44 protein-coding genes, 5 tRNA genes and 1 other RNA gene (2 of these 50 cut by a window edge) are annotated in these 57,671 nt (G+C 35.5%); 26 read left to right on the top strand and 24 right to left on the bottom strand.

Features of this window, described 5'->3' with window-relative positions; genetic code table 11:
• A protein-coding gene (gene recB, locus ACGH4F_RS03850) for an exodeoxyribonuclease V subunit beta (protein WP_411590049.1) crosses the window boundary here: on the top strand, positions 1 to 3,229 show its 3' portion. The gene continues 233 nt to the left of window position 1, outside the view; 3,229 of the gene's 3,462 nt are visible here — the last part of the coding sequence; the start codon falls outside the window, past its left edge; it ends in the stop codon at positions 3,227 to 3,229.
• Between the two features lie 136 nt (positions 3,230 to 3,365).
• On the opposite strand, the gene ACGH4F_RS03845 is transcribed toward recB, so the two are convergent.
• Positions 3,366 to 6,455, bottom strand: a complete 3,090-nt coding sequence (locus tag ACGH4F_RS03845) for a beta-galactosidase (protein ID WP_411590047.1) — start codon at positions 6,453 to 6,455, stop codon at positions 3,366 to 3,368.
• A 428-nt stretch (positions 6,456 to 6,883) separates the two neighbouring features.
• On the opposite strand from ACGH4F_RS03845, the gene ACGH4F_RS03840 reads away from it, so the two are divergent.
• Entirely contained in the window at positions 6,884 to 8,596 is a 1,713-nt protein-coding gene (locus tag ACGH4F_RS03840; protein ID WP_411590045.1) for a carbohydrate porin, read from the top strand.
• Between the two features lie 125 nt (positions 8,597 to 8,721).
• On the opposite strand, the gene ACGH4F_RS03835 is transcribed toward ACGH4F_RS03840, so the two are convergent.
• The 4 genes from ACGH4F_RS03835 to ACGH4F_RS03820 are packed head-to-tail and all read right to left on the bottom strand — an operon-like array spanning position 8,722 to position 12,339.
• Positions 8,722 to 9,747, bottom strand: a complete 1,026-nt coding sequence (locus tag ACGH4F_RS03835) for a BtrH N-terminal domain-containing protein (protein WP_411590043.1) — start codon at positions 9,745 to 9,747, stop codon at positions 8,722 to 8,724.
• Between the two features lie 41 nt (positions 9,748 to 9,788).
• A complete protein-coding gene (locus tag ACGH4F_RS03830; protein WP_267350614.1) occupies positions 9,789 to 10,220 on the bottom strand; it encodes a hypothetical protein in 432 nt (143 codons plus the stop codon).
• 5 nt (positions 10,221 to 10,225) lie between these two features.
• Positions 10,226 to 11,401 carry a beta-ketoacyl-ACP synthase III gene (locus ACGH4F_RS03825; RefSeq protein ID WP_267379170.1) on the bottom strand — a complete coding sequence of 392 codons (1,176 nt, stop codon included), beginning with the start codon at positions 11,399 to 11,401 and terminating at the stop codon, positions 10,226 to 10,228.
• A 17-nt stretch (positions 11,402 to 11,418) separates the two neighbouring features.
• On the bottom strand, positions 11,419 to 12,339 hold the full coding sequence (locus ACGH4F_RS03820) for a dialkylrecorsinol condensing enzyme (protein ID WP_267350610.1): 921 nt from the start codon (positions 12,337 to 12,339) through the stop codon (positions 11,419 to 11,421).
• A gap of 118 nt (positions 12,340 to 12,457) precedes the next feature.
• Here ACGH4F_RS03820 and ACGH4F_RS03815 point away from each other — a divergent pair, with 118 nt between their 5' ends.
• From ACGH4F_RS03815 to ACGH4F_RS03795, 5 genes are read left to right on the top strand one after another with little or no spacing between them, the layout of a single operon-like run.
• On the top strand, positions 12,458 to 13,396 hold the full coding sequence (locus ACGH4F_RS03815; RefSeq protein ID WP_411590041.1) for an ABC transporter ATP-binding protein: 939 nt from the start codon (positions 12,458 to 12,460) through the stop codon (positions 13,394 to 13,396).
• Complete coding sequence (locus ACGH4F_RS03810; RefSeq protein WP_411590039.1) at positions 13,377 to 14,588, top strand: ABC transporter permease; 1,212 nt, start codon at positions 13,377 to 13,379, stop codon at positions 14,586 to 14,588. Before ACGH4F_RS03815 ends, ACGH4F_RS03810 begins: the two co-directional genes overlap by 20 nt.
• Positions 14,589 to 14,623: 35 nt before the next feature.
• Positions 14,624 to 14,890, top strand: a complete 267-nt coding sequence (locus tag ACGH4F_RS03805; RefSeq protein WP_267350604.1) for an acyl carrier protein — start codon at positions 14,624 to 14,626, stop codon at positions 14,888 to 14,890.
• A 4-nt stretch (positions 14,891 to 14,894) separates the two neighbouring features.
• On the top strand, positions 14,895 to 16,046 hold the full coding sequence (locus ACGH4F_RS03800; RefSeq protein WP_411590037.1) for a beta-ketoacyl synthase N-terminal-like domain-containing protein: 1,152 nt from the start codon (positions 14,895 to 14,897) through the stop codon (positions 16,044 to 16,046).
• Positions 16,046 to 16,768 carry a hypothetical protein gene (locus tag ACGH4F_RS03795; protein ID WP_411590036.1) on the top strand — a complete coding sequence of 241 codons (723 nt, stop codon included), beginning with the start codon at positions 16,046 to 16,048 and terminating at the stop codon, positions 16,766 to 16,768. The genes ACGH4F_RS03800 and ACGH4F_RS03795 overlap by 1 nt, the downstream gene beginning before the upstream one ends.
• A 93-nt stretch (positions 16,769 to 16,861) precedes the next feature.
• On the opposite strand, the gene ACGH4F_RS03790 is transcribed toward ACGH4F_RS03795, so the two are convergent.
• Both ACGH4F_RS03790 and ACGH4F_RS03785 read right to left on the bottom strand, forming a co-directional pair.
• Positions 16,862 to 17,866, bottom strand: a complete 1,005-nt coding sequence (locus tag ACGH4F_RS03790; protein ID WP_267379188.1) for a substrate-binding domain-containing protein — start codon at positions 17,864 to 17,866, stop codon at positions 16,862 to 16,864.
• 428 nt (positions 17,867 to 18,294) lie between these two features.
• Positions 18,295 to 20,412, bottom strand: coding sequence for an alpha-galactosidase (locus ACGH4F_RS03785; protein WP_411590035.1), 2,118 nt, complete (start codon positions 20,410 to 20,412; stop codon positions 18,295 to 18,297).
• A gap of 235 nt (positions 20,413 to 20,647) precedes the next feature.
• Here ACGH4F_RS03785 and ACGH4F_RS03780 point away from each other — a divergent pair, with 235 nt between their 5' ends.
• From ACGH4F_RS03780 to ACGH4F_RS03750, 7 genes are all read left to right on the top strand, one after another.
• On the top strand, positions 20,648 to 21,262 hold the full coding sequence (locus ACGH4F_RS03780) for a TIGR04211 family SH3 domain-containing protein (protein ID WP_267350594.1): 615 nt from the start codon (positions 20,648 to 20,650) through the stop codon (positions 21,260 to 21,262).
• Positions 21,263 to 22,381 (top strand): multifunctional CCA tRNA nucleotidyl transferase/2'3'-cyclic phosphodiesterase/2'nucleotidase/phosphatase, encoded by a 1,119-nt coding sequence (locus tag ACGH4F_RS03775; protein WP_411590033.1) that lies wholly within the window; start codon positions 21,263 to 21,265, stop codon positions 22,379 to 22,381.
• 96 nt (positions 22,382 to 22,477) lie between these two features.
• Positions 22,478 to 22,554: transfer RNA gene (locus tag ACGH4F_RS03770), tRNA-Met, on the top strand.
• Positions 22,555 to 22,591: 37 nt separating this feature from the next.
• Positions 22,592 to 22,676 (top strand) — tRNA-Leu (locus ACGH4F_RS03765).
• Positions 22,677 to 22,701: 25 nt separating this feature from the next.
• Positions 22,702 to 22,776: transfer RNA gene (locus ACGH4F_RS03760), tRNA-Gln, on the top strand.
• 75 nt (positions 22,777 to 22,851) lie between these two features.
• Positions 22,852 to 22,937, top strand: a tRNA-Leu gene (locus ACGH4F_RS03755).
• Positions 22,938 to 22,963: 26 nt separating this feature from the next.
• Positions 22,964 to 23,038: transfer RNA gene (locus ACGH4F_RS03750), tRNA-Gln, on the top strand.
• Positions 23,039 to 23,250: 212 nt separating this feature from the next.
• On the opposite strand, the gene ACGH4F_RS03745 is transcribed toward ACGH4F_RS03750, so the two are convergent.
• The 3 genes from ACGH4F_RS03745 to ACGH4F_RS03735 all read right to left on the bottom strand — a co-directional run bounded on the left by ACGH4F_RS03745 (position 23,251) and on the right by ACGH4F_RS03735 (position 26,727).
• Positions 23,251 to 24,744, bottom strand: a complete 1,494-nt coding sequence (locus tag ACGH4F_RS03745) for a hypothetical protein (protein ID WP_411590032.1) — start codon at positions 24,742 to 24,744, stop codon at positions 23,251 to 23,253.
• A gap of 233 nt (positions 24,745 to 24,977) precedes the next feature.
• On the bottom strand, positions 24,978 to 25,778 hold the full coding sequence (locus ACGH4F_RS03740; RefSeq protein ID WP_267350588.1) for a YdgH/BhsA/McbA-like domain containing protein: 801 nt from the start codon (positions 25,776 to 25,778) through the stop codon (positions 24,978 to 24,980).
• Positions 25,779 to 26,115: 337 nt separating this feature from the next.
• Entirely contained in the window at positions 26,116 to 26,727 is a 612-nt protein-coding gene (locus ACGH4F_RS03735; protein ID WP_267350586.1) for an NUDIX hydrolase, read from the bottom strand.
• 111 nt (positions 26,728 to 26,838) lie between these two features.
• On the opposite strand from ACGH4F_RS03735, the gene ACGH4F_RS03730 reads away from it, so the two are divergent.
• The 12 genes from ACGH4F_RS03730 to rlmB all read left to right on the top strand — a co-directional run bounded on the left by ACGH4F_RS03730 (position 26,839) and on the right by rlmB (position 42,955).
• The gene (locus tag ACGH4F_RS03730; RefSeq protein WP_411590030.1) at positions 26,839 to 29,310 is read left to right on the top strand and encodes a class I adenylate cyclase; all 2,472 of its coding nucleotides are present in this window, start codon (positions 26,839 to 26,841) and stop codon (positions 29,308 to 29,310) included.
• 216 nt (positions 29,311 to 29,526) lie between these two features.
• Positions 29,527 to 30,099 (top strand): RNA polymerase sigma factor RpoE, encoded by a 573-nt coding sequence (gene rpoE / locus ACGH4F_RS03725; RefSeq protein ID WP_267350583.1) that lies wholly within the window; start codon positions 29,527 to 29,529, stop codon positions 30,097 to 30,099.
• A 43-nt stretch (positions 30,100 to 30,142) separates the two neighbouring features.
• The gene (locus ACGH4F_RS03720; RefSeq protein ID WP_267350581.1) at positions 30,143 to 30,703 is read left to right on the top strand and encodes an RseA family anti-sigma factor; all 561 of its coding nucleotides are present in this window, start codon (positions 30,143 to 30,145) and stop codon (positions 30,701 to 30,703) included.
• A gap of 6 nt (positions 30,704 to 30,709) precedes the next feature.
• A complete protein-coding gene (locus ACGH4F_RS03715; protein WP_267350579.1) occupies positions 30,710 to 31,696 on the top strand; it encodes a MucB/RseB C-terminal domain-containing protein in 987 nt (328 codons plus the stop codon).
• Between the two features lie 155 nt (positions 31,697 to 31,851).
• On the top strand, positions 31,852 to 33,648 hold the full coding sequence (lepA, locus tag ACGH4F_RS03710; RefSeq protein WP_267379205.1) for a translation elongation factor 4: 1,797 nt from the start codon (positions 31,852 to 31,854) through the stop codon (positions 33,646 to 33,648).
• 20 nt (positions 33,649 to 33,668) lie between these two features.
• Positions 33,669 to 34,670, top strand: a complete 1,002-nt coding sequence (lepB, locus tag ACGH4F_RS03705; RefSeq protein ID WP_411590027.1) for a signal peptidase I — start codon at positions 33,669 to 33,671, stop codon at positions 34,668 to 34,670.
• Positions 34,671 to 34,675: 5 nt separating this feature from the next.
• The gene (gene rnc / locus ACGH4F_RS03700; protein ID WP_267350575.1) at positions 34,676 to 35,356 is read left to right on the top strand and encodes a ribonuclease III; all 681 of its coding nucleotides are present in this window, start codon (positions 34,676 to 34,678) and stop codon (positions 35,354 to 35,356) included.
• The gene (era, locus tag ACGH4F_RS03695; protein WP_411590025.1) at positions 35,353 to 36,258 is read left to right on the top strand and encodes a GTPase Era; all 906 of its coding nucleotides are present in this window, start codon (positions 35,353 to 35,355) and stop codon (positions 36,256 to 36,258) included. Before rnc ends, era begins: the two co-directional genes overlap by 4 nt.
• Before the next feature lie 384 nt (positions 36,259 to 36,642).
• Positions 36,643 to 38,235 (top strand): bifunctional phosphoribosylaminoimidazolecarboxamide formyltransferase/IMP cyclohydrolase, encoded by a 1,593-nt coding sequence (gene purH, locus ACGH4F_RS03690; protein WP_411590023.1) that lies wholly within the window; start codon positions 36,643 to 36,645, stop codon positions 38,233 to 38,235.
• Positions 38,236 to 38,280: 45 nt separating this feature from the next.
• Positions 38,281 to 39,573, top strand: a complete 1,293-nt coding sequence (gene purD, locus ACGH4F_RS03685) for a phosphoribosylamine--glycine ligase (RefSeq protein ID WP_411590021.1) — start codon at positions 38,281 to 38,283, stop codon at positions 39,571 to 39,573.
• Positions 39,574 to 39,772: 199 nt separating this feature from the next.
• On the top strand, positions 39,773 to 42,202 hold the full coding sequence (gene rnr / locus ACGH4F_RS03680) for a ribonuclease R (RefSeq protein WP_411590019.1): 2,430 nt from the start codon (positions 39,773 to 39,775) through the stop codon (positions 42,200 to 42,202).
• Entirely contained in the window at positions 42,203 to 42,955 is a 753-nt protein-coding gene (gene rlmB / locus ACGH4F_RS03675; protein WP_411590018.1) for a 23S rRNA (guanosine(2251)-2'-O)-methyltransferase RlmB, read from the top strand. It begins immediately after the preceding gene.
• A gap of 269 nt (positions 42,956 to 43,224) precedes the next feature.
• On the opposite strand, the gene ACGH4F_RS03670 is transcribed toward rlmB, so the two are convergent.
• The 14 genes from ACGH4F_RS03670 to ACGH4F_RS03605 form a co-directional block, all read right to left on the bottom strand.
• Positions 43,225 to 44,685: a catalase gene (locus ACGH4F_RS03670; RefSeq protein WP_411590016.1), complete on the bottom strand. Its 1,461-nt coding sequence runs from the start codon at positions 44,683 to 44,685 to the stop codon at positions 43,225 to 43,227.
• A gap of 294 nt (positions 44,686 to 44,979) precedes the next feature.
• The gene (locus ACGH4F_RS03665) at positions 44,980 to 45,525 is read right to left on the bottom strand and encodes a 5-formyltetrahydrofolate cyclo-ligase (RefSeq protein WP_411590014.1); all 546 of its coding nucleotides are present in this window, start codon (positions 45,523 to 45,525) and stop codon (positions 44,980 to 44,982) included.
• A 24-nt stretch (positions 45,526 to 45,549) separates the two neighbouring features.
• A non-coding RNA gene (ssrS, locus tag ACGH4F_RS03660) (6S RNA) lies at positions 45,550 to 45,732 on the bottom strand.
• Positions 45,733 to 45,788: 56 nt separating this feature from the next.
• Positions 45,789 to 46,082: a cell division protein ZapA gene (zapA, locus tag ACGH4F_RS03655; protein ID WP_065559560.1), complete on the bottom strand. Its 294-nt coding sequence runs from the start codon at positions 46,080 to 46,082 to the stop codon at positions 45,789 to 45,791.
• Positions 46,083 to 46,089: 7 nt separating this feature from the next.
• Positions 46,090 to 47,952 carry a 1-deoxy-D-xylulose-5-phosphate synthase gene (dxs, locus tag ACGH4F_RS03650; RefSeq protein WP_411590082.1) on the bottom strand — a complete coding sequence of 621 codons (1,863 nt, stop codon included), beginning with the start codon at positions 47,950 to 47,952 and terminating at the stop codon, positions 46,090 to 46,092.
• Positions 47,953 to 47,967: 15 nt separating this feature from the next.
• The gene (ispA, locus tag ACGH4F_RS03645) at positions 47,968 to 48,840 is read right to left on the bottom strand and encodes a (2E,6E)-farnesyl diphosphate synthase (protein WP_411590012.1); all 873 of its coding nucleotides are present in this window, start codon (positions 48,838 to 48,840) and stop codon (positions 47,968 to 47,970) included.
• Positions 48,830 to 49,075 carry an exodeoxyribonuclease VII small subunit gene (xseB, locus tag ACGH4F_RS03640; RefSeq protein WP_065559557.1) on the bottom strand — a complete coding sequence of 82 codons (246 nt, stop codon included), beginning with the start codon at positions 49,073 to 49,075 and terminating at the stop codon, positions 48,830 to 48,832. The genes ispA and xseB overlap by 11 nt, the downstream gene beginning before the upstream one ends.
• Before the next feature lie 130 nt (positions 49,076 to 49,205).
• Positions 49,206 to 50,573 carry a DNA recombination protein RmuC gene (gene rmuC, locus ACGH4F_RS03635; protein ID WP_267379233.1) on the bottom strand — a complete coding sequence of 456 codons (1,368 nt, stop codon included), beginning with the start codon at positions 50,571 to 50,573 and terminating at the stop codon, positions 49,206 to 49,208.
• A gap of 2 nt (positions 50,574 to 50,575) precedes the next feature.
• Positions 50,576 to 51,550, bottom strand: coding sequence for an elongation factor P--(R)-beta-lysine ligase (gene epmA, locus ACGH4F_RS03630; protein ID WP_267361064.1), 975 nt, complete (start codon positions 51,548 to 51,550; stop codon positions 50,576 to 50,578).
• 62 nt (positions 51,551 to 51,612) lie between these two features.
• Positions 51,613 to 53,970, bottom strand: coding sequence for a glucans biosynthesis glucosyltransferase MdoH (gene mdoH / locus ACGH4F_RS03625; protein WP_411590010.1), 2,358 nt, complete (start codon positions 53,968 to 53,970; stop codon positions 51,613 to 51,615).
• Positions 53,971 to 53,980: 10 nt separating this feature from the next.
• A complete protein-coding gene (locus tag ACGH4F_RS03620) occupies positions 53,981 to 55,543 on the bottom strand; it encodes a glucan biosynthesis protein G (protein ID WP_267350551.1) in 1,563 nt (520 codons plus the stop codon).
• An 18-nt stretch (positions 55,544 to 55,561) separates the two neighbouring features.
• Positions 55,562 to 56,227, bottom strand: coding sequence for a hypothetical protein (locus ACGH4F_RS03615; protein ID WP_411590008.1), 666 nt, complete (start codon positions 56,225 to 56,227; stop codon positions 55,562 to 55,564).
• A gap of 150 nt (positions 56,228 to 56,377) precedes the next feature.
• A complete protein-coding gene (locus ACGH4F_RS03610; RefSeq protein ID WP_411590007.1) occupies positions 56,378 to 56,614 on the bottom strand; it encodes a YecH family metal-binding protein in 237 nt (78 codons plus the stop codon).
• A gap of 228 nt (positions 56,615 to 56,842) precedes the next feature.
• Positions 56,843 to 57,671, bottom strand: the 3' portion of a protein-coding gene (locus ACGH4F_RS03605; protein WP_411590006.1) for an exoribonuclease II. It continues 1,115 nt past the right edge of the window; only the last 829 of its 1,944 coding nucleotides appear in the window; the start codon falls outside the window, past its right edge; it ends in the stop codon at positions 56,843 to 56,845.

The following is a 57,671-nucleotide window of genomic DNA, read 5'->3' as shown; positions in this document are numbered from 1 at the left end:
ACAAAACATACAAGAATTAAGATTGGCATTATTAAACGGTGAACATGATGATCCTATTTATCAGCAATTAATGGCATTGATTGTTGATCGTCGACAAGCGATTCAACGACTTACTGAAGCCCAACAATCAATGGATGATGCAGCAATTTACACGATTCATAGTTTCTGTCAAAGAATACTAACTAGTCACGCGTTTGAGTCTGGCGTGTTGTTCGAACAAAAATTAATTACTGACGAGTATCAATTGCAATTGCAAGTCGTGCAAGATTTCTGGCGATACTATTTTACACCTCTTGAAAAATCGTATGCTTATTTAGTTCGAGACTGTTGGAAAGAGCCGGCAGAATTATTAGCCGATATTACCCCTTATTTATCCAATACCTTTAATGAGAAAACTGAATTAAACCCCAATATTACCGAAGCAATAGCTGAGTTTTATCAGCAAAATTTTAACATGATTGAAACGGTAAAAAAAGCATGGTTAAAGCATGTTGATCAATTAGCGGATATTATTAATCAATCGGGTGTCAGTAAACAATCTTATAGTAGCCGATATCTACCTAATTGGCTTTCAAAAGTTTCACAATGGGCTAACAGTGCAACGCTTACGTTTGCATTACCTAATGAGCTTGAAAAATTTTGTCAATCAGTTCTGGCAAGCAAAACAAAAGAAGGAAAAATCGTTCCAAGTCATTCTGTTTTTACTGAAATTGATACACTCTATAAGTGTAAACTGGATTTGCGAAGCCATATTTTAATGGATATTGTAACCATAATCCAAAAAGGCATTTATGATGAAAAAATTAAACGCACTGAGATAAGTTTTAATGACTTGCTTTGGCAGCTTAATCGGGCGTTAGTGACACGAACAGGAAAACGATTAGCACATAGTATATCAACGAAATATCGGGTTGCGTTAATTGATGAATTTCAAGATACTGACCCGATTCAATACCAAATTTTTGATCGTATTTATGATAGCAAACGATCTGATATCGGACTATTATTTATCGGTGATCCGAAACAAGCTATTTATAGTTTTCGTGGCGCCGATATTTTCACTTATCTTAAGGCGAAACGTTCAACCGGTGATAACTATTTTACCATGGATGTGAATCACCGTTCCTCATCAGCTATGGTAAATGCGGTAAATCAATTATTCGCCCATCATGAAAATCCGTTTGTTTTTAATGATATTCCCTTTTTACCAATGAATTGCGCTGAAAAAAATAAGCAAAAATCATTGCTAATTAATGATCAAGAAAGCAATGCTTTAACAGCTTATTTATTGCCAGAAGAAGTAACAACCAAAGCTGATTATCAAGAGCAGATGGCAAATTGCTGTGCCAAGCAAATAGTCAAATGGTTATCGGACTCTTCAATATTAATTAATGATAGCAAGGGTTGTCGCCCAATAACGACGTCAGATATAGCCATTTTAGTACGAACAGGTAGAGAAGCTGAAATTATTCAGCAAAAATTGGCCGTTTGTGGTATCAAAAGTGTCTATTTATCCAATCGTAATAGCGTATTTGAATCAGATGAGGCTAAGGATGTGCTTTGTCTTCTGCAAGCGGTATTGATGCCAGAAAATGAAGCCGCTTTACGTTTGGCTATGATGACGGCGTTATTAGGACAGACGATGTCTGAACTTGAACAAATCACTGATGATCAAGATAAATGGGAAAGCTTAGTAGAAGAATTTAAGCAGTATCAGGTTATATGGCAATATTATGGCGTATTGGTGATGTTACGTCGAATGATGAAAAAACGTCAGCTAGCGGAAAATATTCTTGCTCGACAAGACGGAGAGCGTATTTTAACTAACTTTATGCATTTAAGTGAGTTATTACAAGAAGCGGCAGATGATTTAGATAGTCCACATGCTTTAATACGTTGGTTAACCAAACAGATTGTTAATCCTGATTTTAATCTCGAAAATCATGAGCAGCGTCTTGAAAGTGATGAAAATCTAGTCAAGATTATCACCATTCATAAATCAAAAGGTTTAGAGTTTCCAATCGTTTGGTTACCTTTTATTTGCCAATATCGTGTGTCTGATACACAGTTTTATCATGATAAAAATAACGATTTTCAACAAACTTATGCATGGATATTAACGGATGAAATAAAACAACAGATTGAAGATGAACGCATGGCGGAAGACTTACGTTTATTGTATGTTGCTATGACACGATCGGTTTATCATTGTAGTATTGGTCTTGCCACTATGAAGAAAGACCAATCAGCTATCCATTATCTTTTAAAGGGTGAGTTAAACAATATAACAGCAATGGCGGATCTTATTAATGTGGAACTACCCCTTGAAAATGATAAGTACACCGCTCATTGTAAGCTAAATCAATCTTTAACGGCTAATGTATTTAAACGGAAACTTTGTAATCATTGGCGTGTAACCAGTTATACGGAACTACAAAAACATCATGCTGTTTTAACGATCAATCCAGAAATTATCAGCGATTGGGATGAACAGACGCCAGAATCCCAAGCCGCTTTGCAGAACGAATTAACCTATGATATTCACCATTTTCCCAAAGGGGCGTATGTGGGGACTTTGCTGCATAAGATAATGGAAAATGTTTCTAATAAGAATATCGAAACTTTGTGTAATGAAACAATAACAAAACTTAATTTAGATCCAACCTGGCAAGCTATTTTATTGCATTGGTTACAACAAGTGTTGTCCACAACGCTTGATCAACAAGGTTTGGTGTTATCACAGGTATTAACTGGACGATGCATTAATGAACTACAATTTTATTTTCCGATTCGTGAAGCAATACGTTGTGAACAACTTGATAGCATTTGTAAAACCTATGACAGCTTATCTAATCAATGTCCAACACTTGATTTTGAAACAGTACAAGGCATGCTGAAAGGATTTATCGATTTGGTTTTTGAATATCAAGGGAAGTATTATATTGTTGATTATAAATCAAATTGGTTAGGTTATTCAGCTGAAGATTATGGGCAAAAAGCCTTAGAACAGGTGATGTGTGAGCATCGTTATGAATTGCAATATCAACTTTATAGTCTAGCGTTACATCGTTTTTTGAAAAGCCGCTTACCCAATTATCAATATCAAACCCATTTTGGGGGAGTTTATTATCTTTTTTTACGAGGTATGCCTGACCATGGTATTTTTTATCATCTTCCTAAACAAGCTTTTATTGAAGAGTTAGATAAGCTATTTGATGGTGTTAGTTAAATACATTGCTAGTTGTTGTATCTCAAACTGAATTTTTGATATTTGAATCGATAACTTTAATTGCATGTTGAGCAAATTACGATAAAGCATAAATTTATTATGCCTTATCGTTGTTCTTTTTTTAGCATCGTAACTTTTAGTTAACCTCGAAGGTTAATTGATAACGATAATGTTTTTTAGTTAATAAAAATTCAGAATGGACATTTGGTGTCCATGAATCATCACCACCAATCCCCATATGGAAAGCATCAATACTCACATAAGCACAAGGTTCCGCCACTAAAAGGTGACGATGTGTGACCGCCATTAACTGTTGAGTACCATATTGGTTGATGTTAAATTGAAATTGCTGACCGGTGATCGTCATTTCATCCAGTATTAATTTCTTTACATCACAGCGTAAACCATTCTCACAAGGATAAATATAAGGAGTATAGAGTTCAGAAAAAGGTAATGACCATTTACAAAAAATGGCAGAGTGTTTACGGTCTGGATAGTTTTCGTGCGGCCCTAAACCTAGCCATTTAACTTTTTCTGGGATTTCGTTAAGTTGATATGTTAAACCAATACGCGCAGGTGCTGGCATATTGTTGGCAATATCAACATCAACTGTTAGCGTTAAATAGCCTTGCTGATCAAATTGATAAATCCATTTGCTTTGAATCACTCTTTGACCTTCATAAAAATAACCATGCAACGCTTCGATAATGATAGTGCTGGATGATTGTGAAGCTTGTATTCCAAGACATTTATGGGTTAAATCAAAATAACCTGCTGCTTTCCACTGTTCAACCCAGGCAAATGGATTGTTATTGCTATCATAGTCACCACTAATTCCAATATCGTTATCAATTGGCGCTCGAATAAATTGATCACAAAACGGCGAAGCCAATAATGGTTTATCCTCTTTAGTCCATTGATTTAGAAAACCAGTAGTTTTATCAAATAACCAATTTTGATTTTGATGAGAAATTAAATAATTATTTTTATTTTCCTTTAATGTCATGGGGGTTTTAAGCTTGTTAAGCTTAAGAGGCGGAATAAAGACATTCTCAAGTTGCCATTGTTCCCAAGCGACAAGATGACCAATTGGTGACCATGGAGTTTCTTCTTTTTGGATAATAATGACAGAAAGATGAACATCTTCACAATTGATATAGTTAGGTAAGCTATCAAGTAATTTTATTCTGATTGTACTATCTGGTTGCATATCAAGGGTAATTTGACCACTTCGTTGTTTATTACCATCGATTAAGATCTCCCATTGTAATAGTTCATTATCAGTACGTCGAAACAAATATTCGTTGGTTATTTCGACAACTAAAGGTTTTTGACTAATGAGTTTGAATTGAAAAGGTTGCTGAACTTTTTTGGCTTCGATTAAGCTTGGATGCGGTTTTCGATCGGGAAAAACTAAGCCGTCCAAGCAAAATTGCCTATCGTGGTAAGCCTCGCCAAAATCACCGCCATAAGCCCAATAATTTTCTCCTGATGATGTTTGGCAACGAAGACCATGGTCTGCCCATTCCCAAATAAAACCACCTTGTAATCTTGGATATTGCCTAAATGCTTGCCAATATTTATAAAAAGCACCAAGACTATTTCCCATAGCATGTGCATATTCACATAAAATAAGTGGGCGGTTTTCATCGGGCAGGGATATCCATTTTTTTATAGCCCATTTAGGTACCTTTGGATGAAGTTGATCCTGATCGACTCGAGCGTACATAGGGCAAATAATATCGGTGGCAGCCGTATTTGCGCCTCCTCCTTCATATTGAACGGGGCGAGTTGGATCATTACTTTTGATCCAAGCATACAGTGCATCATGTGATGAACCGTGCCCGGATTCATTCCCAAGTGACCAGATAATAATAGATGGGTGATTGCGATCTCGTTGCACCATGCGTGTAACCCGTTCACTGTATGCTGCGAGCCAATAGGGGTCATCTGATAAACGGGACATAGGGAACATTCCGTGAGATTCTATATTCGCCTCATCGACTAAATAAAGTCCATACTGATCACAAAGTTCGTACCAACGAGGATCATTGGGATAATGACTGCAACGTACTGCATTGAAGTTGTGTTGTTTAATCAGTTTTATATCATGAAGCATGGCTTCTTCAGTGATAGCATAGCCTTGATCCGGATAAAACTCATGGCGATTGGTTCCTTTAATAAGTAAAGGTTGACCATTAATACAAAGCTGACCATGTTTGATCTCAACCACTCGGAAACCAATATTATAAGCTTCGGATTCTATAAGCCCGATTTTTTTATGATATAAACTGATTACGACACGATAAAGATTAGGTGTTTCAGCACTCCATAATTCAGGTGAAATAACTGGAATATGACAAAACAGGCGATCATGATAGCCCCCTTTTTCATCAATGGGTTCGGTACCAATTAGTTGAAATTGTCCGGAAATCAAATCGCTATTTTTCCATAATTCAATGCCAATATTTAATTGATCCATATTGTCATTGTGTTTTACGTCAACTTGTATCGATAACGTAGCATTCCGATAACAGGCATCAAGTTCTGTCTTAATTTGGATATTTTTTAGGTGTGATTTAGGTTTATTAAGTAGCGAAACATTTCGAAAAATACCGCTTAATCGCCACATATCTTGATCTTCAAGATAACTTCCATCACACCATTTTAAAACTAAGACTGCTATTCTGTTTTGCCCAACTGTTAAGTAAGGGGTTAAGTCAAATTCCGCAGCGATTCGACTGTCTTGCGAATAACCCACCCATTGACCATTACACCAAAGATGAAAAGCAGAACTAACACCGTCAAAAATGATTCTAGTTTCCCCTTTATCTAACCATGCTTGCGTAATATTGATATAACGAGAATAACAACCTGTTGGATTATCGTCAGGAACAAAAGGGGGATTATAAGGAAATGGATAACGTAGATTGGTGTAAATTGGTGCATCGTAACCGTGTAATTGCCAATTAGATGGAACGGGAATGGTATTGGTGTCTATCTCTCTTTCTAACCATGATTCCGGAACGTGTTTGGGGTTATCAAAATAGCTAAAAAACCAATCCCCATTTAAAGATAATATTGATTCTGAATCAATATTATTTTTAGCTTGTAATTTATCACGCCAACTGTGGAATTTAGAATGTGTCGGAAGCCTATTAATACTAAGAACTGATAAATTATTCCAATCATTTCTACTTATGATTGTATCTAAAGAGAGATTCATTTTTTCACCATTTTAATCTTAACAATTTAGTACTAAATGATTTACGTTAATCTAACCAATTTTTGAATGCGAATTATTATAACTAAATTAGGACATACAACAGTGAACAATATAACATTTGTCTAATCGGAATCATGTATAAAATTGTAAGTTTCTTAATTCTGTTTATTTTTTTTTGTTTACGGTTACATTTTTTATCTTTAAATAACTTTTAATTACTGTGACTTAAGTCACAACATCAGGATTTTATTTTTGAAACCATTTTTTTATTTGTTATATTGAAAACGCTAATTATTAGCTTTTGGATTGCTACCGATATTAAGCGGGCAAAACCTAAAGAATAGTTGTTGTTACCTATTCTTTAGGTTTTTTTTTGTCTTAAATTTATAAGACTAATGAATAAACAATTAAATTATGAGTAGAGAAAAATGAAATATCTAACAAAATCATTAATAAAAGTAAAGCCTAAGCGAATTGTTTTAATTACCATGCTCGGTTTATTTTATTTGCCTAATGCGATAGCTGCTACTCAAGATGAGTTAGAGGCAAGAATTAATTTATTAGAGCAAAAATTAATTGCGCTGAGTAATGAATCTATTGATTTGAAAAAACAGCTGATTGAATCGAATAAGCAAATTGCTCAGTTAAGTCTTAATTTAGAAAAGCAACAGTTAGTGATAAGCAATCAACAAAAAGAGATAAAAATACAAACCGCCGCACTCAAACAACAAAAATCAGTTAATCTACAACCTGTTAGTATTAAGCATCCTAATAACAATAATGCGATTGTGTTAGTCACTGATAGCCAAACTAATGAAGAACAGAATAGTAATATTACCACTAAAAAATCGTTTACGTTAACAGAATTCAAAGATTATATTAAAGAAGAAATTGGATTTTCCTTTAATGGGTATTTTCGTGGTGGTTGGTCAACTTCGATGAATGGTAAACCCAAAAATTATGCCGAAGGCGCTCTAGGACGATTTGGGAACGAATATGGGGGGTGGTACGATCTTGTCTTCAGACAAAAAGTGTATGATCAAGATGGTCGTCGAGTGGATGCAATTGTTATGATTGATGGTAATGTGGCAACCGATAAAGCGGCTGGATTGTTTAATACGCAAGACGACAATATCATGCAATTTTCTGATATCTACTTAGCCACCAAAGGATTTGTTCCTCTTTTTCCTGAAGCGACTTTGTGGGTAGGTAAGCACTCTTTACCGTATAATGAAATTCAAATGCTTGATTGGAAAACCCAAAAATCGCCAGCTGGTGGGGGTGTCGGTATTGAAAATTTGGAAATTGGCGTAGGAAAGCTAGATTTAGCATTGTTACGTGCTGATGTGAATGTTAAGGTCAATAAAAAAACAGCGGGAACAGATATAGCTAAAGTAAGGCGTGAAGAAGTTGATATCAATGAAATTGAAGTGCGTTACCGAGATATCCCATTATGGCAAGATGCATTGTTTGCTGTTAATGCCCGATACTCAGCGCCGAACAAATCAAAACTGCAAGATGATGTCACTGTTAAAAATGCTTGGTTAGGTAGTGTTGTTCTACGTCAAAATAACTTTTTTGGTGGTTTTAATCAGCTAACGCTACAGACTGCAACCAATTCAGTCGCTTCACATTTGGGCAATATCAATACCAATAATCCAGAATTTGCCGCTAATGCTGATAATGATTATATAGGTAAACACACAGGAGGTAAGGCTTATCGATTAGTTTCTGAAGGTGAAGCGTATTTTTCTGATAATATTATCGTGGCGCATGCATTAGCTTTAACAACAGGTAAAGATGTTTATTCTTATGATTTAAACTTACCTCATACAGATTTTACCAGTTTTAAATCAGCAGTAAGACCTGCTTATATTTGGGATCAATACAATCAAAGTGGTATTGAAATTGGTTACTTTAAACAAAAAAATAAAGTTAATGGTCGAACTTATAAAGAAGAAGGCTACAAAACAACCCTGTATCATTCATTTAAAGTAGGTGAAAGTATTTTATCCTCTCGTCCCGATATTCGTTTCTATCTATCGTATATTGAGTCATTAAATAATGATATTAGTAAATTTGAATTTAATGGTAAAAAACATCAAATTAGTTTTGGGGTGCAAACTGAAGTGTGGTTTTAATTTAAGTGATGAAATAGAGACCTAAATTCGTGATAATAGGTCTCTATTTTTTCGACGTTTAAATTTTTTTAAAAGCCCTTATCATTTGTTTCTGGACACCAAAATAACCTATCATTATTAGCTGCTCAAGCTATTTTTTTGATACTTTGACTGAGTGATCGCCAACATTTTTTTTCACTATCGGCAACTTGGTGTAATAACTCAGATACCTCATTAAATCCAGTTTCGTTCAAATTTCGGCATAATTTTACCGTACGGCTAGCAAATTTACGCCACGCATCGCCAATATTAGTCATATTATCGGCAGCCTCAATCAATAATGGTTTGTGATTTGATGAGAAATGATCTGCTGCCTCTTGAAGAAATGAAGCATACATATAACGAAAACCAGCTCCACCTGTTCCGATTTCCTCCTGCATTCTAACAATATGACCTAGATAAAGTTTTTTATATTGATCACTTTTCATCGAATTTTTTAGTTTTTGGATTCGTTTAGCTAAAAGATGAATACCTTTAATACCAATAAAAGGTAAAGGGGCTTGCATTTGGCGCGCATTTTTAAGGATTGCACTGCGAATCACTTGAGATAGATTTACATGGTGATCCTGTTTTTGGGTATCTTCTAATGTATACATTAATCCTTTTCCTGCCAATGCACCTTTAGCAAAACGAGCCCGTTCCAAGTCTGATGCTGAGCATTGAACTGGTAATTCCATAACCGGATCACTAATCAAATAATGTTCTGCTTCTTTCCCATAGACAAGAATATTATGCGCATTGAAATGAAAGCGCAAAGCATCGGGAATGTAAGGTAACCAAAAAACAGAAGTTTGTAGTCCAACTAATTGATTGTTGTCTAATGCTTGATCCAATTTTTGCATGCCTTGTGTTGCGGAGACAAATTTTTGCATGTTCAGTTTAATGCCTAATCGTTTGCAAGAATTACGAATAATTGTTTTTGGTGGCATACGATAAGCGATGAGTGGCATACCCGAAAGTTTTATAATCGGTAAATAGGCAAATGTAAGTGCAGAAGATAAACCAAAGAGCATGGGTTCACTGTAATCAAAACCGTGGTGCTTGAGTAGCGTCGACATAACACCGCTTTCACAGTGTGCGGTGTGCTGATGTTGAAAATGATGAATTGTCATTATGTTGCCTGATTATTATGATTATACAAAGTCTAATAAGTTTATTTAAATGGATAATTGTTTTGCGTTCGATTGTCTTCAGTCGGAAGTTGTTTTAGCTGTTCAATGGATAAATTAAAGACTTGTGCATAACGATTTAATTTTTTATCTGATAATTTCTTGAAAACCTGAGGTTTGAAGTGCCGTTTGATTTGCCAACGAAAAAAACCACTTGTTTGAGCAAGGCTAGTGATATCATGACGATATAAAAACATATAGTAAAAGAGTGATGAGCGTTGTTCATTCTTCACTGCATGAAAAGCCAACTGAGTTTGTTCTGCTAATGCATCTACAGCTTGTAATGTTACAAACTCTTCATCTTCCCAACCGCTAGTAGTTGCTTTTGTATAACTTCCATTTTTAACAGCATAAACCACTTTGGCATGACCGCCATAAGTTTTACTCTTATCTTGTGGAATTTGGTTAATATCCATAAATTCTAATTCTCTTGGTTAGCATCAATGACTTCAAGTAACATAAAACACGATGAGAATCGTCCACTTTCTGGGATATAGCATAATATTTTTTGCCCATGCTTGAGTGAATGCGTCCGCAAAAATTCCTCAAGTATAATATAGATAGAAGCTGAACCTGTGTTACCTTTTGAAGTAAGATTGGTAAACCATTTTTCATAAGGAATTTCAAAATCAATATTTATCAATCCTTGATAGAGTTTTTCACGAAAATAATGAGAAGAGTAATGAGGTAAAAAATAATCGATATCATTTTTTTTCAAATCATGTTTTCTAATTGAGTTAGCAAGCATCTTTTCAACGGTATACTTAACAATATTTTCATTTAGCATTTTTACATTCTGTTTAACACTTAACAAACTTTGATTTTGTTGATCAAGTTGAGTAAATTGCTTCCAACCTATGAACTGATCCTGATAGTAGTCACCGCCTGCATACATGCATGCTGGCATCTCATTTGCGTAGGATAAAATATCAATCCAGTGAATTTTTAATGATAAATGATGACTATTTGGCTTACTACTCAATAGCATAGCCCCAGCTCCATCAGATAGCATCCAACGTAAAAAATCTTTTTCAAAGGCCAGTTCAGGTTGTGTAGACAACGCTTTCACTTTTTGTTCTATTTCTGCTTCAAAGTTCTCACTTCTCATTACAGCAGATGCAGTTTCAGATGCACAACTAACGGCGGTACAATGATCACCAACTTTTACAGCATTAAACGTGTGTTTCAGTGCAGACATACCTGCAACACAAACACCTGAGCTGCTGTGAACTTCGCAAGGATGAGTTTCATTGAGTTCGCCATGAACCATGACTCCATGACCAGGCATAATCTGATCTGGATAAGAAGTACCACAGGCTAAAAAAGTCATTTCATTTATACCAAATTGATGGTTATCTTTGAACAATAACTTTATGGCTTGTGCTGCTAAATTGGCATTGCTATGTGTTGCCTGACGAGTGTGCGGGTCAATCGCATAGTATCGTGTTTTTATCCCATTACTTTTTAAAATAATTGCTCTTGCTCTGGACGGTTTGTGACCAACTTGTCCAAGGACATTTTCCATTGATGAATTATCAACAGGATTATTCGGTAAAAATGCGGCAATTTTATTAATATAAACATTATGTGTTTTCATTGTCTTACTCTTATATTTTATTCGCCTGAAGGCCAACTAAATAAATGTTTTTGTTTACTGATTTTGTTTTTTAACCATGGGGATAGTAATGTTTTGATCAGTGCACTAATTGGCACAACGGTTAAAATGATTACTACCAAGAAAATAATATAAAAATAAAGTAAACCTTGACGAAGTGGTCGAGCGATTTTACCTGCTTTAATGATCAGTTTGCCCCATAAATAGAAGCTGCGATAACCAAATTTTTCACTAAGAATCAAACGTTCATTGACTTTGACTGCCCCCATGTTTTTTAACATTGGCTCAGTGATTTTGGGTTGTGTTAGCAATACGGTTTTAATTTTTTCACCATATTTAGCACAATCATTAATGTCCTCATCAGATATGCCCGCTTTCGGTAGCCAACGTACGGGCTGTTTTTTCCCCGTAAACATCCAAAGCGGTGTAGCAATAAAACTTGCAGGCCCGCCACAGCTATCTATGCGAACAACATTGTCAACTAAATTAGCATTTGCTTCTTTTAAGTATTTCTTCACGGTTTCTTGTGCCATTAACCACATGTTGCGACATCCAATCAACGTGACAACAGGGGTATCGGCTAAGAGTTGTTGCGTGTTTTTATCTTGTAAAAATGCGGTGATAGGCTGAGAAGGGGATAAAAACCACACAGTATAAGCTAGAATGATTAAATCATATTTTTGCTGTTTAAATTGTGGGGCAACAATGGGTGAAGGCATTAAATGAACCGTTTCTGGAAAAATATTAAAAAAGTGGTTAAAAGACCATGGAAAAGAATAGGCTTGCTGAGGTTCAATAGCAAGCGTTTCTAAATTAATATCTTCATGATTAGCTAAAGGTGATACGAAATGTCTAGTAAGTTGTGTTAATTGACCCGTTTGTGAATAGTACACTAATAGAACGTTTTTTTTGTTACTCATTGTTATAATTGATTTATTAGATTATATCGTTAATTGTTTACCTAACATGCATTTTGTTATAATAGCATAATATGTTAACATTCTGTTTATAAAAATTAAAATTATTTTAAAGAATTGTATGTTAAAGCTTCAAAATGTATCTCATCGCTATAAAAATGCTAATAATTATGCGGTGTGTGATGTTAATTTAGAAATTGAATCCGGCACATGCTTTGGATTATTAGGGCCTAATGGCGCCGGCAAAACAACATTGATATCATTAATGTCGGGGTTACTATCATTACAATCCGGGCAAATTTATCTTAATAATCAGATCTTCTCTCAGTTGTCTCGCCAACAATTGCAACGTATTTCTTTAATTCCACAAGAATACGCTTTTTATCCTCAATTGACGGTTTTCGAGAATTTACAATTTTTTGCTTCGTTGTATAAAATTAAAGATCCTAATTTTCTAATTTCATTGATGAAAAAAGTCGATATTTTAGATTATAAAAATAAGTTGTCAGCGAATTTGTCGGGTGGTTTAAAACGTCGATTAAATTTTGCTATAGGGTTAATTAACTCGCCAACGCTAATTTTTATGGATGAAATTACGGTCGGGGTTGATCCTGCATCCCGCCAATTTATATTAGACAGTGTGAAGCAATTAACTAAAGAAGGGGTAACTGTCATTTACACTTCTCATTATCTACACGAAATAGAAAGTTTATGTCAAAAAATTGCCATTATGGAGAGCGGTAAAATTTTGTATTGCCATTCCATTGATCAGATATTGACACAACATGCTCAACAACAATGTATTATCACGTTAGCGCAAAGTGTGCCTTCACATGTGCTTGACCAATTTAATGCCACTTTAATTCGACATACCCCAATGCAAACAGTTGTCATTGATTCATCTCCTGAGCAGATCACAACAATATTACAAGAATTTCAACAATACCAAATACAAAATATTCAGTATGGTCATGGTTCTTTAGAGTCATTTTATTTGGACTTCTTGAATAAGTCAGTATTGAGGCATGGAGGGCAAAGCAATGCTAGCTGCAATCGCTAAAGAATTTCGTCTGTTGAGTCGTGATTTACATGGTATAGCTGTTCTTTTTATTATGCCTATGTTGTTTATGTTCATTATGTCTGTGGCATTAAGCCAACGTGATGATTTCAATCAAAATACTAAAATAGCCTTAGTTGGTGAATCATCCAATTTATTGAACTCGCAGTTAATAGCGATTTTGGGCAATCAAGAAAATATGAATGTTGATTTTTTTGATATAGCTGATAAGGATAATGCAAAAGCTAAATTAATTGAGGGAAATTATGATTTTTTATTAATTAATCCCAATCAAAATACCGGAAATTTGAGTAATGAATCGCCTTTAGCATTATTAACCTTAGCGGGGATCGATCAACTAAGATTGATGAATTTACAAACAATTATCCAGAAAAGTTATTTACAGCTACGGCTTAAAGATATTTTTTCAACGCCAAACAATGATTCTTCTATAATGGATGAAAATGCAATCGAATTAAAACGGCAACAACAACTAGATAACTATTTGTCAGGAAAAATAATCACTGAAGAGTTTATCAATGTAGAAGGCACTAAAGTGGTTAAACCGAGTTCGGTACAACAAAGTGTTCCTGCTTGGTTAATTTTTGGTATGTTTTTTATCATGATTCCTTTATCAAATGTCATGACTTGTGAAAAACAAACGAACACTATTATTCGATTACGACTAGCAAAATCATCGGCATTTTCTTTACTTATCGCAAAATTGTTACCTTATTTTTTGATTAATCAATTACAGTTTATTGGCATGATTTTGTTAGGTATTTATATTTTACCTTTAATCAATATTACAGGATTTGTTTTAGAAGGCGCTTATTGGAACTATGCATTGTTATCGATAGCAATTAGTTTATCTGCTTTGGGATATGCACTGTTAGTTAGCGTTCTTGCAAAATCGGCAGAACATGCTGTGGTATTAGGTGGTGGAGGAAATATTATTATGGCAGCCTTAGGCGGTATTATGGTACCGAGTTATATGATGCCCGAAACCATGCAAATAATTTGTTTAATTTCGCCTATGTCTTGGGCTTTGAAAGGCTTTCATAATCTTTTGCTTGATCAGTATGATTTTGTACAAATATTACCACAATGGTTGTCGTTAATAGGTTTTGCGCTAATTTTTTTATTGCTAGCAGGAATTATTTACTATCGGCAATTAAATAATAAGCATTTATAAATTTTTAATTAAATAATAAAAACAAGAGGTTAAATTTGGATAATTTAATTTTTAAATTAAAACAGTTAATTATTACCGAATCTGAAAAAGAAGATATCTTAACTGCCGAGGAGTTAACAGATAATGAGCCGCTGTTTGGGCCTACCAGTCGATTAAATTTAGATTCTTTAGATGCATTACAAATTTGCGTAGCGTTAAAAGAGCAATTTGGCGTTCGTTTACAAGGTGACCGAGAAGTAAGAATACATATGGTCACGGTTTCGAAACTCAATAAATATGTACTTGAGCAAATAAAAAAATAATATTATGGACAATGTTTACATTAATGGTTTTTCAGCAGTGTGCGCACAAGGTGATAATTGCCATGAGATTATTAGTAATATTCTTTTTCATCCAAGAAAACCTAAATTGATTCCTTTAAATACAGCAAGTGAATCACTATCTGTTAATTATTTTCCAGCCTTTGATAAAAAACGGCTAAGTTTAACTGAGATCGTTGATCATATAGTATTTCAAATTCTGCAAACTTTACAGGCGTGTCAGTGGCAAGAATCAGAATTGGAACAAATCCCAATTTTTTTAGCTTCCACTTCTTTTGCAATGTCTTCGCATGAAATTACTTTTTTTAATAAGGAATTATTAGAATTAACAGAAGCATGTTATCACCAACCTTTTTCTTTAAATGAAATAGCAGAACAACTTAAATTAAAATGGAAAAATCTTGATGTGATCAATGTTGCGACGTCTTGTACTTCAAGTTCTAATGCATTACTTTATGCAAAAAATTACATTTCCCAAGGCATAATTGAACGGGCAATCATTGTGGGATTTGAATCATTTAATTCTATCACTTTAGAAGGATTTAATGCTTTAGGATTACTAACAAATAATTATCAACCACCATTTTTAAGTGTTAGCCAAGGACTTATTTTAGGGGAGGGGATTGGTTGTATTGCATTAAGCAATCAACCACGATTAGCAAACAATAATCAATTTATCTTAAAAGGCGGTAAAACGATATGTGATACCTCTAATATTACCACAACGGATCCTAAAAATGTTAGCGCACTCATTAAAGACACGTTAACGCAATTCGATATGACTGAAACCGATATTGTTGCCATTAAAACTCATGCGACAGGTAGTCCAATGAATGATAAAGTTGAAATTGATAGCTTAACAAATGCTTTTACAGAGCGAAAACCGTTGATATTTTTTAAACCTTATCTTGGTCATACATTAGGGGCATCTGGTGTACTTGAGATGATAATATTATTGTTGATATTCGAATCAAAACAGACGCCTAGTTATCCAAATTATCACATGGCGCAATCTGAACCTATTTATACAAATGGTTTTACAGACATTTCAAAACCTTATCCTCAAGGTTATTATTTATTAAATTGTATTGGATTTGGCGGTAATAACGCTGTGTTATTGTTGGAGATAACAGAATAATGCAAAGTGTTTTTTTACTCAGTACATCACAGTTTATCGCAGAGAGCCATAGTGAAGAAAGTAAGTTAAAAAATTTGCTTAAACAGCAATTTAATATTAATAGTCGACGTACAAGTCGTTTAGCGTTGTTATCATTGTTAGGTGCGCTTTCCATAGAAAAGATTAATGCTCATTGTGGCGTGTATGTGACCTCAATTTTTAGTTCACCCAGTAATATGTATGAACTGGAGATGGATATTTTTCAACGTAAAACACCACGACCATTTAATTTTATTAATAGCATAAATAATGCGATTTCTTTTTATGTTGCTGATGCATTGAAAGTGAATGGACCCAATATTTTTATTTCGACAGATATTTGTAATTGGTCACAGATTTTACTCCCAGCCATAACGGATTTACAACAAGGTGTGGTTGATCAGGCATTGGTGGGGTGGTGTTATGAATCACGTCGTTATGATGAATATTCTAAAGAAGGCAGTTTTTGGTTATTGTTGACTCGGCATCCTGATACTTCAGCTTTAGCCAGTTTAACCATTGCCAACAAACCTTGCCAGGGTGATGTCAGCAATCAACCAATAATGACCCATGCGAATTATTTTTATGATTATGTTTTAAAAACGTTTGATTTAAATAGCCAACTAAATTGCGATGTAATTTCGGTTGATCTGATATTAAATAAATTATTATTAATAAAAAAATTACCTTTACATAAACATTGATTGTTCAATACGATTATTTAATCGTGGCTTAACATTTTTCTTTATTGTTAAGCCGCTAATATTGAAACGCTTTATTGAATGTTTATTTCTACCTTAGCCTATAGAATTGACAGAATAACGTTTAGTTAATGTTGGGGTAAAAATATTAATTAAGTTATTTGAGGGAGCCTCTCCTTTAGCGAGGGATAAGGCAAGCTCAGCTGCTTGTTCTGCCATTGCTTGTAAAGGATACCGAACCGTTGTCAGTTTAGGATGTAAATAATTAGCCATTAATAAATCATCAAACCCAATAACAGAAATATCAGCTGGGATTTTTAAATCATTATCATACAGGACTGACATGGCACCCGCAGCCATAGAATCATTATAACAGGCTATAGCGGTGATGTTTCGATTCCTTTCTAATAAGGATTTCATGGCTTCTTCTCCACCTATTTCATCAGGCGAAGAGTAGGTAATTAGATTCTGTTCTATCTCGATATTAAATTCACTCAACGCATCTTTATAACCATTTAGTCGATCTGAAGCGTCTGAAATTTCGTGATTCGAACATAAATAACCTATTTTCGTATGTCCATTTTGAATTAAATGTTTGACCGCGATATACGAGCCATAACGGTCATCAAGTGCAATACAACGTGCTTCAAACCCTTTCACTATACGATTGATGATAACCATGCCTGGCACTTGTTGCATCAATTTTATGAGTGTTTCATCGGAAAGTATTTTGGCATGAACAACTAATGATTTACAGCGGTGCTCAATAAGCTGAGTAATGGCATTGTATTCTTGTTTTTCTTTATGGTATCCATTGCCAATTAGCAAAAAATGACCAGTTCGATAAGCTACTTTTTCAACCGTGCTAACCATCGCCCCAAAAAAAGGGTCGGACACATCTGCGACCACAATGCCAATTGTATTAGAGTGTTGTTGAGATAATGCGCGAGCGTTAGCATCTGGATAATAGTTTAATGTCTCCATGGCTTTTTTTACGACTTCACGTGTATTTTTACTTACATTATTTGCATTATTTATAACTCGGGATACTGTTGCAACTGAAACTTCAGCTAAATATGCAACATCTTTTATTGTCGCCATAAAAAAACCTTTTATTAAATTACTATCGCTAAAATAATTACTCAAACTAAATTTATTTCATGTAAATTTTTATAATTTAAGATTGCCAATATAGAGCTATGTAGACTACCAACGAAATAAAAATGAAAAGTATTTGTAAAGCGGGAAGTAATCTGTACTAAAATATCTTTTACTTTACTTACATCTTAAAACTTCTTTTAGTTGATCCAGTTTGTTTCTCTTAATAATTGACTATAACTATTTATTATTCCTAACTAATTATAATAAAGGAAAAAAAACTATTTGCCAATAATTCGATTAAATTCTGATCATACAAACTTAATTTAATACAAAGGGAAAATTGCATTATGGCCTTTTTCCCCCTTGTTATTTTCAAAAAAATATTAATTTTTTGTAAATTTATTGTGTGCTTTGTAAGTCAAAAGTTTTTATTGAGCTACCACTCTAATTAACATTGCTGTTGCAGGATCTAAAACGGGTAAAGGTAGTCCAATTTGCATTAACCAGTCGCCTGATAATATCGTTTTGTTGACCATCCAATAAGGTAGAGCTTTCATTACATGTCCATTTATTTTCGGATCAATATTATCAGGTAGATCAAGTATTTCAATCAAATATTGTTTTTCGGGCAGTAGACCAGTCAAGCGTAAGTTACCACTTAAAGCATAAGTTGGTAAGGTTAATTGGGCAATGATAAACGCAGCATCTTTTTTATCTTGGCTTACTACTCCATAACTTTGCATTGCATTGCTGTCATCAACATCCAATCGATAATTGTTACCACTATGCAATAAATTTCGTAATTGTTTATGTAGTCCAATATAATGTGCAAATGCATGCTGTTCAACTTCTGATTCTTTTACGGGGTCAAGTTCAACGCCCATATGACCAAATAAAGCAGTTAATCCCCTAAGATTCATGTTCAGTTCACGATAAGTTGTATGACACAAAGCGCCACCAATATGTGCGCCCATGACTTCTGGTGGGAAGAAATAACTCATTCCGCGTTGAATGATTTGTCTGTCTAATGCATCGTTAGAATCTGAAGTCCAGAATCGTTGTGTTCGTTTTAATATTTCATAATCTATCCGTCCACCCCCTGATGAACATGATTCGATTTCTACGTTCGGAAATTTTTCTCGTAAAATATCGAGTAAACGATACAAGGCTTTTGTTTGTCCAACAATAGCTGGATTGCCATTGTGACCCGCTTGAACAATTTCTCGATTCATATCCCATTTGATATAATCAATATCATAACTACCTAGTAACCATATTAATCTTTCAAGTAAATAATCAAAAACAGCAGGATTTTGCAAATCTAATAAATATTGATGACGTCCTTCAGGTTGTTGATAACCCGATAACTCAAGTAGCCAATCAGGGTGTGCTCGATATAAATCCGAGTTTTTGTTGATCATTTCAGGCTCAACCCAAATACCAAATTCCATGCCCAAATTTTTCACGTGCTCGATAACCGGTTCAAGTCCATTGGGGTATTTTCGTTCATCAAGGTACCAATCACCTAAACCTTGGTAATCGTCATCACGCTTGCCAAACCAACCGTCGTCGATAATAAAGCGCTCAACGCCCATTTGTGCCGCTTTACTTGCCATTTTCATAATGTAATCTGGATTATGGTCAAAAAAGATACCTTCCCAAGTATTAAGATGAACAGGACGTGCTTTATTTTGTGGAAAGGTAATAATATTGTTACGCAGAAATTGATGAAAGTGGTGACTCATTTTATTTAAACCTTCATCACTGTAAGTGGCATATAGCCATGGTGTTGTAAGGGTTTCACCTTGGGCGAGCGATATTTCGCCTGCGCTATATAATGCTTCGGCTTGAATAAAGCGTTTACCATTACTTTTAACCGCAACTTGGATACGATGATTACCACTCCAACCTAAATGAATTCCCCAAACTTCGCCTGTTTGTTCTTTAAACCCTGTGGTACCAACAATCATACCAGGGAAATATTCATGTGAAGTTCTTCCTCGGCGATTTTCTTGTAAATAGCTACAATGTTCAATTTTTGTTCTGTGAGGAAAAAATTCTTTAATCCAGCGTCCACTAAAAGCCATTAATTCTTGTGCACGTTCAGGAATAGGAAGCGTTATTGATAATCGATTGACTGAATAAGGTTCTTCACCTAAGTTGGTCAGGCTATTTTGACATTGTAATACCCCACAATCATCCAAAATAAACTGACTGGTTAAACGTAATTTTGCGATACTGTCTTCACTGATAATTGTTATTTGATTGTTTGATTTTTCTACATCTTTGGTAACAAATACGGGAGACCAATCTTTTCCATTCCTGTGTCCTTCTAATCCTGGCGTACTAAAATTACCTAATCCTTCTTCTGGACAGAGAGTAAAAGGGACGTGAACATCAATGCGTGAATTTGGCACTGCCGGAATAAATAAATCATAATTTTCAATGTGATCATCATGTAATCGTTTACCAAAATAACATAATTCTACATAGGGTTTTGTTCGAATAAGAATATCTAAATTTTTATTGCTAAGACGGCAGTTCATAATATCTCCCATTGTTAATTGCTTTGCTAAATATAAATTAGCGATTATTATCTTTTATTTAAATAATAAATTTTTTAATCTGTGATTAAGATCGCATAAAAAATGTAATCGTTTTCAATTGATGAGGCGAATTAAGTATTGGATAATTAAGAAACATAAAATGTAAAATGATTATGCGAAATATCCAATTTTTATGTTATTATGTAATTATTTATGGATGATTAGTTGAAATTTTATGAAGAAACAAAATATTTTTACCTTAATTTCTCTTATTGCAGTTGCTTTTAGTGCAAATGCTGTTGATAAATATGTTATTGATGAGGTTGATGTTTACTTACGTCGTGGTCCTAGCCAACAACATGCTTTCACAAATACGATCAAAAGTGGTTCAAAAGTCAATGCGCTTGAAAGAAGTGCGGATGGTAAATACACTAAGCTGCTGCTGAAAAGTGGCAATGTGGCATGGATCGAAACCAATAAATTAAGCGATACACCAAGCCTTAAAGAGCGTATTCCTTATTTGGAAGCTAAAATAGCCGAATACAAAGATAAAGTTGATAATGCGGATAAATATCAACAGAAATTAGTGACCGACTATGTGCAACAATTACGAACCTCAGAAGAATTAGTTCAGAACTTGAAAAATAAAAATATCGAATTGGAGAAACAAGTAAAAGAACAAGCAGCAATGTTAGACTCAATGTTAAATCAAGTAGATGATAAGCGACGTGACTTAATTGTGACTTGGTTTACTTATGGTGGTCTTGTTGCAGGTGGTGGACTTATCTTAGGTCTTATTTTACCTATTATTATGCCTCGCCGAAGTAAAAAAGACCGTTGGATGCGTTAGATGAGTGAAGTCTATCTTGTTGGTGGAGCAGTTCGGGATAGATTATTAGGTCTGCCAGTTTTCGATCGAGATTGGGTTGTCGTTGGCGCAACCCCCGAAGAACTTATTTCGTTAGGTTTTGAGCAAGTCGGTCGAGACTTTCCGGTATTTTTACATCCAAAAACGAAAGAAGAATATGCTTTAGCGCGTACTGAACGTAAATCAGGAAAAGGGTATTGTGGCTTTATTTGTGATTTCAGTAAAGAAATTACCTTAGAACAAGATTTAATTCGTCGGGATCTCACCATCAATGCTATTGCCATGGATGAGCAAGGGAATATTGTCGATCCTTACCATGGCGTAGATGATATTAATCAAAGATTGTTGCGTCATGTTTCAAATGCTTTTCGCGAAGATCCCTTACGTGTTTTACGCGTAGCCCGTTTTGCTGCTCGGTATCATCATTTAGGATTTACAATCGCTCAAGAAACATTGGATCTTATGAAAGAGATGATATCCATAGGCGAAATAAGCTATCTCACTCCTGAAAGAGTGTGGAAAGAAACAGAAAAAGCATTAGCCAGCGAAAATCCACAAATTTATTTCCAAGTCCTTGAGCAATGCGGAGCACTTCAAATTTTATTTCCTGAATTAGTGTTAACGACCAATATAATCTATGCTTTAAAAAAATCAGTAAATCTTACCCATGAGTTAACTGTGCGTTTTGGCGTTTTATGTGGTGATTTAATCAGTAAAGATTCCGTTGAACGTTTATGTAAACAGATAAAAGCACCAACTTCATTTTCTAAAATTGCCAAAATAGTTCAACAATACAGAAAGGTTGTTAGTCATATAACAGTGCAAAGCGCTTCACAAATTTTAGAATTATTAAATGGTATTGATGTTTGGCGTCATCCTCATCATTTAAAGCAATTGATTATTGCCAGTGAAGCTTTCAATGAAAGCGCAACTTATCCGCAAGCTCAATATCTTGAACATGCTTATAATTTAGCCTATAGTGTGAATGTGCAAGAAATTATTGCTCAAGGGTTTACTGGACAATCCATTAATCTTGAGTTGCAAAAAAGGCGAATTGAAGTGATATTAAACTGGATTCGCTTGCAACTTAATCAATCATAACTTTTTTTTAAAATATCTAAAAAAAAGGGTTGACGATTTGCCTCAACACAAGCATAATGCGCCTCGCAGTGTTGGTTATGACGTTGCGAATGAAATGGCTACGTAGCTCAGCTGGTTAGAGCACATCACTCATAATGATGGGGTCACAGGTTCGAATCCCGTCGTAGCCACCATTAAGATTAAGTTATACTTTTACCGGAAGTATATCATGCGGGTGTGGCGAAATTGGTAGACGCACCAGATTTAGGTTCTGGCGCCGCGAGGCGTGGGGGTTCAAGTCCCTTCACCCGCACCATTTTAATCTTAATGTTATCCTTTATTGGGGTATAGCCAAGCGGTAAGGCAGCGGGTTTTGATCCCGCCACGCCCAGGTTCGAATCCTGGTACCCCAGCCATTCCAATCTGCATATTTTGATATCTATTAGTTAATCTGTTTTATCTCTGTTTGTTACTTTCTTGAGTATTCCAATACGGGTATGGCGGAATTGGTAGACGCGCTAGATTCAGGTTCTAGTTCCGAAAAGGTGTGCGAGTTCAAATCTCACTACCCGTACCACTAGATATCTTTTTCCTGAATAATATTGGGGTATAGCCAAGCGGTAAGGCAGCGGGTTTTGATCCCGCCATGCCCAGGTTCGAATCCTGGTACCCCAGCCATTTATTCTTCTTTTCTTCTTATAAAGAATCAATTGTTTCTATTTTCCAATAAGATCTAAATTTAAATTTCAATAAATTTTGTTCAAATTGGCATCGCTTCAGTAAACTTCAATATTTTATATTTTAAAAAAATTAATTTATCACTATTATTTTTTAAATCATCAGTTCAAATAAGCATATGATTACAGCAAAATCCTCGAAAAGACGCGTTATCATTTAAGCACACAAACAAAATTGATCGGTTCATCTTTCGCTAACCATTCAATCGCACCAATAGATGGCCCCACTGCATATTGATGATTAGTATCTCTTTCTTCCGATGTCCAATATAAAATATTTTTAGGAAAGTTATTACCCGGATAAGCATGGTAATACTGGTTTTGTTCATTGGTGATATCGCCCCATTCAGCAAAAAGACTCTTTCCAACTTTTCGATAATAATGATTACTCTTAATTGCCAGACAATTGTTAGAGTTGTTATCTGATTTACATGCTCCAGAAGTGATAATTGTTTGATCACTATTGGTAAAGTCTTCAATCGTTGGAACAACATAATTGCCTTGGCAAGCTTGTGCACTTTGGTCATAAGTGGTTGCATTTAAATCAGACGTAGCAAACCATTTATTAATTGTAAAAGTGTATATTTCGTTCTCATTGGACTTGATTGAAAAAGTAGGCTTGTCGATCGCTTTTCCGGATAAATGAAATTGCAGAGAAGTATTAACTAAGTAGTCATCAATATCATTGTTTTTAAGAAGATTAGTTGTCAGATTTATACCATTTGAATTTGTCGATGTTGAAATGGTGGATAAATCAAATGGAACACCTGCAAAAGACATGGTGAATTGAGCATGGTCAAACCCAGTTGTTGGAAAACCTTTTGAACGCACCTTATTAACCAGACCAGAGTCATACGTATATTCATTATTTTCACCCCAAGTTAGTTTAGCCCATTCTCCTGTATAATCCCGACCTTCAAAAACAAATGAGTAAGCAATAGAAGGTTTGGCTGCGCATACGGTGGGTCTAATTGCATTATAAATAAAAAAGTCCCGTTTAGGCGATGCATAAACTCTGAAGTTTGGTTCTCCAAATTCGGTCACTAAAACAACAGGGCCTGATATTCGAATATAGGGATTCCAACCTAATCGAGCCAATTCACAAAAAGTTCTATTTCTATCTGATTCCAGCAACAAAAAAGATTGATTGATAGAGCGATAAAACCAATCGATTTTTAATCCTGCATCAGGAGGATTTATTTTAATTGGAATATCACCTTCATCATCAGCAACATTATTCCTATCATCGGCAACTAACAAAGGGTTAAATGGCAGTATAGTCCCCTCTAATCCATAACTGGATTTTAATAGCGCTAACAGTTGATTGGGTGTGGTTGTGTTTGGATCGACGGCGGAAAATCCAGATTGTTTTATCGCCATGTTTAGATCATTCATTCCCGAATATGTTGCACCTTTGAATTTAACACCAAAATAAATAAAATTTGCTTTATCGTAATCACGAGCACCTTCAACCCCTACTTTGTCAGCTTGAGTAAAATAAGGCGCAGTGCCTTGAATAACTTGCGCTGTTTTAGCACTGAGTGCATCAGTTGTTGAACTAACAAAAATGATGACAAAAGAACTGTGTTTTAATATTTTTTTCGTAACATTGATATATCGTTTAATCCTAACATTTTTTAATAACATACGTTTCCCAACCGTTTTAATGCAGTGATTGAAAATGAGAAAAATCAGGTGTTTCTTAAAATTATGTTTTGTAATGAATTTAGATATATGTTTTTAACAAATAAATTATTAAACAGATAAAGGTTGGCTATTTAAACAGCATTATTCACTATTTAAGTATTGTAAGATTTTATGTTTTCCACGGGTTAAAGTGATTGAGTTCTCTAACACGTGGAAAATGCAATTAAGATATTTTATTTATATAAATTAACATAAACTGTTTGTGCTGTATTGGCTGGGTTGGTTGATACCTCTTTCACGTAATAAAATTGAGCGCCATTTGCAATTGCATGTTTCTGTGCAGCAGCACTTATTTCAGTAGTGTTGTTAAAGACGCCATGGAAAACAATTGTGGTATAAGGTTTCATCGTTTTAAATGCATCACTACTGATTTCATAAGCATCTTCACCTTCAATTGCTTTGGTAACGATATAATCTCTTACTGGCGCATCTTTTTTATATAAAGCCACTTCAACATCTTGAGATTGATTTTTTAGATTAGAAGGCTCGATAGAGCTGATATAAAATGCATAAGCATCTTTATCTGCTGCGATTTTACTTGCTTCAGTGGTGATTTCAGATGTGTTGTTAAAACTTCCTTTAAATTTGACAACTTCAAATGGCAAATAATAAAGTGCTTTGTTACGTTCATAAGCAACTATACCATTATAAGTTGTTTCTTCTTTATTTAATGCAATCGGTGCATTAGATTGATAAATATCAGCATAGACAATAGCAGAATCAGCTGAGCTTGATGTTTCTGCCGCTTCAAGTGCTTTAATATGATAATACTTAGCTCCAGCTTCATCGGCTGCTTTTGAAATATCATCTTCCGCATTTTGCGCTTGCAAATAATTACCTGTTACCGAAATCTCTTTCATTGGAATTAAATTACTACTTTCTTCATCGGTTAAAGGTAAGGCAGCATAAACACTAACGAACGGTAACGATAATACTACAGCTAATGCGATCGATGATTTATTGAAACGTTTCATGATAATACCCTTATTTTTTAAATGATTGAAATTAATAATCAATGTTTAACAATTATTCAATGGGTAGAGATGAAATCTTTAATAGAGAGTGTAGAAATCTTAAGTAGCTCTCAGATGTTGTCTTTTTTTAACTTTCAAAAGTGTTCAGACGTAAAGTTGTTAACGAGAGATAAATTAAACAACGCTATCTATTTAAAATATTTACTGAGTGATTCTCAAGGATTTTTTGTTACATGGACATATTGTTTAGCATTAATTGCTAAAATTACTACAAATTGCTACAAAAAAAGCTTTAATTAAATGAATAATTAAATTGGTTTCGAGTTATCCATTTTAACTAACGACTAATTGTATTGATAAAATTAGATAAAATTTGGGCAGTTAATCCCCAAATAATACGATTATTATATGAATAATACAAGATATTATGCTCCGATCTTTTTTGCCAGTCAGAGCGGATATTTGGTAATAGATGAAAAGGAAAGTTATCTGATGGTTTATGCCCGATTAGCATTACAGCTTGTTGCGGGGGATTTTCAATAAACCAATCAATCGGTACGGTAAATATTTGTTCGACCTCATCCCGATTAAGCTGTAAATTATCAAGGGAATCTATTTTTGCAACAAACGGATAAATGACTAGCCCCAATGTGGCGATAAATTTAGGCATTTTTCCTAAAATAGTCATTTGACTCATTGGGATACCTAATTCTTCAAATGTTTCTCTTTTTGCGGTATATTCTGGATCTAAGTCAGTCAATTCTACCCGACCGCCAGGAAAACAGATATCGCCTGGTTGCCATTTAAGTTTGTTCGATCTGACCTGAAATAACAATTGAGGTTGTTTGCCATCGTTAATAATGGGTAAAAGTACTGCAGCTTTGTTATCAATCGAGCTCGCGTTACTATTTGTTTTAAATTGATTCGTAATTTTTTCTATTGTTATCATAATAGTTCACTTAACAAATTTTTATATTTTTTATTCTATTTACCTTCTACTCATAAAATGTTAGATTGAAGCAGTCCGTTAGTAGTACACGTGTTTCATCCAGATAAAGTTATGCTATATTATATTAATAACATAAAAAAAGAACTTAAAGATCTTGTCCATCTAAAACATGAACGTGCTTTGACTGGGATGTCAATTGAGTTTCAACGTGTATTTTCTTTGCTACCCGCCATTTTTCATTTTCATGACCCTAAATTGCCCGGCTATCATGCTGAAGATACTCCATCAGGAATCGCTTATTACCAGACGACCGATGAGATTTGTTTGCAACTCAAGAACTGTTTTGAATTTGAGGCTATTCCAAATGTGAACAATCCCGAAATATCGGCACTCTACTCCATGGGTAGTACATGTTCCATTGGACAATCAGTCGAATCCGATTTAGATATTTGGCTTTGTATTGAAAATAATTTATCCGAAAAAAGAAAGCAAGCCTTAATTGAAAAATGTCGTTTAGTCGAAAATTGGGCTAAAGAACAAAATGTAAAATTAACCTTATTTGTCGTTGATGTGGATCGCTTCATCAATAAACATCATGAATGTTTAATGGGGGAAAATTGTGGTTCTGCGCAACACATTTTATTACTTGAGGAATTTTATCGAACAGCCACACTATTAGCAGGAAAATATCTGTTATGGTTTGTGGTGCCCTATAACTTCACCGTGAATAACGTTAGCTATTCGACTTATGAACAGTGTGTGAATGCTTTGGTTGATTCAAAGCTAATTAAGCGGGAAGAGTGGATCGATTTTGGACCTTTAACAGGTCTTTCTGCTGAAGAGTATTTTGGAGCCAGTTTATGGCAACTCTACAAAAGTATCGATTCTCCTTTTAAAGCGGTGCTCAAAACGTTACTACTAGAAGCTTATTCTTGGATATATCCGCAAAATAGACCCATAGCTTATGAAATGCGAGAATGTATCCAAAAATCGCTAACTCAAAAGGGAATAAATTTAGATTCTTACTATATGCTTTTAGATAGGATCACTCAATATTTAATCGAGATTAAAGATTTTGAAAGGCTGGATCTGATCAGAATCTGTTTTTATCTAAAAGTAAACGAAAAACTTTCTCAAACAAAAAAAGCTGTTTCATGGCGTCGGGACGTTTTGAATGATCTGGTAAAAGAGTGGGGCTGGACGTCAGAGCGTTTAGCTAAATTGGATGCGAGTCATACATGGAAGATAGAGCAAGTTCGAGAAATGCATGAAATATTACTGCAAACCATGATGACAGGATACCGAAATTTACTTAATTTTGGGCGCCGTAATAATTTGGATTCTCTCATTAGTCCACAAGATATGGCAATTTTAACTCGCAAGCTTTATGCTTCTTTTGAAGTATTACCCGGAAAAATAACGACGTTAAAGTTAAATATTGCTAATAATTTGCAAGAACAAGCATTAACGTTTATCCACGTAAAAGAAGATAGAATTAATCGTGCCGGTTGGTATGTGTATAATCAAAAACCGGTATTAAACTCAATTTCAGGTCATCAATATTTAGAATATAGTAAATATCTGGTTAAACTAGTCGGTTGGTGTTATTTTAATGGCTTAATCTCAGATAAAACTCAATTTTACTGTCATGACGGTGAAAAAAGAGATAACTCGAAAATCAATAAATTAATTGAAAACTTAAAAGAATATTTTCCTATAGAAATTCCAAAGGCGACGGAAGAACAGTTATATGGGCCTTGTGAAATTCGTCATTTAGCAATCATGTTAAATCTTGAAGATGATCCTAGTACTAATCTAGATTTTGAATTTGAGTTTAGCAACAATGTGTTAAATTACGGAAAAAAAGAGTTAAGTTTGGTGGGATCGGTTGATTTACTTTATCGCAATTCATGGAATGAAATACGTGTACTACATTTTAGCGGAGCGTTGTGCGTACTGGAAGCAATTAAAACGTTATTAAATCGCATGCACAAAGATGCGGATTTACCTAATCCTATGGAAATTTTTTGCTACAGTAAATATTTAGGTAATGAAATTAAGCAACAAATGAAAACATTAATGGATGAATGTATAGAATTACGATTAACCACGACACAAAATAATTCGACACAAGTTAAACCATTACGGATAGGTGGTTCTTCATGGTATCTCTTTTTTGAAAGGTTAGGGGTCTCTTTTCATCAGTTTGATAATGCAATCGATTTTTATGGGGCAGTATCGAACAATAAAGTACAAGGTCGCCCGTTAAATATTTTGGATCAAACAAATGAGTTACCAAAAGAAATTGACAGTGTTGCCTATGAGGGAATCATTCAATTCTTTTTTGAAGATACCGATTCAGGATTCGATCTTTACATTTTGAATGAAAATAACCAAATAGAAATTTACCGTAATTGCAACGGCACAAAGGAGAGTATGGTTAAAGATATAAATGATTTTTATGTGCTATCCGATGATCGTTTTACCTTTAAAACGAGTAGTTCAGTCAATTTTAATCTACCTCAATTTTACCAAATCACCTATAATGATGCTGGTAAACGTGAGATCTTTTTATTAAATTAGCATTATTTAAAATGTCATTACACAATAGTGTTATGAAAAATAGTTAAATAAATCAACTGGTTTTAGTTTTAAAAAACTTTAATTTAATTATTAATAGATCCCAAAATAAAATTTCTATTAAAATAATGGAACTTTTTTTTAATTTAAGAATCTAACTGTTTGAGTGCAGCGTTTTGGCCGAGCAACAGTTATTAACATAATGAGGAATGGCCTTTAATGGGGGAGCAAGTAACAGACCAAGTTTTAGTTGACCGTGTATTAAACGGAGATAAAAATGCGTTCAATTTACTTGTGGTTCGTTATCAAAATAAATTGTCTCACTTGGTTTCTCGTTATGTACTTGCTTCTGAAGTGCCAGATGTTGTACAAGAAACCTTTATCAAAGCTTATCGTTCGTTAAGCTTATTTAAAGGGGAAAGTGTTTTTTACACATGGTTATACCGCATAGCGGTTAACACAGCAAAGAATTATTTAACGTCTCAAGGTCGAAGACCACCTTCATCGGATATTGATGCAAGCGAGGCGGAAAGTTATGAAGGAGCTGATTCGCTCAGGGATCTTGATAATCCTGAAAATTTAGCGCTTTCTGATGAAGTTAAAAAAGCCGTATTTGAAGCAATTGATGCGCTTCCTGATGATTTAAGAATAGCAATTACATTACGTGAAATTGATGGTTTAAGTTATGAGGAGATTGCAGAAATAATGGATACGCCGGTTGGAACAGTGAGATCACGCATTTTTAGAGCAAGAGATGCGATTGATGAAAAATTAAAACCATTAATTGGTTGAATACAAAATGATAATGAGTAGTCATAAATTTAAGGTATCTACTATGCGAATTGAACAGAAAGAGCAACTTTCATTGCTTATGGATGGCGAGTTTACAAGTGATCATTTCATTGATGAAATATCAAATGATGAAAGCCTTCAATCATGTTGGCATCGCTATCATATTGCCAGAGAAGCAATGCGTGGTGACTTGCATAGTAGCGCATTAACTTTGGATATTTCTAAACAAGTGGCAAACGCCATTGCTAAAGAAGATATCTATAACAAATTAACCAATCAACCTAATCAGGATGAAATATCGCGACCAAATAAACAAAATCTTATTTGGATTCGTCTCAAAGACGTCATGGCAAAAGTCAGTCAAGTTGGTCTTGCTGCTTGCGTTACTTTAGCGATTATTGCGGGTGTACAATATCAACAACGTCAATCTGATAGTGATAGTAATATCCCAACTTTAAATACCATCCCTGTTGGTGTCAATGTTGCGCCTGTTGGAGGACTACAGCAACAGAATGATCAGCAACTTCTAGAAAAAAGACAATATGATAAAATCAGATTACTTGTACAAGATTATGAACTGCAAAAAAGGTTAAATGCTCAGTAATCCGAAATGAAATTAAAATTTTATTCAAATTTCCAAACAATGATAAAACAGAGTAGCTATATATTTGCTAGTCTGTTTTTTCTGCTAATGTCCCTGTCAATTCAAGCTAGTGAAAATAATGATCCTGTCGCTCTGCTTAATAAAATGAGCAAGGCAGTGCAAACTCAAGATTATCAAATTCACTTCTTATCACAAGATAAAAATCAATACGTTACCACATATGAATACACGCATTTAGGTGCGGAAAATAAAAAAGATGTCAAAGCGTTGTTACTTTATCTTGAAGGTGCTGCGAGAGAAATTATTTTACATGAAAACGTCATTAGCTACTTCCAACCGGATAGCGAGTCTTTTTCGATAAGCAGTTCACGAATTGTTGAGGCTTTCCCAGATATTATATATAACGATTTTAATGAACTTACCGATGTATATGACTTTACTTTATTAGGAAAAACACGGACAGCAAATCGTAGCGTACAATTGGTTAAAATGGTCGCAAAAGATAAAGATCGTTATAGCTATGTTATTTGGGTTGATGATGAAATTTACCTACCGATTCGTATAGATTTATTAGATCAACATAGCGAAATTATCAGCCAACTTAAAGTCGTCGATCTCGACGAAAATTTTGATAAAAAAGCAGTAAAGGAATACATCGAAACTCGAAGCTACCCTATTTTATTATCTATTGAAAAACAAGAAAACGTACTCGATTCATGGCGATTAGCATGGCTACCCAAAGGATTTAAAGAAGTGGCAGCATATAATGTCAATTTTTATAATTCAGATATAGCCACAAAGCTTTTTTCAGATGGCGTTTTTTCATTTACAGTCAATGTTTCTTCCGAAAAAGCAAATCAGGCTAATCAGTTTATCCAACAAGGTGGACGAACCATTTTTTCAACCAATATTGCTAAAAAGAATATTATCATTATTGGTAATCTACCGCGAACGACTATAGAACGTATTGCACAAAATATTATTGAGAAATAGTGGCTAACTTCTCGATAACGCTATGCTTAGCAGTGATAAATGTGTAAAATGCTACTCTTTCTAGCTTTATAATTATTATGAGATACTGTTTATCACTATTCGGTATTTAAATAGTTAATAGTTTACAACTAAAATACAAAATATAATTTATTGATATGAATAAAAATATCCGCAATTTTTCAATTATTGCTCATATTGACCATGGTAAATCTACACTTTCAGACCGCATCATACAAATTTGTGGAGGTCTGTCTGATCGTGAAATGGCAGCACAAGTTTTAGATTCAATGGATCTTGAACGTGAACGTGGTATAACAATTAAAGCACAAAGTGTTACGCTCGATTATCATGCAAAAAATGGTGAGACATATCAGCTTAATTTTATTGACACCCCCGGTCATGTTGACTTCTCTTACGAAGTATCGCGATCGTTAGCGGCTTGTGAAGGGGCGCTGTTAGTGGTTGATGCTGGTCAAGGCGTTGAAGCACAAACTCTGGCAAACTGTTATACCGCTTTAGATATGAATCTTGAAGTTGTCCCAGTGCTAAATAAAATTGATTTGCCCGCTGCTGAGCCAGAACGTGTGGCAGAAGAAATCGAAGATATTGTTGGTATTGATGCCTCTAATGCTGTTCGCTGTTCAGCAAAAACAGGTGTGGGGGTTATTGATGTACTCGAACAATTGGTTAATGATATTCCGCCACCTGAAGGCGATTCAAATGCACCTTTGCAGGCATTGATAATTGATTCATGGTTTGATAATTATCTTGGTGTTGTGTCTTTAATTCGCATTAAAAATGGTGAATTAAAGAAAGGGGATAAAATCAAAGTGATGAGCACAGGTATGACTTACAATGTTGATCGCCTTGGAATATTTACCCCAAAACAAGTCGACAAAACCTGTTTACAATGTGGTGAAGTAGGTTGGGTTGTCTGTGCAATTAAAGATATTTTAGGGGCTCCTGTTGGTGATACATTAACATCTGCTAAAACACCAGCAGAAAACCCATTACCGGGGTTCAAAAAAGTAAAACCCCAGGTTTATGCTGGGTTATTCCCGACTAGTTCGGATGATTATGAAGCCTTTCGTGATGCACTTGGAAAACTAAGCCTAAATGATGCATCGCTATTTTATGAGCCAGAAAACTCAGGTGCATTAGGGTTTGGTTTCCGTTGTGGTTTCCTTGGATTATTACACATGGAAATCATTCAAGAGCGGTTAGAGCGTGAATACAACTTAGATTTGATTACGACAGCGCCAACAGTAGTTTACGAAGTGCTGACAACGTCAAACGAGATAATCTATGTTGACAGCCCTGCTAAACTACCTGCTGTTAACAATATTCAAGAATTGCGTGAGCCTATTGCTGAGTGTAACATTTTGGTACCACAGACTTATCTTGGCAATGTTATTACACTTTGTGTTGAAAAGCGTGGGGTACAAACGCATATGGTTTATCATGGAAATCAGGTGTCGCTAACCTATGAAATCCCTATGACCGAAGTGGTTTTAGATTTCTTTGACAAGTTAAAGTCAACTTCTCGTGGTTATGCTTCATTGGATTACAGTTTCAAACGTTTCCAAGTTGCCGATATGGTTAGGTTAGATGTACTTATTAACGGAGAACGTGTCGATGCGTTAGCGTTAATCACTCATAAGGACAATGCACCTTACCGTGGTCGCGAATTAGTTGAAAAAATGAAAGATTTAATTCCACGTCAACAATTTGATATTGCTATTCAAGCAGCAATCGGAAATCATATCATTGCGCGTTCTACCGTTAAGCAATTACGTAAAAATGTATTAGCAAAATGTTATGGTGGTGACGTTAGTCGTAAGAAAAAACTTTTACAAAAGCAAAAAGAGGGTAAAAAACGCATGAAACAAGTGGGTAATGTTGAATTACCACAAGAAGCGTTTTTAGCTATTTTACATGTCGGTAAAGATTAACCAGTAAAAGAGGAAAAAAAATGGCTAATACATTCGCCATCATATTAACAATAGCAACATTGATAACAGGTATCTTTTGGTTTTTAGAAAAATACCGCTGGAAGCCTGCAAGACAGCGTAAAGTTGAGGAAGTCCGTAAACAATGCAATGGTGAAATCGATGGAAAAGTGCTGGCTCAAGTCGGTAAACCAAAAGGTTGGGTAGAAAATTTAGCCTCATTTTTCCCCGTTCTTTTTGTTGTATTTTTCATCCGCTCGTTTCTATATGAACCGTTTCAGATTCCGTCTGGTTCGATGATGCAGACTCTTTTGATTGGTGATTTTATTGCTGTTCAGAAATATTCTTATGGATTGCGTGATCCCATTACTAATACGGTCATTATATCGACAGGGCATCCTAAACGCGGAGATGTTGCCGTTTTTAAACACCCAGATGGTTCAAAAATGGATTTAATTAAGCGTGTAGTTGGCTTGCCAGGTGATAAAATTGTTTACTCAGTTCAAGACAAAAAACTCTTTATTTATCCTGCTTGCCAAAGTAGTGATACCAACTGTGTAGGGCAAAAAACGCAACCACTGGATTTACATTACAGTGAACCAAAATTAAGTAATTGGAAACAAGTTTATCAGCAATTCAAATCAGGGCCTAATTTTTATACTTTAGAACAGTATAAAGAAAAAGGTATTGCTGATTCAAACTCTGTCGAATCATTAAATATAAACATACAGCAAGAAACACTAGGTGATGAACAACACGATATTTTAACAACGGAAAACATAATTGAAAAACCTGAATACTTCTTCCATCAAAATGGACAACCGCTTGCGACTTGGGTTGTACCAGAAGGCAATTACTTTATGATGGGTGATAATCGTGATAACAGTGGCGACAGCCGTTATTTTGGATTTGTGCCTGAATCAAACTTCGTTGGTAAAGCGACAGCAATATGGATTAGCTTTGAAAAACAACCCGATGAATGGCCTACGGGGATTCGCTTTAGCCGTATTGGAGGCATACACTAATCGCCATGAGTATTAAAAATTTAAAATCTTTGCAACAGTCGATTGGCTATCAGTTTCAAAACCTTTCGTTACTTGAATTAGCCTTAACTCATCGAAGTGCGAATAAACGACATAACGAACGCCTAGAGTTTCTAGGCGATTCTATTTTAAGCTTTGCCATTGCAGACGATCTTTTTCATCGATTTAAACAGCAAGATGAAGGTGATTTAAGTCAGATGCGAGCAAGCTTAGTTTGTGGCACAACATTGGCTGAAATAGGTAAAGCATTCAATTTAGGAAATTATCTGACCTTAGGACAAGGTGAATTAAAAAGCGGTGGTTTTCGTCGGGAATCAATTATCGCTGATGCAGTTGAAGCCATTATTGGTGCGATCTATTTAGATAGTAATATTGAAAATGTCAGGCGGTTAATTCTGTCTTGGTATCAGAGCCGGTTAGCAGAAATTAAGCCGGGCGTGAAACAAAAAGATTCAAAAACAAGACTTCAAGAATACTTGCAAGGAATCCATCAAGAACGTCCCTGTTATTTGATCCTTGAAGTTACAGGTGATAAACACGAGCAAGAATTTTTGATTCAATGCAAACTTGAAAATGATGATCATCAATATTTAGGGCGAGGACTTAGTCGCCGTAAAGCCGAACAAGCTGCTGCTCAACAAGCACTCAATCAATTAGGTATAAAATGACAGAAACAACACAACATTGTGGATTCGTTGCCATCGTAGGTCGACCAAACGTCGGCAAATCAACATTATTAAATCAATTATTAGGTCAAAAAGTTTCTATTACCTCGCGTAAAGCTCAAACAACACGTCATCGTATAGTGGGCATTGATACTCAAGATAATGACCAAATAATTTATATCGATACACCCGGTCTTCACATTGAAGAAAAAAGAGCGATTAACCGCCTTATGAATCGAGCGGCAAGTAGCTCTATTGGTGATGTAGAGTTGGTGATTTTTGTCGTTGAGGGGACACACTGGACCGATGATGACGAAATGGTTGCTAACAAATTGAAAGATTGTAAGTCTCCAGTCTTATTAGTGATCAATAAAATTGATAATGTTACCGATAAAAGCCAATTGTTACCTCATATTCAAGAAATCAGCCAAAAAATCAATTTTCTTGATGTCGTGCCAATTAGCGCTGAAAAGGGTGAAGGCATTGATATCATCAAAGATATTGTGAAAAAACATTTACCGGTTGGGGAACACCATTTTCCAGAAGATTACATTACTGACCGATCGCAACGTTTCATGGCATCGGAAATCATTCGTGAAAAATTAATGCGTTTTTTAGGCGATGAATTGCCTTATTCGGTAACCGTTGAAATCGAACAATTTAAAGTTGATGAACGTACAGGCATGTATCGAATCAATGGGTTGATATTAGTCGAACGTGATGGTCAAAAGAAAATGGTTATAGGCAATAAAGGTGAAAAGATCAAAAAAATTGGGATTGAAGCTCGTAAAGGTATGCAATCTTTTTTTGATACTAAAGTTCATTTAGAGTTATGGGTTAAAGTCAAAGCGGGTTGGGCTGATGACGAGCGTGCATTACGCAGTCTTGGCTATAGTGACGATTAAACCTTATTGCTTGGTTATTTAATGAGTTATCAAATTAGTTTAGGTTATTCCGCTTTATTGATAACTCATTTTTTAACCAAATAAATTTTATTGCGATAGGAATACATTAGAACTACCTATTTATCAATTTTTCAGTTACTACCAATCAAACAATACTCTTTATTTTTTAAAATCAGATCACTTTTATAGCTAAAAAAGCTTGTTCTATTTTTCAAGGTAAATTTTCAAATGCTCCATACACTACGCTTAAAATGCTAGATTCGCTTTGCGCGATATAATTAAATTTATCAGAATATAAACTAATCACTAAACATCGATGATGCTTTTCTATATAATACCGATTCAATTGATTTGGATTTAAAGTATTAACTTCGGAGCCCCATCATGCAGCAGTTTCGACCTATTCATCGCGCTTTACTTAGCGTATCTGACAAAACCGGTATTATCGAATTTGCCCAAGCTCTTCATCAACGAAACGTTGAACTTCTTTCCACCGGCGGTACTGCTAAATTGCTTATGAAACACAATATTCCCGTCATTGAGGTTTCAGACTATACCGGATTTCCTGAGATGATGGAGGGAAGAGTCAAAACGCTTCATCCTAAAATTCATGGTGGAATTTTAGGGCGGCGAGGTTTAGATGATGATGTGATGCATCAACATCAAATTGCACCGATTGATATGGTCGTGGTTAACTTGTATCCCTTTGCTGACACCGTCGCTAAATCAGATTGCCGTTTAGAAGATGCCGTTGAAAATATTGATATTGGTGGCCCCACCATGGTACGTGCAGCGGCTAAAAATCATCAAGATGTCGCTATTGTTGTTGATTACAATGATTATGCGGTCATTATTGAATTGATGGATCAGCAACACAATTCCCTGAGCTACTCATATCGTTTCAATTTGGCGATTAAAGCTTTTGAACACACAGCAAAATATGATGGTATGATTGCCAACTATTTTGGGCAGTTAGTGCCGCCTTATTATGGTGAAACCGATAAAGTGTCTGGACAATTTCCACGAACGTTGAATCTTCAATTTATCAAAAAGCAGGATATGCGTTATGGTGAAAATGCACATCAAAAAGCAGCTTTTTATATTGATGAAGATATAAACGATGCATCGATTGCGACAGCTAAACAATTACAAGGTAAGGCACTTTCTTATAACAATATTGCGGATGCGGATGCAGCACTTGAATGCGTTAAATCATTTGATGAGCCAGCGTGTGTGATTGTCAAACACGCTAATCCTTGCGGAGTGGCTGTGAGTGACACCCTTTTGAATGCTTACTTAAATGCGTTTAAAACCGATCCAACGTCTGCTTTTGGTGGGATTATTGCTTTTAATCGTTCTTTAGATGCAAAAACGGCAACCAGAGTTATAGAAAACCAATTTGTAGAAGTGATTATAGCACCGTCAATTAATGAAGATGCACTTGCCATAATGCAGACGAAAAAAAATGTACGGGTATTAGCATGTGGTCAATGGTCGCAATCATCGAATAGTCGTTTAGATTTTAAACGAGTAAATGGTGGACTGTTAGTTCAAGAACATGACTTAGGTATGGTCACCGAAAATCAATTGACAGTGGTGACCAAACGGCAACCAACTCAAAAAGAACTATCTGATGCACTGTTTTGCTGGAAAGTGGCTAAGTTTGTTAAATCAAATGCCATTGTTTATGCCAAAGACAACATGACCATTGGAATTGGAGCAGGACAAATGAGTCGTGTGTATTCGGCTAAAATAGCCGGTATAAAAGCGCAAGATGAAAATTTAGAAGTAGCAGGCTGTGTGGTCGCATCTGATGCATTTTTTCCATTCAGAGACGGTATTGATGCGGCGGCTAAAGTAGGGGTAACTTGCGTGATTCAACCCGGCGGCTCTATTCGTGATGATGAAGTTATTCAAGCAGCTAATGAACATAATATTGCAATGATTTTTACTAATATGCGTCATTTTAGACATTGATCGTATAATATAAATGTCAGTTAAGAACAAATTAAAGGAATGGGTATGAAAGTATTGGTTATTGGTAATGGTGGTCGTGAGCATGCTTTAGCATGGAAAGCGGCACAGTCCCCCTTGGTTACAAAAGTTTTTGTCGCACCGGGTAATGCAGGTACAGCACTTGAGCCTAATTTAGAAAATATTAATATCAAATCAAATGATATTAGTGGATTACTTAATTTTGCCCAGCAACAGCAAATTGATTTAACCATAGTGGGGCCTGAAGTCCCATTAGTACTTGGTGTTGTTGATAGTTTTCAAAAAGCCGGATTAAACATTTTTGGGCCAACTAAATCGGCGGCTCAGCTAGAAGGTTCTAAAGCTTTTACTAAAGATTTTTTAGCGCGTCACCAAATCCCCACTGCTGAATATCAAACTTTTACTGAAATTGATCCTGCCATTGCCTATATACGTGAAAAATGCGCCCCCATTGTGATTAAAGCCGACGGGCTAGCGGCCGGTAAAGGGGTTATTGTTGCCATGACCCTTGAAGAAGCTGAAAATGCTGTACGCGATATGCTAGCGGGTAATGCATTTGGTGATGCGGGTCATCGAGTGGTTATCGAAGAATTTTTAACGGGCGAAGAAGCTAGTTTTATTGTCATGGTTGATGGCAAGCATGTCGAGCCAATGGCAACAAGTCAAGATCACAAGCGAGTCGGTAACGGTGATACGGGTTTAAATACGGGAGGAATGGGCGCTTACTCTCCAGCACCTGTTGTGACAGATGAGGTGTTTACCAAAGTTATGGAACAAATTATCTATCCAACCGTAAATGGCATGGCTCAAGAAGGCAATGTTTATGTTGGTTTTTTGTATGCAGGTTTAATGATTGATAAACAGGGTAATCCTAAAGTAATTGAATTTAATTGTCGCTTTGGCGATCCCGAAACCCAACCCATTATGATGCGTATGCAATCAGACTTGATTGAGTTATGTTTGGCGGCGGTAAATGGTCAATTAAGTACGGTTAAATCCAACTGGGATCGAAGACCTGCATTAGGTGTCGTTATGGCGGCTGGTGGTTATCCAGGTGAATATAATACCCAAGATACAATCATGGGTTTACCTACTGAATCGACAGCTGATTGTAAAGTGTTCCATGCAGGTACGAGTTTTGAAAAAGGGCATGTGTTAACTAACGGTGGTCGTGTACTTTGTGTCACTGCTTTAGGAGATACGGTATTGGACGCTCAGCAACGTGCTTATCAACAAGTTGATAAAATCCATTGGCACGGCTGTTTTTATCGTCATGATATCGGTTATCGCGCCATTGAGCGTGAAAAAAACACTAAATAGATGAATAAAACATAATTGAATTTATATCATTTATAGGCTTAGAAATGGCGAATTAGATTCGGTTTTGATGTTAATAATTTAGTTTTGTTTAGCTATGTAAATTATATCGATAAAGATTAGTAGTAAAAAGGAATGTTTATTTTAAGTTACATAACTCTATGTTATGCTACCAATTAAATATGATCTCTGGATATTCCTTATGATAAACGATCCATTCTATGAACGAGAAGCGCAGAAATATGATTCACCGATAGCCAGTCGCGAATTAATATTAGATTACCTAACCAAAGAGGCGAAGCCTGCTAATTTAGAAAAAATTTCCCAAGCCGTTTTCATTAAAACTGAAGAACAAAAAGAAGCACTACATCGCCGCTTACGTGCAATGGAACGCGATGGTCAAGTCGTGTTTACACGCCGTAAATGTTATGCACTGCCTGAAAAGTTAGATATGGTTAAGGGGAAGGTGATTGCACATCGTGATGGTTTTGGCTTTTTACGTGTTGAAGGAAAACCTGAAGATTACTTTTTATCGCCAGAACAGATGAAAAAAGTCTTACAAGGTGATGTGATTTTAGCCCAACCACTGAGTAATCAATATCGTGGAAAAACAGAAGCACGTGTTGTGCGTATTTTAGAGCCTCGCAGTAATTTAATTGTTGGTCGTTACTTTATTGAACAAGGCGTTGGATTTGTGGTGCCTGATGATAGTCGCTTAAATTTTGATATTTTAATCACTGGTAAACCGAAACGCACAGTACGCATGGGAACGGTCGTCGTTGTTGAGTTACAACAACGCCCAGAACGTCGTCAAAAAGCGGTCGGTGTCATTAAAGAAGTCCTTGGTGAAATCATGGGGACTAACTTAGCCATAGATATTGCTCTTCGTAATCATGAAATCCCATATGAATTTCCTAAAGCTGTTGAAAAAGAGGTGAGTAAATTTGGTGATGAAGTGCCCGAAAAAGCCAAAAAAGGGCGTAAAGATTTACGGGATCTACCTTTAGTTACCATTGATGGTGAAGATGCACGTGATTTTGATGATGCCGTGTATTGCCAAAAAAATCGTGGTGGAGGTTATAGATTATGGGTGGCAATAGCTGATGTTAGCTATTACGTCAGACCCGATAAAGCACTTGATAAAGAAGCCTGCTTACGCGGTACATCGGTGTATTTTCCTTCTCGTGTCGTGCCGATGTTGCCAGAAGCGTTATCAAATGGTCTTTGTTCGCTTAATCCACAGGTAGATAGACTATGTTTAGTTTGTGAGATGACCATATCAAACAAAGGTCGTTTGACCGGTTATCAATTTTACGACGCTGTGATGAACTCACATGCAAGATTGACTTACACCAAAGTTGCAAAAATTTTAGATGGTGATGAAGAACTCCGTCAACATTACCATGATTTAGTGCCACATTTAGAAAACTTATATGGTTTATACAAAGTATTGGATAAGTCGAGAATTGCTCGTGGAGCGATTGGTTTTGAATCGGAAGAACCGAAATTTATTTTCAATGCTGATAAACGGATCGAAAGTATTGAGTTAGCGCAACGTAATGATGCACATAAGATTATTGAAGAGTGTATGATTTTAGCTAATGTTGCAGCGGCAAAACTGGTGATTGTGGCCGATGTACCTGCTTTGTTTCGTGTTCATGATCGTCCAGATGAAGAGCGAATGAATAACTTACGTAGCATCTTACAAGAACTAGGATTATCATTAGGTGGCGGTGTTAACCCAAAATCAAAAGATATTGCCGAATTGATGCTAGCGATAGAAGATCGAATTGATAGTGACATGTTACAGACAGTTATTTTACGTTCGATGAAACAAGCGATTTATGATCCAGAAAATCGAGGTCATTTTGGGCTTGCACTTGAAGAGTATGGTCATTTTACCTCGCCAATTCGACGTTACCCGGATTTACTGTTACATCGAACCATTAAGTGGATATTAGCTAATGAGCAGCATAAAACCAGTAAGACAGGCGGGCATCGTTATACCATTAACGAAATGCTCTATTTTGGCGAACATTGTTCACTGACTGAACGTCGAGCCGATGAGGCTGTGCGTGATGTGGTTGATTGGCTCAAGTGTGATTATATGCAAGATCATGTGGGTGAAGTCTTTAATGGCACCATATCAAGTGTTGTGAACTTCGGGTTTTTTGTCAGATTAGATGATCTATTTACAGACGGTCTGGTACATGTTTCATCGCTTGAAAATGATTATTATATTTATGACGCTTCACGAAATCGTTTAATTGGTGAAAATACCCATTACAGTTACCGTTTAGGTGATAAAGTTAGCGTTAAAGTAGAAAATGTTAATCCTGAAGAAAGAAAAATTGATTTTGCCTTGGTCAGTAGTAATAATAAGCCTAAGCGTCAAGGTAAAACCGCAAAAACTAAGGCTAAACAGCTAAATGATAAAAATAATAACGATATTGCACCGACTAAAAAGCGTAAAAGCAAAAAACAAGTAGTGAGTGGTAGCGTTAGAAAAAAGGTGAAAGCGACAAATAAAAATAAAGGAAAGCGCAAAAAGGTAGATAAAAATGCGGTTCAAATCGCATCGACATCAACAAGTAAAACGACTAAAAGTAAGAAAGTAAAGAGTAAAAAATAGATGAGTGAAACAGTTTACGGTATCCATGCTATAGAAGCACTTTTAACACGTGCCCCTGAAAGAATTATTGAGGTTTACATCGCCAAAGGGCGGGAAGATAAACGTCTTAATAGTCTTGTGCATGAAATAGAACAACTTGGTTTAATCGTGAAAATAACCCATCGCCAGTGGTTAGATGACAAATCTAAAAATGGTGTACATCAAGGTATTTTAGCAATAGTAAAACCCTGTCGTACCTATCAAGAAAATGACATTCCATTACTAGTTGAACAGCAACCCAATCCCGTTATTCTGATTTTAGATGGCGTAACAGATCCACATAATCTTGGTGCCTGCATCAGAACAGCAGACGCCGCAGGGGTTAATTTTATTATTGTCCCGAAAGATCGTTCGGCTCCGCTTAATTCGACGGCACAAAAAGTGGCTTGTGGAGCCGCTGAAAGTATCCCTGTTGTTCGGGTAACCAATTTAGCTCGTACCATGCGAATGTTACAAGATGAGTATCAAGTGTGGATTGTGGGCACGGCTGGAGAAGCAGAACGTACACTTTATCAAACCGACTTTTACAAATCATCAACAAGTATTCCACTGGCTCTGGTTATGGGCGCAGAAGGGGAAGGCATGCGACGTTTAACCAAAGAACATTGTGATGAATTGGTCAGTATTCCAATGGCGGGAATTGTGTCTTCGCTTAATGTCTCGGTGGCAACGGGCATTTGCTTATTTGAGATAGTCAGACAAAAAAATAAATAATTAACTAGGATAAAAAGCTTGGTTTAGTTAAACCACTAACCAAGCTGTAAATAAAACAATATTTGATTGTTTTCTCAAGAAATTCTTCCAAATAACCATCAAAACAGTTTTATATTTATCTATAAATTTTCAACAATAGGGTTAAGTCCTGTTCGCCAGCCAAAATAAGAGTAAATACAAATAAATAGCCTGTTTATTTAACTTAGCGCTAAATTTATTAACCATACAGTGCCGATTAAGCAAAGTCGGCACTGTGGTTATATGGTGAACTAACTTTTGATAAGATCGATTTCAATTCCTAACCCATTGGCAACACCAGAACCATAATCAGGGTGGACTTTATAAAAGTGTTTAAGCTGTCTAATTTGGATATCACGATCAACGTTTTTCATTGAACCGACAATATTATCAATCAGGAGCTGTTTTTGATCGGGACGCATTAAATTGAATAATGCGCGTGGCTGTGAATAGTAATCATCGTCAACACGATGATCATGTCTATCCATTGTACCAGCAGGCACATGCATCGGTGGCTCAGCATATTGTGATTGTTGTTTAGGTGCGCTATCAACACTATTTGGCTCATAATTAGGCGCATTATCTGGTGTATAAAAGCGCATAGCTCCATCACGTTGATAATTGTGTACCGGACATTTCGGCGCATTGATCGGTAATTGTTGGTAGTTTGTGCCTATACGATAACGATGTGCATCGGCATAAGCAAAAATTCGCCCTTGTAACATCTTATCTGGTGATAACCCCGTTCCAGGCACGACATTACTTGGTTCAAATGCGGCTTGTTCAACTTCAGCAAAATAGTTTTCTGGATTACGATTAAGTTCCATTACGCCTACTTCAATTAATGGATACTGTTTTTGTGACCACACTTTTGTCACATCAAAAGGGTTTTCAGGATGATGATTGGCTTGTTCTTCTGTCATTACCTGCATATAAAGACGCCATTTAGGATAGTCACCGCGTTCAATTGCATTAAATAAGTCTTCTTGTGCTGAGTCGGGATTGCTACCATCTAATTCGGCTGCTTTTTTAGGATGGATATTTTTAATACCTTGTTCCGTTCTAAAATGCCATTTAACCCAAGTCCGAACATTATCTTTATTAATAATACTGTAAGTATGACTACCAAAACCATGCATATGTCTAAAGCCGTCAGGAATACCACGGTCAGAGAACAAAATGGTAACTTGATGAAGTGACTCCGGTGACAAAGACCAAAAATCCCACATCATTTGCGGATCTTTTAAGTTGGTTTTAGGATCACGTTTTTGGGTATGAATAAAATCCGGGAATTTGAGGGCATCACGTATAAAAAATACCGGTGTATTGTTGCCAACAATATCCCAGTTACCTTGATCGGTATAAAATTTTACAGAAAATCCCCTAGGATCACGGGCTGTATCGGATGAACCTCGTTCACCACCAACAGTTGAAAATCGGGCAAACACGGGAGTTTGTTTCCCCACTTTGGCAAAAATACTGGCATAAGTATATTGAGTGATATCATTAGTCACGGTAAATGTACCATGTGCACCCGAACCCTTAGCATGTACACGTCTTTCAGGAATGTTCTCACGATTAAATTGTGCAAGTTTCTCAATAAGCTGATAATCATCAATTAATACAGGGCCTCGAGGGCCAGCAGTACGGGAATTTTGATTATCGGCTATTGGTGCTCCATTGTTGGTGGTTAAGGCTTTTTTTTCTGACATTGCTACACTCCTTTTTATTATAAAAAAAAGTCTTAAGAAATAAAATTCCACCATGAGTTAGAATATTTATTCCCTAAGACTTGAGTATGAAACAATAATACAAAACAAAAAAAGAACTAAAAGGATGAATAACATACTGTAAAAAGAAAGATTGTAATTTACAAATTATTACTTTTGAATAGCCATTGTTTAAAAAAACAAAGTTAAGAAATGAAGCGTAAATAAGTATACAACTATTCAATTTTAAATGATACAAATTTCAATCACTTTTTTTAATATAATTGTAAAGGTGATTCAGGCATAAATGATTTGAGGTAATTGGATATCCCAAGGTTGGTTGCTTAGTTGCTGAACTTTTTGGCAGGCAAAACCTAAACCTATAGGTAAAATTTGGTCTGCTTTATAATTAGCTAGCAAACGATCATAAAATCCGCCGCCCATTCCTAAACGATAACCTCGATCATCGAATGCAACTAAAGGAGTGAAAACAATATCTAATTTTTGATGGGGAATGACATTTAATACATTTAAAGCGGGTTCTAAAATACCATACTTATTTTTGATTAATTGACTGTTAGGCGTGTATTGAATAAAAAGTAAGTGAGTGGACACAAAAGGATGAATTATCGGTAAATAGACAGCTTTATTTTGCTGCCATAAATATTCAATAATAGGTTTAGTTTCAATTTCGCCATCAAAAGAGAGAAATATTGCGATATTCTTGGCTTGTCCAACGGCAGTATGATCAGCAATTTTTTGGTAAACTTGTTGCTGGGCAATTTGACGTTCATGAGGCGATAATTGACGCCTTTTTTGGCGAATAATCTGTCGGATGTTCATTAAGTTATCACTTATGAAGAAAAGGAAAACTCCAAGATGTCGTTAGGGTTGTAACCCTTGAACCCAAGGTTCAAGGTGAACAACGTGTTTTAATTTTTAGGTTTCCTTAACATTAAGGCATACACACCAATTAAAAGTCACATCATTCTAAAGTAAAGAATATCGGCTCAGGGGACTAACCCTTAATCGCGAACATCCCAGAGATGGGTAACATAATACAAAATTTGAAAAATCATACAATAGTATTTTTATTAAATTTACAATTAGAGTGATTCATTGTTAGAGTTTAAAGCCGAATCAAGTAACTGTTGTAATAATTTTAAGCGACCACTAAACTGATCACTCTTTTCTTTTTCTTTAGTCAGTTCGTAAGAGATATTCAGTGCAGCCGTCATAATTAGTTGATCACTTCCAACTTGTGGTGATTTTTCACGTAAATTTGTCAAGCGTAGATCGAGATCTCTCGCAGCATTATTGAGGGCGTCCACTTCATCAACTGGACAATTAAATTTTAACGTTCGTCCAAAAATTTGAATAGTGACAGCTTGAGTTTCCATATTTTACCTATTGATTTATAAATTTATTGATTTTATCGATAATATGTTCTGAGTTTAATCCCATTTCAGCCCTAATTTCACTTTGTGATCCTTGTGGAATAAACCTGTCAGGTAATCCAATGTTTAAAATATCACATTTTATTTTTTTCGATAACAGGAATTCATTGATGCTACTTCCTGCTCCGCCTTTAATACTATTTTCTTCTATTGTGACTAGTATATTATGGGTTTGGCTAATCTGCAAAAGTACTTTCTCATCTAATGGTTTTACAAAGCGCATATCAATAACTGTAGCATTAATTTGCTCGGCAGCTTGTAAAACTTCAGGGAGTAATGTGCCAAAATTGAGTAAAGCTATTTTTTCGCCTTCTCGGCATACCTTAGATTGACCTAATGGAATGGCATTTAAAGGTGCTAGCGGTGTTCCTGTTCCTTCTCCTCGAGGATAACGTACCGCTGCAGGCCCTTGATGAAGATAGCCAGTATATAGCATTTGACGACATTCATTTTCATCACTTGGTGTCATGATAACTAGATTTGGTATACATCTTAAAAAACTTAAATCAAATGCCCCTTGATGGGTTTCTCCATCTGCACCCACGATCCCCGCGCGATCTATCGCAAATAAAACAGGCAGATTTTGTATCGCAATATCATGAATAACTTGATCATAAGCACGTTGTAAAAAAGTAGAATAGATTGCCACAATCGGTTTAAAGTCACTAATAGCAAAACCTGCCGCTAACGTTACCGCATGTTGCTCAGCAATAGCCACATCATAAAACTGGTTGGGATAACGTTTAGCAAATTCAGTCATACCAGAACCTTCACTCATTGCGGGGGTAATAGCGATCAATCGCTCGTCCTTTTCTGCCATTTCACACAGCCATTCACCAAAAACTTGCGAATAGGTGGGTGCAATTTTTTTATCTAACGGGAAAGTTCCATCAATAGGATCAAACTTTGGTACACCATGCCAGAGTGTCGGGTTCTTTTCAGCTGGTTCGTAGCCTTTCCCTTTTTGTGTAATGACATGCAATAACTGAGGGCCTTTTAATTGTCGCACTCTTTGTAATGTGGAGACTAAATTTTCAATATCATGTCCGTCAATGGGGCCAATGTAATTAAAACCCAGTTCTTCAAATAAAATGGCAGGAGTGATTAAACCTTTTAAATGTTCTTCTGTTTTTTTAACTAACTCTTTTAATGGCGGAATATTGGAAAGAACACGTTTGCCACTTTCTCGAAAAGAAGTATAGGCCTTACTGGATAGAATTTGCGTTAAATGTTGATTTAATGCTCCGGTATTTTCAGAAATGGACATATCATTATCATTTATAATCACTAACATATCGGGTTTGATATGACCTGCATGATTCATTGCTTCAAATGCCATGCCTGCTGTTAATGCACCGTCTCCGATAATGGCTGCAACTTTTTGACCTGATTGTTTTTTTTGTTCACTAATGGCAATACCCAATGCTGCACTGATTGAAGTTGAAGAATGTCCTGTAGTTAATACGTCATATTCGCTTTCTTCTCGATGTGGAAAAGAATGTATGCCGTCTTTTTGGCGAATAGTCAGCATCTGATCACGGCGACCCGTTAAAATTTTATGTGGATAGGCTTGATGTCCAACATCCCAAATAATTTTATCGAATGGCGTATGATAAACGTAATGGAGGGCGACCGTTAATTCAACTACGCCAAGACCGGAAGCTAAATGTCCACTGGATTGACTTACACTAGTTAACAAAAATTGCCTAAGCTCACGACAAATCGCAGATAATTGCGAAAGCGGATAGCGCCTAAGATCGGTTGGAGAGTTAATTTGTTTTAATAGCGGATAATTATCTAAATTCATCTTTATTATTGAGTGAGTGTGTTAACTATTACGATTAATAATATAACTAGCAAGGTCTTGTAATGGCTTACTATTATAAGGTATTTGCTTCACACTATCGATAGCTTGTTGATAAAGTTGTTGTGTCAACTGTTGCGCATTTTTTAATCCCATTAAGGCCGGATAAGTGCTTTTTTCATGTGCAATATCTGAACCTTGTCGTTTTCCCATAATGGCTTGTTCGCCAATAATATCTAAAATGTCATCTTGAATTTGAAAAGCAAGTCCAATTGCCTTTGCATAATGATCTAAATTAGCATAATAAGGGATAGCTTGATTACCGCTCGCATAGGCGCCTAAGCGTATCGCTGCTTTTATCAAAGCGCCAGTTTTGTAGCAGTGAATTTTTTGTAAATGCTCAAGTGATATCGATTGGTGTTCAGCTTGTAAATCAAGTGATTGTCCTAAACACATCCCATCTAAACCACTTGCTTGTGCCAGCTCGGTTATCATTCTAATTTTGGCTTGATCATCGATGAATTGGCTTTCAGCTAATAATGTAAATGCTAATGATTGTAATGCGTCTCCGGCTAAGATAGCCTGTGCTTCATTAAATTGAATATGGCAAGTAGGTTTACCTCGCCGTAAATCATCATTATCCATAGCAGGAAGGTCATCATGAATAAGCGAATAGGTATGGATTGATTCAATTGCGGCTGCCGGTTCGTCCAAATTAGCAAGTGGACAACCAAACATTTGACCTGTTAAATAGACTAAAATAGGGCGTATTCGCTTACCACCAGCAAGTAAACTGTAACTCATAGCTTGTTGCAAAGTCGATGCCGATTTTTCTGATAAATACGACGTTAAAAAAGCATCAATACGATCTTGCAACGTTTTTAAGTTATTCATCATCATCCACTAAAAAATCTGACAATTCAGCATCACTATTTTCAGATAATAAAATTTGTATCCGTTGCTCTGCTTGTTTTAACTGTTTTTGACCCGCTCTGGCAAGCTTGACCCCTTTTTCAAATTCATTCAATGCTTCATCTAGGGGTAGGTCACCATTTTCTAAATGTGTGACGATAGTTTCAAGCTGTTTCAGTGTTTCTTCAAAACTCGGTTCTTTAGTCGTTTTTTTGGGCATAAGGTAATCCTCTTTTTACTCAGTGAGTATACACGTTATTTTAAGAATGGTGAATGACACTTTATCTGTATATTCTAGCATTTAGCGATCTTCAATGCCTGACGTTCTTCATTATCAATACAATACCTACTTATAATGATTGATTTGAAATAGTCTCTTGCTTCTGCTCCAATTCATCTAGTGACACTAAAGCAAGATCAGGATCGATCGGTTTTTTAACTTCAACACCTAATTCCCGAAATTTTTCAATTTGACCAATGACGTTACCTCGTCCTTTAGCCAATTTATTCATTGAATTTTGAAATGTTTGTTGTGCTTTATCTAAACAGTTACCCAAATTTTCCATATCCTCAACAAAACCACGGACTTTATCATAAAGTTTACTTGCTCTATCGGCAATTAATTCGGCATTACGATTTTGATATTCAAATCGCCATAGATTATGAATAGTTCGCAGTGCTACTAAAAGCGTGGTTGGACTGACTATCATAATATTATTTTTTAGTGCCTCATTGATTAATGAGGGATCCTGATCTATGGCACATAAAAAAGCGGGTTCGACGGGAATAAACATCAGAATATAATCTAACGAATTAATGCCGATAAGTTTATGATAGTCTTTTTGGCTAAGTTGTTTAAGATGATTACGGACTGCTATCAAGTGGTCTGACATGGCTTTAGCTTTGATGACCTCATCTTCGCCATTAAAATAGCGCTCATAAGCAACAAGGGTGACTTTTGAATCAATCACAACATCACCACCTTGAGGTAAATGTACAATGACATCAGGCTGTAATCGTCGATTATCGTCATTGGTTAGATTTACTTGTGTTTCATATTCATAACCTAAACGTAATCCAGAATTATCCAAAATTTGACTGAGGATAAATTCACCCCAATTTCCTTGAGTTTTATTATTTCCTTTTAAGGCATTAGTAAGATTAATCGCTTCTTTAGTCATAAGCTCATTGAGTTGCTGCAAATTACGAATTTCGTGTGTCAGTGTATGACGCTCTTTCGCTTCTTGACCAAAACTATCTTGAACTTGTTTTTTAAAGCCTTCTAACTGCTCTTTAAGTGGTGACAATAAAAAATCTAAACTTTGTTTATTTTGTTGTTCAATTTTTTTACCACTGTGTTCAAATATGCGATTAGCTAAGTTTTCAAATTGGGTTGTAAGACGTTGCTCGCTTTGTTCAAGAATAGTTTGACGTTCATGCGCAGAATTAAGCGTTTCTTCTAAGCGAGTTTTCAGTTCGCTAATTTTCATATTTTGAGCAACGTGTTGTTGTCGATACTCATTAAGTTCATTTTCTAACTGCATGACTTGTTTGACAAGAGTCTGCAATTCCTCTTTTTTCTGTGACAATTGAATATCAAATAATTGTTTGAGATTATGGCTGGTAAATTGGTACTTAAAAACGATTATCAATAAAATTAAGGATACACAACAAAAAATAATTGCAATCCAATCAATTAATCCCAACGCAGCAAGCATAATTAAGCCCTTTCAAAAGTAAATGATACCACATCCGCTAAGCTTTGTGACTCAAGCGCTAGCATGATTAGGCGATCTAATCCTACCGCAACGCCTGCACAATCAGGCAATCCTGCTTCCATTGCTGCTAATAATTCAACATCAATATTTTGTTGTGGTAAGTTTAATTTGGTGCGATCCAGATTATTTTGTTCAAATCGTAGCTTTTGTTCTTGCGCATTTGTCAGTTCTTTAAATCCATTGGCAAGTTCTACACCTTTATAATAGAACTCAAAACGACTTGCAACACGATGATCTTCGGAACTGATAGTGGCTAATGCTGCTTGAGAAGCAGGAAAATTAAAGACAGCTATGGGTCTATCTTTCCCGATATGCGGTTCAACGCCTAAGGTAAACAAGCACTGTAATAATGAATCTCGATCATAATCTTCAGTTTTAATACCCATGTTGAGTTGATTTGCAGCAGTAATTAATGTTTGGTGATCTGCTTCGAGCGGGTCGATATTTAAATGACGTTGAAAAGCTTTTTGGTATGAAATTCTTTCAGCTGGCTCACAATCTAAGACGTATTGTAATAGATCGTCGACTTCGTTGATCATTTGCATCATATCAAATTGAATTCGATACCATTCAAGCATAGTAAACTCGGGATTGTGAATTCGACTCACTTCTTCATGATTACGAAAGGATTTACAGATTTGATAAATAGGACCACTGCCCGCAGCCAGTAAGCGTTTCATATGGTATTCAGGACTGGTAATGAGCGTCATTTTTTGTCCTTGAGATAGTTCAAATTCGCCTGGTTTATAAAAAGTGGTATCAAAGGAACTTAAATGCACATCCGTGACAGCATATTGGCTTAAAGTTGGAGTTTCAACTTCTAAAATACATCGGTCAGCAAAGAATTGTCTTACTTGAGAAACGATTTTTGCGCGCTTAAGAAGGTTAGTGATAGATGCAGAAGGTTGCCAAGTCATAAAAAAATCCATGAGGGTTGATAATTCATAAAAAAGAAATAGGGCTAAAGCCCTATAAATTACTATTGACGTTCATTTTGCCATAATTGGAACAAATTGTCGTATTTTTCTTGTTGCAGCCAAATATGGCGATGCAATTGAGAAAGGATGAAAGGATCTTCTAAAATTGCTAATTGTTGTTCTTTAGTAATTTTTTCAAGATCTGTGTGTAAATAGTGATGAACTAATTCGTCACGTACTAATTGATTTTTTTCATTCGCTAAATGACGTGAAGTAGATAATGCACATGCCAGCGCATTATAAACCGGATCTACAAGTGCCATAATAAAGCCATGTTGCACAAAAGCAGCCTCGGTTTGTTGTAAATAATCGTCTGTCAATGTGACGGCACGAGTTGGATGCGTTTCTTCAGGGGTTAAAAATAAACCTGCTTTTTGAGCTTTGATTCCCACACTAGAAAGACCCGAAACACGAATAACCAATGGAGAAATAGTTAACGGTATCAGGATTGCAATGTACCAATAGGTAAATTGCGGGTTGAGCCAAATTATTATCGCTAACCAAATAATGCCCAATATTGACAGTGGCCAGCAAAAATAGAATGACTCGCCCCATGTTAACGCGTCATCATTTCGTGAAGGGGATTTCCACTGGATTTTACTACCCAACCATGCTTTTACCACAAATTTACTATGAAATATCATGCGGATAGGGGCTAAAATCATCGACCATATCATTTCAATAAGGATAGATAAGGTTAATTTAAAAATTCCACCTACGTCTTTTGCTCTGGTTTTGGCAATGATAATACCGTAGCTAAAAAATTTTGGCGCAAATAATAATATTAACGTTGTCGATAATAGTCTTATTGCTAACTGTTCATCCCATTTAGGCCAAGTAGGATAAAATTGATTGGATTGGTAAAAATATTGTGGTTCTGAAATGTTAAATACCAATAATAATAATGTAGAAAAGATTAAAAAGACCAACCATAAAAGTGACGATATATAAGCCATACCACTGGTCAAAAACATAATGCGGTGGGTGAAGGTAATTCCACTTTTAAAGATTAATCTTAAATTGATTAGATTTCCCATACACCAGCGATTATCTCGTTTAAGATCTTCAATCATGTTGCCAGGAAGCTCTTCATAGCTACCATTAAGATTATAAGCAATCCAAACTCCATAACCAGCCCGTCGCATTAATGTCGCTTCGACAAGATCATGTGACAATATATGAAGAGGCCCTTTACGTTTTTGTAAAGGCGATAAAATACAGTGTTCAATAAAGGGTTTTAAACGAATCATCGCATTATGTCCCCAATATTGTGCTTCACCCAATTGCCAAAAGTGAGTACCTGAACAAAATATATCACTATATATTTGATTAGCGAATTGTTGAATACGCCCATAGAGTGTTTTCATTCTGACTGACTTCGGAGGGGATTGCAAAATACCTGCATTAGGTGTCATTTCCATCATGGCAATCATTTTTAAAATACAGTCGCCAGTCATAATACTGTCTGCATCAAGAATCATCATATATTCATATAAATGACCCCAACGACGACAAAAATCATCGATGTTACCACTTTTACGTTTTACGCGGCGTTTGCGGTGACGGTAAAAAATTTGACATCCGTTATCGGCTTTTTTAGCGTTGAAATCAGCCCAAGCTTTCAGTTCATTAACATAAAGATCGGGATCATTGGTATCACTTAAAATGTAAAAGTCACAACATGCGGCATGACCGGTTTCGACGAGTGATTGGTAAGTTGCTTCTAATCCGGCAAAAACACGTGCCACATCTTCATTACAAATTGGCATAACTAAAGCAGTGCGATGCGTATTGTCAATATGGGATGCAGGATCAGTTGGAATCGGTATGGTGAATCGATCTTTACCTATGACCGCTAAAATTAATCCCATAATACTTGTCCAAAAACCAATTGAGATCCAACAAAACAAGATAGCAAACAGGACTATTATAATTCCTTGAATAATATAGGGAATCACGTTATATATTGCCAGTTCAGGATTTAGCTGCCAATTAGCCATAAAATTAATTTTGTCCCAACTTTGATAGGGTAGCAAAGAAGATAAATAATTTGTGCCTAAATAAGTTTGAATGGCAATCAACAAAAACATGATCAAACGCCGAATTGTGGCAATAAAACTTCTATTTGGCTTGGATTTTGCTTTGAAAGGTTTATTCCAAATTTGAGGTTGGATTGCTACACGCTCAATGTCTGGATAGGTAGGTTGTTGCTTTCTGTCATCATTAAAATCACGAGTATCACTAATTTGATGCAAGCGATACTTCAAAAATGCCACATCATCAGAAGGCATTTCCTGTTGATTTGATTTCTGACACCAGTTATCGGCGTCAGAAAGATGTGAAAAGTAATCATTTTTCATAGGATTATCACTATTGTGCAGGGTATTGACCACTCCATGTTTCGGATAAAATTTCGTTAGTTTTCTCAGAAGCTAATTGAATACGAATATCAGTGGCTTTTTTGTTATCTTCAACATTAAACCTTACAATGACACGCCATCCTTTAGTGACTGAATTATATTGTGAGTCTGTGCTAACAATCGATCCATTGGTGATACTTGAAATCACCTTAACAGGTATTTTATTGGATAATTGAGGTCCTGCAAAATCAATGACGTAAGCATTAGAACCATCAAGTTTACGAATTAGATTTGCCTGTTTGATATCGCCTAGCGATAAACGCGTACTAACTGCTCTGGCAACATTACTTGGATAACGTTGCTGATCATTTAACGTATAGTGTAATCGATAGCTAATATCAAGAACATCACCAGCATTGTACTGTTTTTTCGGAACCCAGAACGTTACGATATTATCGTTAGTTTCATCGGCGGTCGGTATTTCAACGAGTTCCACACGACCTTTTTGCCAATCGCCAAGAATTTCTGTCCAAACACTTGGTCTTTGCTCATAATGGTCGTCAAGGTCTTGGTAATCTTGAAAACCATTATCACGTTGAATCAAGCCAAATTGTTTAGGGTTTTCCAAGCTATAAGATGAAAACGACAGACGCTTAGGATTGTTTAACGGACGCCAAATCCATTCATTATTGTTGGTTAAAATGGATAACCCATTGGAATCATGCATAGCAGGGCGATAATTCAAAATTGGCGAAGGTTGATTTGGCCCGTATAAAAACATACTGGTTAAGGGTGCAACACCAAGTTTTTTTACTGATGTACGGAAGAAAACTTTAGCTTCAACCGTGACAGTGGTATCAACACTTGGGATTAACGTTATTTTGTATGCACCTGTTACACTAGATGAATCAAGAAGCGCATAAATCACTAAATGTTTCTGATTCGGTTCGGGTCTTTCTATCCAAAATTCTTTAAAACGTGGAAACTCTTCTCCCGATATTTCACCTGTATCGATAGCAAGCCCTCTCGCTGAAAGACCATAGATTTGGTTTTTACCTATTGCCCGAAAGTAACTACCACCGAGTGCAGTAAAAACTTCATCATCGGTTTTGGTTGGCGAATTGATAGGATAATGTACTTTAAATCCCGCAAAGCCTAAATTTTTAGTATCTAATTTATCTAAGTGAATCTGACTAAGATCAAAATAACTAGGATCATATTTTATTTCTTGAGCGTGATTATTGACGACCTCATTAATCTTAACGGGGGTATCGAAATACATGCCTTCATGATAAAACTCAAGTTTAAAACGAGTATCTTCATCATTCCAATAAGCTTTTTGATGATTAAATTGAATTTTCTGATAATCTGCAAATTGTAATGATGCAAGTTCACTCGGGATATTTTTGGATGGTTGCTGATAAGCTTTTTTTGACAAGTCTTTAGCTTTGTTTATCACATCCTCATACGAAAATGCCCAAGAAGAAAAGCTAATTAACGAAACAGCACACACGCAAAAAATTTTGCATGTGACTGTTTTATAAAATTGGCTGTTTGGCAATAAATTGTGCATAAAATACTCACATTGGGTTTATCTAAATATATTGAAATAATTAATAATATTATCTTTTGGATTGCCTAAACAATTTTCAACATAATCGTTTTTCATTTCTAAAATAATGCTTGGGTTTTGGTCAATCAAAAAGTGAGCATAATTATCTTTATTGATTTTAAAATAGAGTGCTGACATATCTTGCTCAGACATTTTAAATAAGGGTTGATAGTAGTTGGCAATCTTGGTTGTATCTTTTGTATAAATTGCCGAGACAAAATCAGCAGAAAGATCACAATAATTTTTGATATTGCTGCGAGATGCCTTGATTTTATTCAGTTCAATTTGACGCTCAGCTTCGTTTTCTTCAGTTATTTTTTTGAGTTGCAGATCAGATTTCAGCTTATAATATTCAGTCAAATAAAAATTTAAAACACAAAAGGCTGAATTATTATCATTTTTACACGTTAGCAATCCTCGCTTAATAACATAGTTATTAAAATTTTTGTTGCCAATTAATTGAGCTAGTTGATTTTTTGCATTAACAACATAGGGATTGTTATATTCAGTTTTATTTTGTAAAGCCAATAATTGATCTGTTTCAGTATTCCCTTCAGCTTTTTTCTGTGACAAATCAGATCGAAGTGCGCAACTTGAAACAAGAATAGCAACAATGGCACATGTTAAAATATTACTTATTTTCATATATAAAATTCCATGAACTTATTCTTGAGTTATAATTCAATAGGATGCTATATAGCTATTATTAAAAAAATTATATACTTTTTTTTATAATAACACTTTATAACGACGTATTTTTTTGTAAAAAATGTGATAGAACTTACAACTTTATCATTAGTGGTGACAGATCTTCTGAATATTAACTGTTAATTGCGTATTTGTTACAGGTGAAAATTTTGCTTTCGCTTTCAAAAAAGCAATCAGTTCAGATGCATTCATATCTGTTTTAGAGCAAGTATGAAATTTAGCATGTTTTCCAAATCGTTGTTCAATAGCTGCCAGTAGAGATAATTCTGTGTAGCTATTCCCTTCCATCATTTGTAAAACTTCATGACCATGAATTGATACCATAAATCCCTCTTGATGTTACCGATTAATGCTATAACAACGACACTTTTATAACCCATTTATCTTATAAAAGCAATGTTTTAACAAGGTTGGGAAAGATATCAGATCTTATCACGAAACAAAAGGATTTAATCGTTAAGATATTGTCAATATATGATGCCTTGATGCTAAATAATTACAGCATTAGGTAAAGATTAATTATCATTAATCTGCAAGGCATCATATTTTTAATTATTCATTAATATTTGTTAATTTAACGATAATTGATTGATTTTCATTTTTTACTTGAAATATAGAAACAGGGATAATATCAGTGAGTTTATAACCGATGTTATCGTTTATTTTAATCACGCCTTCATCGGGTAATGAAACGATTTCTTCTCTTACAGAATGTAGCATGGATAAAGGTAAAAAAGCATAAGCACCAATATCGGTAAGACGAACTCTGGCACCGCCACGATTGATATCCACAATTTCAGCTGTGTATGTTTGACCAATTTTATCTGATAAGTATTGAGCAAATAGATTTTCGGCCATATCTCGTTCTGCCAATCTTAACATTTTTCGCCGTTCATTCATGGTTTTGAGTTGATTTGTATCCGGTGGTGTTAACGCTTCCTGGCGCATATAAGCTTTCAATAAACGATGATTAACCATATCGCCATATTTACGAATTGGTGATGTCCAAGTTGCATAAGCGTCAAATCCCAATCCAAAATGAGGTTGAGGTTCAATTGAAAAATCAGCCGGACTTTGGAATTTTCGTAATCGCATGGCTAAAAACGGATCAATATCAATGATGCGACGAAGTTTTATATAACCTGCAAACGAAGTTAGTGACGTTTTATCAAACTCAGTTATCCCGTTGTCGGCTAGAATTTTTAATATTTGATCCAGATATTTGGTGTCAAAACCGGTGTGAATATTATAAATACCAAAACCAATTTTTTCATTTAACATCGTGGTTAATGCTTGGTTTGCAATCACCATGACTTCTTCAACAATTTGATTAGCGATGCGACGCGGTTCTTTTATAATAGCTTCAACTTGGCGATTTTCA

This window comes from Gilliamella sp. CG35 (assembly GCF_046635745.1).
Taxonomy (GTDB): Bacteria; Pseudomonadota; Gammaproteobacteria; order Enterobacterales; family Orbaceae; genus Gilliamella; species Gilliamella apicola_I.
The sequence above is the reverse complement of the archived record's forward strand: the minus strand, read 5'-3'. Positions and strand labels throughout refer to the sequence as shown.

Excerpts from the sequence above, each read along its gene's own strand:
- ACGH4F_RS03845 (WP_411590047.1), bottom strand. The coding sequence starts at position 6,455 with ATGAATCTCTCTTTAGATACAATCATAAGTAGAAATGATTGGAATAAT.
- ACGH4F_RS03840 (WP_411590045.1), top strand. The coding sequence starts at position 6,884 with ATGAAATATCTAACAAAATCATTAATAAAAGTAAAGCCTAAGCGAATT.
- ACGH4F_RS03835 (WP_411590043.1), bottom strand. The coding sequence starts at position 9,747 with ATGACAATTCATCATTTTCAACATCAGCACACCGCACACTGTGAAAGC.
- ACGH4F_RS03830 (WP_267350614.1), bottom strand. The coding sequence starts at position 10,220 with ATGGATATTAACCAAATTCCACAAGATAAGAGTAAAACTTATGGCGGT.
- ACGH4F_RS03825 (WP_267379170.1), bottom strand. The coding sequence starts at position 11,401 with ATGAAAACACATAATGTTTATATTAATAAAATTGCCGCATTTTTACCG.
- ACGH4F_RS03820 (WP_267350610.1), bottom strand. The coding sequence starts at position 12,339 with ATGAGTAACAAAAAAAACGTTCTATTAGTGTACTATTCACAAACGGGT.
- ACGH4F_RS03815 (WP_411590041.1), top strand. The coding sequence starts at position 12,458 with ATGTTAAAGCTTCAAAATGTATCTCATCGCTATAAAAATGCTAATAAT.
- ACGH4F_RS03810 (WP_411590039.1), top strand. The coding sequence starts at position 13,377 with ATGCTAGCTGCAATCGCTAAAGAATTTCGTCTGTTGAGTCGTGATTTA.
- ACGH4F_RS03800 (WP_411590037.1), top strand. The coding sequence starts at position 14,895 with ATGGACAATGTTTACATTAATGGTTTTTCAGCAGTGTGCGCACAAGGT.
- ACGH4F_RS03795 (WP_411590036.1), top strand. The coding sequence starts at position 16,046 with ATGCAAAGTGTTTTTTTACTCAGTACATCACAGTTTATCGCAGAGAGC.
- ACGH4F_RS03790 (WP_267379188.1), bottom strand. The coding sequence starts at position 17,866 with ATGGCGACAATAAAAGATGTTGCATATTTAGCTGAAGTTTCAGTTGCA.
- ACGH4F_RS03785 (WP_411590035.1), bottom strand. The coding sequence starts at position 20,412 with ATGAACTGCCGTCTTAGCAATAAAAATTTAGATATTCTTATTCGAACA.
- ACGH4F_RS03780 (WP_267350594.1), top strand. The coding sequence starts at position 20,648 with ATGAAGAAACAAAATATTTTTACCTTAATTTCTCTTATTGCAGTTGCT.
- ACGH4F_RS03775 (WP_411590033.1), top strand. The coding sequence starts at position 21,263 with ATGAGTGAAGTCTATCTTGTTGGTGGAGCAGTTCGGGATAGATTATTA.
- ACGH4F_RS03745 (WP_411590032.1), bottom strand. The coding sequence starts at position 24,744 with ATGTTATTAAAAAATGTTAGGATTAAACGATATATCAATGTTACGAAA.
- ACGH4F_RS03740 (WP_267350588.1), bottom strand. The coding sequence starts at position 25,778 with ATGAAACGTTTCAATAAATCATCGATCGCATTAGCTGTAGTATTATCG.
- ACGH4F_RS03735 (WP_267350586.1), bottom strand. The coding sequence starts at position 26,727 with ATGATAACAATAGAAAAAATTACGAATCAATTTAAAACAAATAGTAAC.
- ACGH4F_RS03730 (WP_411590030.1), top strand. The coding sequence starts at position 26,839 with ATGCTATATTATATTAATAACATAAAAAAAGAACTTAAAGATCTTGTC.
- rpoE (WP_267350583.1), top strand. The coding sequence starts at position 29,527 with ATGGGGGAGCAAGTAACAGACCAAGTTTTAGTTGACCGTGTATTAAAC.
- ACGH4F_RS03720 (WP_267350581.1), top strand. The coding sequence starts at position 30,143 with ATGCGAATTGAACAGAAAGAGCAACTTTCATTGCTTATGGATGGCGAG.
- ACGH4F_RS03715 (WP_267350579.1), top strand. The coding sequence starts at position 30,710 with ATGAAATTAAAATTTTATTCAAATTTCCAAACAATGATAAAACAGAGT.
- lepA (WP_267379205.1), top strand. The coding sequence starts at position 31,852 with ATGAATAAAAATATCCGCAATTTTTCAATTATTGCTCATATTGACCAT.
- lepB (WP_411590027.1), top strand. The coding sequence starts at position 33,669 with ATGGCTAATACATTCGCCATCATATTAACAATAGCAACATTGATAACA.
- rnc (WP_267350575.1), top strand. The coding sequence starts at position 34,676 with ATGAGTATTAAAAATTTAAAATCTTTGCAACAGTCGATTGGCTATCAG.
- era (WP_411590025.1), top strand. The coding sequence starts at position 35,353 with ATGACAGAAACAACACAACATTGTGGATTCGTTGCCATCGTAGGTCGA.
- purH (WP_411590023.1), top strand. The coding sequence starts at position 36,643 with ATGCAGCAGTTTCGACCTATTCATCGCGCTTTACTTAGCGTATCTGAC.
- purD (WP_411590021.1), top strand. The coding sequence starts at position 38,281 with ATGAAAGTATTGGTTATTGGTAATGGTGGTCGTGAGCATGCTTTAGCA.
- rnr (WP_411590019.1), top strand. The coding sequence starts at position 39,773 with ATGATAAACGATCCATTCTATGAACGAGAAGCGCAGAAATATGATTCA.
- rlmB (WP_411590018.1), top strand. The coding sequence starts at position 42,203 with ATGAGTGAAACAGTTTACGGTATCCATGCTATAGAAGCACTTTTAACA.
- ACGH4F_RS03670 (WP_411590016.1), bottom strand. The coding sequence starts at position 44,685 with ATGTCAGAAAAAAAAGCCTTAACCACCAACAATGGAGCACCAATAGCC.
- ACGH4F_RS03665 (WP_411590014.1), bottom strand. The coding sequence starts at position 45,525 with ATGAACATCCGACAGATTATTCGCCAAAAAAGGCGTCAATTATCGCCT.
- zapA (WP_065559560.1), bottom strand. The coding sequence starts at position 46,082 with ATGGAAACTCAAGCTGTCACTATTCAAATTTTTGGACGAACGTTAAAA.
- ispA (WP_411590012.1), bottom strand. The coding sequence starts at position 48,840 with ATGATGAATAACTTAAAAACGTTGCAAGATCGTATTGATGCTTTTTTA.
- xseB (WP_065559557.1), bottom strand. The coding sequence starts at position 49,075 with ATGCCCAAAAAAACGACTAAAGAACCGAGTTTTGAAGAAACACTGAAA.
- rmuC (WP_267379233.1), bottom strand. The coding sequence starts at position 50,573 with ATGCTTGCTGCGTTGGGATTAATTGATTGGATTGCAATTATTTTTTGT.
- epmA (WP_267361064.1), bottom strand. The coding sequence starts at position 51,550 with ATGACTTGGCAACCTTCTGCATCTATCACTAACCTTCTTAAGCGCGCA.
- mdoH (WP_411590010.1), bottom strand. The coding sequence starts at position 53,970 with ATGAAAAATGATTACTTTTCACATCTTTCTGACGCCGATAACTGGTGT.
- ACGH4F_RS03620 (WP_267350551.1), bottom strand. The coding sequence starts at position 55,543 with ATGCACAATTTATTGCCAAACAGCCAATTTTATAAAACAGTCACATGC.
- ACGH4F_RS03615 (WP_411590008.1), bottom strand. The coding sequence starts at position 56,227 with ATGAAAATAAGTAATATTTTAACATGTGCCATTGTTGCTATTCTTGTT.
- ACGH4F_RS03610 (WP_411590007.1), bottom strand. The coding sequence starts at position 56,614 with ATGGTATCAATTCATGGTCATGAAGTTTTACAAATGATGGAAGGGAAT.